This is a genomic window from Arthrobacter sp. K410C (assembly GCF_059090105.1).
This window is the reverse complement of record NZ_JBNHFJ010000006.1, coordinates 55,406-113,076: the sequence shown is the minus strand read 5'-3', so window position 1 is coordinate 113,076 and position 57,671 is coordinate 55,406. Positions and strand designations below refer to the sequence as shown.

Genomic DNA, 57,671 nt, shown 5'->3' with positions numbered 1-57,671 from the left:
AGGGGCGCCGTACTGGTGCTTTCCACTCCCCCGGCAAGGAAAAGGGGGCTGCCGCCGGCTGCCACCAGCCGGGCAGCGAGGACGATGGCGTCCAGGCCCGAACCGCATTGGCGGTCAACGGTGATGCCCGGAACACTGACCGGGAGGCCCGCCTCCAGCAGTGCCAGGCGTGCCACGTTCCCGCCGCCGCCCACCGCGTTTCCGATGAGCACATCGTCAACGGCTGCCGGTTCCGTACGGGTTTCGGCCAGCAGTTCCCGGAGCACGGGTGCCAGCAGTTGGTGTGCCCGCAGCCTGCCCAGCGCCCCGTTGGTGCGGCATACCGGGGTCCGCCTGCCGGCGATGATCACCGGCTGCCGGTCCGCCGGCAACAGCTCAGCCGCCAAGGTTCCGCACCCGCCGGTCGTTCGTGTGGATCCAGTCCAGCAGCATGTTGCGGCTGATCTTACCGGCGCCGGTCACGGGAAGTTCCGAGAGGACGAAGTACTGCAGCGGCCGCTTGTCCCGGGGCAGGATCACCTCCAGGCCCGCGCGCAGCTGCGCCGCCGTGATCCCGCCGGCGGACGGAACGATGCCCGCCACCACGCGCTGGCCGCGGAGATCGTCCGGCATGCCGGCAGCCACCGCCGCGGCCACCCCGGGCACGGCCGCGAGGGCCAGCTCCACCTCATGCGGATAGACGTTCTTGCCCGAGCTGAGGATCATGTCCGCGCGGCGGCCCAGGATGTGCAGTTCCCCTGCCTCCAGGTAGCCCTGGTCCCCCACGGTGAACCAGTCGCCGAAGGACCGCAGGGCCTGCCCGTCGTCCCCCCATAGGTAGCCGTCGCTGACCATCCCGCTCCGCACGCAGATGTTGCCGGACGCGCCGCCGGGCACCGGCTTCCCGGCGTCGTCGAGGATGGCAACCTCCACCCCCGGGAAGGGCTGGCCGATGCCGGTTCCGCCGACGGCCGCAGGCTCGCCGGCAGGCAGCCCGGCACCGGAGACGAAGCTCAATTCCGAGGCGCCGTAGTACTCAAAGATGGTGGCATGCGGCGCCCAGCGCCGGGCAGCCTCAAGGGTCCGTGCGTCCAGCTTTGAACCGGCGCAGATGATGGTGCGCACCCCGGAGGCGTCCACGCAGCCGGTGAGGCCGCGTTCGCTGAGCATCCGCAGCATAGTGGGCACAACGACCAGCCGGGTGACGCGGTCGTGGGTGATCGCGGAGTGGACGTCCCCGACGTCGAAATGCTCGAGCGTCTGGAATTCCGAGCCGGCGTAAAGGCACTCGCTCAACGCGTACAGGTTCAGGCTTGCGGCCAGCGGACCGGGGGCCAGCGTGACGTCATCCTGCCGCAGGCCGAAAAACTCGATGGAGGCGTCAAAGGACTGCTGCCAGGAGCGCCGGGACCTGGTGAACGCCTTGGGTACGGACGTGGTGCCGGACGTCAGCCCAATCAGGAAGGTGCTCTCCGCCGGCCCGTCGCGAAGTTCGTCGTCCGGCGAGACCGCCGCAGGTAAGGCCGAGGCCTCGATGCGGCGGATGATGTCTTCCTGCAGGTGCGGGTGCCATGCGGGATCCAGGACGGCGCACTGGCGCAGGCCCGCCACGGCGGCCGTGAAGTTCACGGCGAAACCGACGGAATTGGCCTCGCACAGAGCGGTGACCGCCTTCGTTTCCGCAACCTGGGCGGCCGCGGCGTCCCGGAGTTCGGCCCAGGAAAGGCGGCGGCCCGCGATCACGACGGCGGTGTCGTGGGGCCGTTCGCCGGCCCATCGCTGGATTCTGTTGAGGAAAGGCATCGGATCAACTTTACCGGCCTGCACGGATTGACCTCCGGGCCCGAGGGTAATGTGACTTCATGAGTTTCAACGACAATGTGCAGCTGGACCCCTCGCAGGTCCAGGACCGGCGCGGCATGGGCCGCGGAGCGAAAGTGGGCGGCGGCATCGGCGGCGGTCTGCTGCTGCTGATCGCCGCCCTCCTGGGTGTCAACCCCCAGCTCCTGGAGGGCCTGGCGGGCGGCGCTGCTCCCGCCCCGCAAAGCCAGGGCACCGCCCCGGCCTGCGAAACCGGTGCCGACGCCGACGCGCGCGTGGACTGCCGCATCACCGGCACCGTCAACAGCCTCAACGCGTTCTGGCCCGCCTACCTGGAGCAGTACAGCGTCCAGTACCCCCAGCCCGAGACGGTGATTTTCGACGAAGCCGTGAGCACCGGCTGCGGAACGGCCTCCAGCGCCGTGGGTCCGTTCTACTGCCCCACGGACACCACCGCCTACTTTGATCCCGGATTCTTCACGGAACTCGTAAACCGGTTCGGTTCCTCCGGCGGGCCGCTGGCCCAGGAGTACGTGGTGGCGCACGAGTTCGGCCACCACATCCAGAATGTCCTGGGCTACCTGGACCGCGCGCAGCAGGATCCGCAGGGCCCTGAGTCCGGCGCCGTCCGGGTTGAACTTCAGGCCGACTGCTACGCGGGACTGTGGGCCAAGCACGCCTCCACCCAGCCCGGCCCGGACGGCCAGCCGTTCCTGGAAGCCCTCACCCAGCAGGACCTGAATGACGCGCTGTCCGCGGCTTCCGCGGTGGGCGATGACCGCATCCAGGAAGCGGCCACCGGACGGGTCACGCCCGAGGCCTGGACGCACGGCTCCAGCGAGCAGCGCCAGCGCTGGTTCTACCGGGGCTACGAAACCGGCGACATCAACCAGTGCGACACGTTCTCCGCCCCGAGCCTGTAGGGGCCTCCCGCCTTTAAACCCCGACGGCCCGGCCACCTTCGCACAGAAGGTGGCCGGGCCGTCGTCGTACTTTATTTAGATGTTGAAGCCGAGGGCCCGCATCTGGTCCTTGCCGTCGTCGGTGATCCGTTCCGGACCCCATGGCGGCATCCACACCCAGTTCAGGCGCCAGTCGTCAACAACACCGTCCAGGGCCTTGCCCACCTGCTCCTCGAGCACGTCGGTGAGGGGGCAGGCGGCGGTGGTGAGCGTCATGTCGATCAGCAGCGCGCCGTCGTCATCGGAGTACTTCAGCCCGTAGAGCAGGCCAAGGTCCACCACGTTGACCCCGAGCTCGGGGTCAATAACGTCCTTCAGCGCCTCTTCGACATCCTCCAGGGCCGTGCGGCCCGGCGTGATTTCGGTCATGGCAGAGTCCTAACTAGGCCTGTACTGCTGCGGGAGCGGCGACGGCGGGGCCGGCGCCCTTGGCGTAGCGGTCGTAGCCTTCTTCTTCCAGGCGGTCGGCCAACTCGGGGCCGCCCTCCTCAACAACCTGGCCGTCCACGAACACGTGGACGAAGTCCGGCTTGATGTAGCGCAGGATGCGGGTGTAGTGCGTGATCAGCAGGGTGCCCATGTTGCCCTGTGCATGGGCGCGGTTGACGCCCTCGGAAACAACCTTGAGCGCGTCAACGTCCAGGCCGGAGTCGGTCTCGTCCAGGACGGCGAACTTCGGCTTGAAGAGTTCCAGCTGCAGGATCTCGACGCGCTTCTTCTCACCGCCGGAGAAGCCTTCATTGACGTTTCGCTGGGCGAAGTCGGCGTCGATGCGGAGCTGTTCCATGGCCGCCTTGACGTCCTTGGTCCAGGTGCGCAGGGCCGGAGCCTGGCCGTCGATGGCCGTCTTGGCGGTGCGCAGGAAGTTGGTCATGGTGACGCCGGGAACCTCCACGGGGTACTGCATGGCCAGGAACACGCCGGCACGGGCACGCTCGTCAACGCTCATCTCCAGGACGTCTTCGCCGTCGAGGGTGATGGAGCCGCTGGTGACGTTGTAGCGGGGGTGGCCTGCGATGGTGGAGGCCAGCGTGGACTTGCCGGAGCCGTTGGGGCCCATGATGGCGTGGGTTTCGCCGGTCCGGATGGTCAGGCTGACGCCCTTCAGGATCTCCTTGGTGCCCTGCTCCGTGTCAATGCTGACGTGCAGGTCCTTGATCTCAAGAGTTGACATGCTCTTCTTTCTTGTTCGTTCGTAAGTCTTGTGCTGCAGGGCGCTCAGTAGTTGTCTACTGCCGCGCCGTTCAAAACGTTGGTGACATCCACGTAGACGTCGTCGCCGTCGAGCTCGACAGCGAACACGGGAACGGGATCGTAGGCGGGGAGCTGGAGGGGCTGGCCGCTGCGCAGGTCGAACTGCGAGCCGTGCCCCCAGCACTCGATGGCGCAGCCTTCCACATCCCCTTCCGAGAGCGAGATGTCGGCGTGCGAGCAGGTGTCCCCGATGGCGTGGATATCACCCATGGAATCCCGCACCACGGCTACCGGGTAGTCGTCGATCAGGATGCGCAGCGCCTGCTTGACCTGGATGTCGTTGGCGCTGCAAACCAGCTCGCCCTTGGGCTTCCCACTCATGCGTCCCTGCCTGTCCCTCGTCAGTTTTCTGTTGCCGTGAGTTCGCGTTCCACAGCCTCGGTCAGGCGCTCTTCGAGGGCCGGGACCTTGATCTGCTGGATGATCTCATTGAGGAACCCGCGGACCACCAGGCGGCGGGCAACGTCTTCCGGAATGCCGCGGGCCATGAGGTAGAACAGGTGCTCGTCGTCGAAACGGCCGGTGGCGCTGGCGTGGCCGGCGCCTTCGATCAGGCCGGTCTCGATCTCGAGGTTCGGCACGGAGTCCGCGCGGCAGCCGTCGGTCAGGACCAGGTTCTGGTTCTTCTCGTAGGAGTCGGTGCCTTCGGCCTGCTTCTGGATGAGGACGTCGCCAACCCAGACGGTGTGCGCACCCTTGCCCTGCAGCGCGCCCTTGTACAGGACGTTGGACTTGCAGTTGGGCATGTTGTGGTCCACGAACGAGCGGTGCTCCAGGTGCTGCCCGGCGTCGGCAAAGTACAAACCGAGGAGTTCCGCCTCGCCCCCTTCGCCGGAGAACCGGACGTTGGAGTTCAGGCGGACGATCTTGCCGCCAAGGGTGACGGCGATGTGCTTGTAGACGGCGTCCTTGGCCACCTCGGCGTCGTGCTGGGCCAGGTGCTTCGCGTCGTCTTCCCACAGTTGGACGGAAACCACCGTCAGCTGGGCGCCGCCGCGGACGAAGACCTCAACGTTGCCGTTGTGGTCGGCTGCGCCGTCGTGTTCCAGGATGACCACGGCGCGGCTGTTTTCGCCGGCCTCGATCACGTGGTGGGAGTTGGAGCGGCGGCCTGCGCCGGTGCCGGTCAGGACGACGCGGACGGGCTCGTCCAGTTCGGCGTTTGCCGGGATCTGAATGTGCAGCGCGTCGTCAGTGTTGGCGGAAGCCACGACGGCGGCGCGGTCGGCCGGAACCAGGGTGGTGCCGCGGGGGGCCTCGCCTGCGTGCAGCGTGCGCTGGACGACGGCGGCGGGCGCCTCGAACGCGACGTTCAGGACACCGGCGTCGCTGGGCGCGTCGGAGAGGAGGTTGGCCAGTTCACGCACGGGGGTGAAGCGCCATTCCTCTTCCCGGCCGTTGGGCAGGGCGAAGTCGGCGACGTCGTGGCTGGTTAGGCGCTCCGCGCGGGAGGCCATAACCTGCACGCCGTGGCTGTGGTGGCGGTCAACCTTGGAGGGAACGAGCTGTTCGCCTTCCTCGGTGAAACCTGCGATCGACGGTGCGCCGATGCGCGCCTTTTCGGTTGTAGCTTCGGCAGTCATTAACCGACGGATCCTTCCATCTGGAGTTCGATGAGGCGGTTCAGCTCGAGGGCGTATTCCATGGGGAGCTCACGGGCGATCGGCTCGATGAAGCCGCGCACGATCATGGCCATGGCCTCGTCCTCGGGCATGCCGCGGGACATGAGGTAGAACAGCTGCTCCTCGCTGACGCGGGAGACCGTTGCCTCGTGTCCCAGCTGCACATCGTCCTCGCGGATGTCAATGTACGGGTAGGTGTCAGAGCGTGAAATGGTGTCCACGAGCAGGGCGTCGCAGCGCACGGTGTTGGCCGAGTGCTTGGCACCTTCACGGACCTGCACCAGGCCGCGGTAGGCTGCACGGCCGCCGCCGCGGGCCACCGACTTGGAGATGATGGAGCTCTTGGTGTTCGGCGCGATGTGGACCATCTTGGAGCCGGTGTCCTGGTGCTGGCCCTCACCGGCAAACGCGATGGAGAGGGTCTCGCCCTTGGCGTGCTCGCCCACAAGGTAGACGGCCGGGTACTTCATGGTGACCTTGGAGCCGATGTTGCCGTCGACCCACTCCATGGTGGCGGCCTCTTCACAGATGGCACGCTTGGTCACCAGGTTGTACACGTTGTTGGACCAGTTCTGGATGGTGGTGTACCGGACGCGGGCGCCCTTCTTGACGATGATTTCCACCACGGCGGAGTGCAGGGAGTCCGAGGTGTAGATCGGTGCCGTGCAGCCTTCGATGTAGTGGACGTAGGAGTCCTCGTCGGCGATGATCAGGGTCCGCTCGAACTGGCCCATGTTCTCAGTGTTGATGCGGAAGTATGCCTGCAGCGGGATGTCGACGTGGACGCCCTTGGGGACGTAGACAAAGGACCCGCCCGACCACACGGCGGTGTTCAGCGAGGCGAACTTGTTGTCGCCCACCGGGATCACGGTGCCGAAGTATTCCTGGAAGATCTCCGGGTGCTCCTTCAGCGCGGTGTCGGTGTCCAGGAAGATGACGCCCTGGGCCTCGAGGTCCTCGCGGATCTGGTGGTAGACAACCTCGGACTCGTACTGCGCGGCAACACCGGAAACGAGGCGGCTGCGCTCGGCTTCCGGGATACCCAGCTTTTCGTACGTGTTCCGGATGTCCTCGGGCAGGTCTTCCCAGGTGGCTGCCTGCTTCTCCGTGGAACGGACAAAGTACTTGATGTTGTCGAAGTCGATGCCGGACAGGTCCGCACCCCAGGTGGGCATGGGCTTGCGGTCGAAGTACTTCAGGCCCTTCAGGCGCAGGTCGAGCATCCAGTCCGGTTCGCTCTTCTTGGCCGAAATGTCGCGGACTACCTCTTCGTCAAGCCCACGGCGTGCATTGGCGCCGACGTCGTTCTTGTCAGCCCAGCCGTACTCGTAGTTGCCGATGCCATGGAGCTCGGGATTCTTTTCCAGAATTTCCGAGATCACAGTGTTTTCGGCTACCGCTTTCTCTGATAGTTGGTCCGTCATCACGGCCTTTCTTGCTGATGGTTGATTTCTTCGTTCAGGCGGGCGGGGGCTGCCGGAGGCCTTGTGGGCTCCTGGACAGACGGCCTGCCTGTAGGAATGTGGGTGGTGCAGACGTGCCCGCCGCGGGACAGCGTGGACAGCCGGCGCACGTCAACGCCCACCAGCCGCGAAAACACTTCCGTTTCCACGTCGCAGAACACGGGGAAGCGTGCGGCAAGCTGCTGGATCGGGCAGTGGCCCTGGCACAGCTGGACGCTGGACAGCGCGGCCGGCAGGGGTGCCTTGGCCTCGATGGTGGCGGTGGACGAGACGAAGTTGTCGCGGGTCAGGGCATCGGAAAGGGCCCGGGCGCGGTCGCTGATGTCCGGACCGGCCTTTTCGATCTCCGGCGCATACCGCCGTTCCATATCCGAGAATCGCTCGACGGCGAATGCGCGGACGGCGTCGGGCCCGGCAACCTTCTGCAGCTGCTGGAGGGCCAGGGCGGCGATGTCCAGGTAGTCATTGCCGAGGCTGGACTGGCCCTGGGAGCTAAGGACGTACCGCCTGGCGGGCCGGCCCGCGCCGGCACCGGACTTGGCTACCCTCTTGACTTCAATGACGCCGTCGCGGGATAAATGGTCCAAGTGGCGGCGTACTGCCGCCGGGGTGAATCCGAGCAGGTCGCCGAGTTCGGCGGCACTGACAGGTCCGTGTTCCAGGACCGCCGCGAGGACGCGGTCGCGGGTACGCTCATCGGCATCAGCCACCGGACCGGTAGCCATCCGGCCCCGGTCTGCGGGAGCCTGGGAGGCTCCGTGCCCGGCAAAAGGCACGGCAGTAGCATTGCTCATGGAATACACAACACAATCATGGCGTAATTTAGTCCCCCGCTCCAGTAAGGACAGGCTGACCTCAGCCCGGGCTCCGGCAGGACGGCAGCTAATACTACTTCCCGTAGAATACTGGGGTGCGTTCCCCCCAATCCCCTGTTCTGTCCATCAGCGGGCTCATAAAGGATGTTGGTCCGCTGCCCAGCCTGGACGGAAAGATGCTCCGGGTGGTCAGCGGCGTTTCACTGACCGCCGAACGGGGACAGGTCACCGCACTGCTCGGGGCCAACGGGGCAGGGAAAACCACCACCCTTGAATGCGCCCAGGGCCTGCAGAAACGCACCGGCGGCAGCATCTCGCTGCTCGGGCAGGATCCCGCTACGGCAGGGGCCGGATTGCGGTCCCGCGTTGGTGTCATGCTCCAGGATGGCGGGCTCCCGCCGTCGGCACGCCCTATTCCGCTGCTGCGCCACGTTGCCGGACTGTATGCCCGGCCCTGGCCGGTGGATGAGCTGGTTCAGCGCCTGGGGATTGATACCTTTAGCCGGACGACGGTCCGCAGGCTTTCCGGCGGGCAAAAGCAGCGCCTGGCCCTTGCGGCTGCCCTGATCGGCAGGCCGGAAGTCCTCTTCCTCGACGAGCCCAGCGCGGGCCTGGACCCCCAGTCCAGGCAGCTGGTGTTCGACCTCATTGCGGAGCTCCGCGACGCCGGGATGGGAATCATCCTCACCACGCACCTCATGGATGACGCCCAGCGCCTTGCGGACTACGTCTACATCATTGACGGCGGCCGGAACGTTGCCGAGGGAACAGTGCAGGAACTGCTACAGCGCGCCCCGGAGGTAGAGGCAGGTGCCGAACACGTCCGGACACTGTTTTTTGAAGCACCCCCTGGGCTTGACCTTTCCAAGGTCCTCCCGGCCGGCATTGATGTGACCGAGGACCGGGCCGGCAGCTACTGCGTCACGGGTGCATTGACACCCCACCATCTCGCCGCCCTTGCCGCATGGTGGGAAGCGCATGACATCATGCCGGGTTCGATGAGCCTGCAGGCGCGTAGCCTTGAAGACGTCTTTCTGGATATTTCGGGAAAGGATATCCGATGACCCGGAACCCCGCCGACGCAGTCCTGACCGGACCTGCCGGCCAGCAGGAGCCTGCCACCCTGCTGCGGCGCGTGCTGCTGCAGGGCAAGTACGAGTCGCTGGCGATGCTGCGGAACGGGGAACAGCTGATCCTTGCCGTTGTGCTGCCGCTGCTTGCCCTGGTCGGCCTGACCGTGACGCCATTCCTGGACGGAATGGGCGCGAGCCGGATCGATGTGGCCGTTCCAGGCATCCTGGCCCTGTGCGCCATGTCCACGGCCTTCACCGGGCAGGGCATCGCCACCGGTTTCGACCGCCGCTACGGCGTGCTCCGCCTTCTGTCCACCACTCCCCTGGGCCGCGGCGGACTCATTGCCGGCAAGGCGCTCTCGGTCCTGGCGGTACTGTGCCTGCAGGTTGCAGTGGTCACTGGCGTGGCGCTGGCGCTGGGCTGGCAGCCGCCGGCGGCGGGCTGGCTTCCCGGGCTGGCGCTGCTGGCACTGGGCGCGGCCGCCTTCACTGCGCTGGGCCTGCTGGTGGCGGGAACCGTCCGGCCGGAGGCCACCCTCGCGATCACCAACCTGCTGTGGATCCTCCTGGGTGCCCTGGGCGGCATTGTTCTGCCCGCCGAAAAGCTCCCGGCAACGGCCCAGTCTCTGGTCGGTTTCCTGCCGTCCGGCGCTTTGGGCGAATCCCTGCGCGAGGCATTCCTTGGCGGCGGCCTGAACGCCGGCGCCGCCCTCATACTGTTGCTCTGGACCCTGGTCGCCGGGGCAGCAGCCATCCGTTGGTTCAAGTGGAATTGAGATAATCGTGAGCACGGCTTCACGCCTACCCCAACTGGCCGGGCGCCTGGTATCAAGGCTGCCCCGCACCGTGGACGCCCGGGTGCGCCGCCTCGCCGTCGCCTCCCTGATCGGCCAGACACTTCTCGTGGTCACAGGCGGGGCGGTCCGGCTGACCTCTTCCGGCCTTGGCTGCCCCACCTGGCCGCGCTGCACGGAAACATCGCTGGTCAACACCCCTGAGATGGGCATCCACGGCTTCATCGAGTTCGGCAACCGGCTCCTCACTTTTGCGCTGGCCGCCGTCGCCGCCCTCATGCTGGTCTATCTGTGGAACCTTCGCAAGGAACGCAGGGACCTCTTCCTCCTCGCCCTCGGCCTGCTCGCCAGCATCCCCGCCCAGGCAGTGATCGGCGGGATCACCGTCCTGACCAACCTCAACCCCTGGGTGGTGGGCCTGCACTTCCTGGTGTCGATGGCCCTGGTGGTGTTTGCCACCCTGCTGGTGAACCGGGCCTTTGGCAGGACCGGCAGGTTCATGGCCTACCGGCACCGCGCCCTGCCGGGAATCATGCGCCCGGTGACGTCCGCCGTCGCGCTTTTTTCCGCCCTTGCCGTGATGCTCGGCGTGGTAGTGACGGGAGCCGGTCCGCACGCCGGCGACGCGGAAGCGCCGCGGAACGGCCTTGACTGGGACCTGTTTTCCCACATCCATGCGGTTCCGGCGTACCTCATTACCGCCGGTACGGTCGTGGCCCTGGCGCTGGTGTTCATGCGCGGCATCACCGGCCCGTTCCGGACTGCCGTGCTGGGGCTCCTGGGCGTGACGGTCCTGCAGGCAGTCATCGGCTTCACCCAGTACTACAACGGCATTCCGGTGCTGCTCGTGGCCGCCCACATGCTCGGGGCCGCGCTGCTCATGTCCGCGGCCACGAACGCCTGGGACATCGCCCGCTCCAGCCCGGTGGAGTAGGACTCCACGACAAGTCAGCAAAGTGCGAAGCGCCCCGGTTCCAAGGAACCGGGGCGCTTCGCGTCATGGGCCGCTACTTTCACCCCGGGTCAACGCACCGGCCCGGCGTTCGCCAATTCCGCAGCAGGGGCCGCATCCAGGAACTCAATCCCGGATGCGTTGACCAGCAGCACGCGCGCCGTCGCGATGTCGTAGAACAGGCCCGTTGCCTGCACGGCACCCCTTGCCAGCGCGGGACCGATCACCGGGTGGGTTTCCAGCTTCGCAAGCTGCACCGCCACGTTGACCATCCCCAGCTGGTCCGCTTCGCCGTAACCGGCCTCGGCTGCAGCCAACGCCACCGGGTGGCCCGCCTGCAGCTCCTCGTAGCTTGGCCGCGCATGTTCCAGCCAGGCGTCAAACCCTGCACCGAGGGATGTGGCAGTGCTGCCGCCGGCGTCCGCGATGACGGCCTTCATGGCCCCGCAGTTCGAATGCCCGCAAACCACGATTGATTTCACGCCCAGGCCTCTGACGGCAAAGGACAGGGCGGAATCGATGGAGGCATCCTGCCCGTCGTGGCACACCACGTTCCCGATGTTCCGCAGCGTCAGCAGGTCGCCCGGGCCGCTGCTGGTGATCAGGTTGGGGTTCACGCGGGAATCCACGCAAGCGATGAACAGCGCGTCCGGGTTCTGGCCTTCCGCCAGGTTCTGCACCATGGGCCGGACCTTGTCTGCAAAGCGGCGGTGGTATTTGTTGATCCCCATCAGGAGCGAACGCCGCGGGTCCCGTCCGGCCTCCTGCGCCGGCCCGCCCGCCTGCCACGAGCTCCTGGGCGGCAGCGGGAGTTCGCTGGCTTCCTTCCGCTGGGGGGCGCGGTCCGCAGCATCGCGGAACAGGCTGTTGCCGTGCTCCTCAACATGGACGGTACCCCCGGCGGCTTCGTACTGGCGGCGCCAGGCGAGCACCGCCTCCCGGAACGCATGATCCAGGTAGTCGGCGTTCAGTTCCACCACAACGTCCTTGCGCTCCGGAACCGAATGCAGCACCCGGTTCAGCCGCGGCAGGGAGAAGAAGCTGCAGGACCCGTTGATGGTGATCCGCCACAGGACCGACGGCGGCACGGGCTGGTGCGCCTGGACGGACGCGCGCAGCACGCGCCACAGCACGCTGGCCGCGGCCAGCGCCAGCCCGATGAGGACGCCCTCCAGCAGGTTGAGGAAGACGACGCAGAGCAGCGTGACGGAGTAGATCAGGAAGTCTCCGGTGCGGAGGCTGGTGCGGATATCCGCCACCTTGATCAGCCGGGCACCGATCACCACGAGCAGTCCGGCGAGGACAGCCATCGGTATGAGCTGGATGAGGCCGGCGAAGAGGGCCGAGAAGGTCAGGACCCAGACACCGTGCAGGACCGCCGAGGTCCGCGTGGCGGCACCGGCTTCCACGTTGGTGGCGCTGCGCACGATGACGCCCGTGACGGGAAGTCCGCCCAGGGAGCCGGAGACGATGTTGGCTGCTCCCTGGCCCATCAGTTCCCGGTTCAGGTTGGTGCGTGGTCCTGCCTGCATTTTGTCGACGGCGACGGCGGACAGCAGCGATTCGATGCTGGCGATCAGGGCCATGGAGAGGACGGCGAATGCAGCGGCCCGCCAGTTGCCGTCCGGCAACTGGGGCAGCGCAACGGCGTCGAAAATCGAACCGGAGAAGGAGATGCGCTCAACGGCGGGCGCAAACGCAACGGACAGGGCCGTTCCGGCGGCGACGGCGGCCAGCGGCCCCGGAATCCGCCGCACTGCCGGCGGCAGGTGCTTCCAGACAAGCAGGATGGCCACGACGGCGAGGCCCAGCAGCGCGGCATGGAGTTCGAGGTTGGTGATGGCCGACGGAAGGGCAGTCAGGTTCTCCAAGGCTGAACCAGCCGCCCGGGAGCCGAGCAGGACGTGGATCTGCTGCAGGATGATCGTGATGCCGATGCCGGCGAGCATCGCCTTCACCACCACCGGCGAGACCGCCAGTGCTGCCCTGCCGACGCGGCTGATACCCAGCAGGAGCTGGACGACGCCTGCCGCGGCCGTGATGGCGCAGGTTACCTGCCAGCCGAATTCCTGGACCAGTCCGGCCACGATGACGGTCAGTCCGGCAGCGGGCCCGCTCACCTGGAGGGGCGAGCCGCCCAGGCTGCCGGCCACGATGCCGCCCACGGCGGCTGCGATAAGGCCGGCCATGATCGGGGCGCCGGAAGCCGCGGCAATGCCTAGGCTCAACGGCAGGGCCACAAGGAACACCACCAGCGACGCAGGAAAGTCCGAGCGGAGGTGTTTGAGGAAGTGCGGGGTCCGGGATCTGTTCGTGCTTCCGGATTGGTTGGCTGCCGGGGGACTGGAACTGGGAACGGTGGTGGGGTCGGATTCCTGTGCCATGGATTTCCTTTGCTCGCGGGCCGGATCCATTCCAGAGTAGGCAGACAGTCATGAATAGTGACATAAAACGTGATCGATATGACAATTGCTGTCATGCCGTGTCCGTCCAGCGCCGGCGCATGATGCTTGCCTTATTCTGCCCAAGAATTGCACTTGCACTATCAAGAACCAGGGGAAGTCTTGATGCGGCGGGGGCATGCTGATTCCAGCAGCACACCCGACGGGACCAACCGCTCCGCCGGCGCCTTAGGCAACAAGCGATATTCGTGGGGCAGGAAGAGCTATGAAGCAAACAGCAGCGCTGGAAGTAATATCCGTCGTCCGCGGCAGCACCACTGACCGCCCAGCGGCCTGACATGAAACGCATAGCAGAGCGCCAGGCCCTCGGCAGGCCAGCATGCACGGGCACGGACGTCAAAGCGCCGGGCGGGCCCGGTTACCCCACCGGAAGATGGACTCCAAACGTTGCTCCACAGGCATGGAACTCCGGTAACTGCATTCAAGACGGCGAGCAGCTCTGGCCCGACTGCCGCGACTGAAAGCCGGAGCGCCGCGCCCGGTCTTGGCGGAAACTGTATAACCTTCAGCCTGCGGTGGATGGAACGTTCGCCGCGAAGCTGCGCAATGGCGGACAGTCCTGCATTGGAGCCAACCGCATCAACCGGCTGCGACTCGGCAGGCCACTTCTTCGCCCCGACCGGCCGGCTAATCGTGGGCATCAACCAAGGCGTCCCGTCCAACGCTCCTGCGCTCGTCGGCGGCATCACGCAGTCAGGCCTTGGACGCGGAAGCGCCGAAGGTTCGAAGAATTCGAAACAATCCGCTTCTACAACGTGGCTCCACGCCCGACTGACTAACACACGCTCCCGGAACTCGTCAGCCTGACCCGGCGGGGACAGCTGACAACTGGCAGGAGCGACCACTGAGACCGGCGCCAGGGCGCCGGTCTCCCGCATATGTAGTGACGGAGACGCCGCCGGTGTACTATTGTTGACAATCTACGATCTGCGAGAAAGGTCAAGAGAGATGCGACAAAGTCGTCGTTCATCTGCATGCAGAGCCCGCCGGCGCCACCACCGCTTTAAAGCCGGGACCCACCAAAGGTGCAAAGGGGCTTCTTAACCCCGCCAATGGAGGAGCCGAGCGCCTTTCCGGATACTGGGGGGCGTGGGCGTAGTGCTCATCCTGATAGTAGTCACCGCAGCCGGCATAGTGACCAGCTCCAGTGCTGTCCTGCAGGTTCAACGGCGCCCCACAAGCACAGGCAGCAACGAAAAATCCTGCCTGCCGCTGTTGCAGGTCATTGCCGGGATCCTTGCCCTGGGCTCGATCGTTCTCGCTACTCATTTTCAACTGGGTGCGTTGCGATGACTGAAGCCACATCCATTGCGCCCACGGATCCGAGTTCAACGGCTCCAAAACCATCCCCTGCCGGAGCCCCAACCCCTCGAGGGCCTGAGATGGTGTTCCATGATCCCCTCTCCCATTACCTGCCCGGGACGCCTGCAGGTATCTCTCTTCACGGGTCATCCATCCATCACGCACGACCGAGCTGAAAACGTGCAGCTAAGAGAAAAACTGCTAGCCGGGCCGCCGCGATAGAAGCTGTTTCGCGCGACCTGAAACTTCTTGCACTAAGCAAAGGAAGCACCGCGGGCTAGCTCCCGGCCCCGGCTCGCGGCGGGAAGCCGTCCCCGGGGAACCGCGCCGAAAACGCGAACGGGCCGCACCCTCGATGAGGGAGCGGCCCGCACGTCAGGATCGTGTCAGGCGGGTCGGCGCTCAGTCGAAGCCGTGGCAGTAAACCTTGCGAATGGTTTCGGTCACCACCCAGCGGCCCGACCAATCCTTGGGCTGCACGATCACGTCACCACCGGAGATCTCGTAGCTGGTGCCGGTGGCGCCGTCGGTAACGGTTGCGCGGCCGCTCACGATGTAGCACACCTCGGTGTCTTCCCGAGGAGTCACATCCCAGCCTCCGGGCTGGCACTCCCAGACACCCGTCTTGATGGCGGTGTCGAACTTCAGGATCGACGTCTTCGGGTCGCCCGAGTCGTAGCCAGGACGGTGACCATTGGGCTCGAGCTCCCCGACGATTTTGGCCGCAGGCACGTACACGTACGGACGCATAAAGTTCTCCTTTTGTCGCGTTGTCAATTGTTGACAATCGTAATGGATCGCGAAGCCAATGTCTACACATGAAGATTCATCAAAACTCACGGAGGTACCCGCAGGAGTGCGTCATCGACAAGTGACGAGATCGTGAACTGGGGAAGCAATTCTCGGGGAACGCAGCCCTGCACCCTATGGAACGGACTGGAGAGCAGACTGCGTCTCTATTTCTCGGTCGACCATTGAACTTGCAGCGACCTCCATATCATCGCCGTTGAGCACGAGAAGTTGGCTGCGTTCGCTTTGGAAGGTGACATCGACGGTTTCCGCCAGGAGATGCCAATCAGTTCCACAATGCGCTTCGCGCCGAAGATGCAGACCAGACGCAGGTTTAGTCCCGCTGCGACGGGGGAAAGCGGGTCCGTGCCGACAGGCGCCGGACTTAGCCTCCCATAACGGCCGGACCGATGAACGGGTCAACAGCCAGCGCAATGAACAGCAGGGTCAGATAGCTGATGGAACCGTGGAAGACCTTCATGGCACGCTTGCCGGAGATCTCTTCACGCTGGGCCTGGTTGTACAGGGAATGTGATTCGTACAGGAACCATGCACCGGCGAGGACCGCGGTTGCCGTGTAGACCCATCCCGCACCGCCGGCCGGAACCAGGAGGAGCGAGCAGGCCACCATGGCCCAGGCGTAGAGGACCACCTGGACAGAGACCACCTTGGCGCCAGCGATGGCTCCCAGCATGGGCACCTTTGCGTTGCGGTAGTCCTCGCCGTACCGCATGGACAGCGGCCAGTAGTGCGGCGGCGTCCAGAGGAAGACCACCATGAAGAGGATGATGGCGGGCCATTCCACGGTATTGGTTACGGCCGCCCAGGCAATCAGCACGGGAAAGCAGCCTGCGGCGCCGCCCCAGACAATGTTCTGTGCGGTGCGGCGCTTGAGGATGATCGTGTAGATCACCACGTAGAAGAAGATGGCGCCCAGGCCCAGCCAGGCGGACAACGGGTTGGCCCCGAACCATAGGATGGCGATGGCCGCTGCCCCCAGGACCCACGAGAACACGAGTGCCTCGCGCGGGGTGACCTCGCCGGTCACGAGCGGACGGTTTTCGGTGCGGTGCATCAGTTTGTCGATGTCGCGGTCGATGTAGCAGTTGAAGGCACCGGCACTGCCTGCCGCGAAGGCACCGCCCACCAGAGTGGCCAGAATCAGTCCGATGGAGGGGAAGCCGCGCTCCGCGTAGATCATGGTGGGCAGCGTGCTGACCAGCAGCAGTTCGATAACGCGGGGTTTGGTGAGGGCGAGATACGCCTTGGCCTTACGGGCAAACCCGGCACCTGACGACCGGGATGCGTTCAGCGGCGTATCTGTTGTGCTCACGGTGGCAGTCACCCGTTCTGTGTGGCAGTTGTGTCTGGCGGTGCAGCTACGGACGGCTGGAAAGGTCCGCTGCCCGGCATTGGCCTCCGAATATCATACCGTGCCGCCACCCTCCCACCTGCCCGCTGATATGCGCACTTGATCGCTCGGGTGCCAATTCGAGCAGATTAACTCAGGCTCACTTCAGGCTGATTCATATAAGGGGAAATTGCGTCCAAATCCTGAGATTTGCGCTGCCCGGACTTTGGAATGGAGCTAAGCTGTCACCAGATCAGCACGCAGCAGGGAAGCGGTGGAAAACGCATTCCCAGATTGCAAGTGGCTGAGTGAGAGATCAACGTTTCGATGGTGAACGGCTGGTACACACCGCAGCGGGCGCCACACAGCGTGCCTTTACTCGGACCCGGTGTGCCGCCTGCCATCAGCACAGAGAGGGGCCCGGTTTTCGTGCCACATTTGGAAGAGCAAGAACTGTCTTGGACCGACCTGGACCAGCGCGCCGTGGACACCGTCCGCGTGCTGGCCGCCGATGCCGTGGAGAAGGTTGGCAATGGCCACCCCGGCACTGCGATGAGCCTGGCTCCGGCCGCTTACCTGCTGTTCCAGAAGCTGATGCGCCACGATCCGCGGGATCCGGACTGGATCGGCCGTGACCGCTTCATCCTCTCCCCCGGCCACACGTCGCTGACGATCTACATCCAGCTGTTCCTCTCCGGCTACGGCCTGGAGCTGAAGGATCTGCAGGCGCTGCGGACCTGGGGGTCGCTGACCCCCGGCCACCCGGAGTACAAGCACACCGCCGGCGTGGAAATCACTACCGGCCCGCTGGGCCAGGGCCTGGCCTCCTCGGTCGGCTTTGCCTACTCGCAGCGCCGCCAGCGCGGCCTGTTCGACGCCGACGCCGCCCCGGGCACCAGCCCGTTCGACCACACCATCTGGGTTATCGCGTCCGACGGCGACCTGCAGGAAGGCGTCACGGCCGAGGCTTCCTCGCTGGCCGGCCACCAGGAACTGGGCAACCTCGTTGTCATCTACGACGAGAACCACATCTCCATCGAGGACGACACCGACATCGCCTTCACCGAGGACGTCCTGAAGCGGTACGAGGCCTACGGCTGGCACGTCCAGCGCGTTGACTGGACCAAGACCGGCGAGTACAAGGAAGACGTCCAGGAGCTCTACTCCGCGCTGCTTGCTGCGAAGGCCGAGACCTCCAAGCCGTCCATCGTGTCGCTGCGCACCATCATCGGCTACCCCGCCCCGAAGAAGCAGAACACCGGCAAAATCCACGGTTCGGCCCTGGGTGCCGAGGAAGTCGCTGCGCTGAAGACGGTGCTGGGCTTCGATCCCGCCAAGTCCTTCGAGGTTGACGAGGAAGTCCTGGCCCACGCCCGCTCGGTGGTGGACCGCGGCGCCGCAGCCCGCAAGGAATGGGAGGAGTCCTTCAACGCCTGGCAGGCCGCCAACGCCGAAGCCGCCGCGCTGCTGCAGCGGATTGAGGCCAAGGAACTTCCGGCCGGTGTGGACGAGGCCCTGCCGGTCTTCCCGGCCGGCAAGGACGTTTCCACCCGCGCCGCGTCCGGCAAGGTCCTGAACGCCCTCGGCCCGGTTCTTCCCGAACTCTGGGGCGGCTCCGCCGACCTCGCCGAGTCCAACAACACCACCATCGAAGGTTCGCCCTCGTTCGTCCCGGCGTCCAAGCAGACTGACGCCTGGTCCGGCAACCCGTACGGCCGGGTCCTGCACTTCGGCATCCGCGAGCACGCCGCCGCCTCGATCGTGAACGGCATCAGCCTGCACGGCCGCACCCGTGCGTTCTCCGGCACGTTCCTGATCTTCAGCGACTACCAGCGTCCGGCGATCCGCCTCGGCGCGCTGATGGGAGTCCCGTCCCTGTATGTGTGGACCCACGACTCCATCGGCCTGGGCGAGGACGGGCCCACCCACCAGCCGGTAGAACAGCTCGCCTCCCTGCGCGCCATCGTGGGCCTGGACGTCGTCCGCCCCGGTGACGCCAACGAAGTGGCAGTTGCCTGGAAGACCATGCTGGAAAACCACGACAACCCGGCCGGCATAGTCCTGACCCGCCAGAACATCCCCACCTGGGAACGCGGCGAGGGTGTAGCCTCCGGTGACACCTTCGGCTCCACCGCCGGTGTTGCCAAGGGCGGTTACGTCCTGGCCGAAGCGTCCAAGGACGGTGCCACCGTCCCGGCCGACGTCATCCTGATCGCCACCGGCTCCGAGGTCCAGCTCGCCGTCAAGGCCCGCGAAACCCTGCAGGCCGAAGGCATTGCCGCCCGCGTCGTGTCCATGCCGTGCGTTGAATGGTTCAACAAGCAGGACGCCGCCTACCGCGAATCCGTTCTGCCTGCCGCCGTCAAGGCCCGCGTGTCCGTCGAAGCAGGACTTGCCCTGGGCTGGAAGGAATTCGTCGGCGACGCCGGCCGTTCCATCAGCCTCGAGCACTACGGCGCTTCCGCCGACTACAAGCGCCTCTTCCAGGAGTTCGGCATCACCGCGGAGGCAGTCGCCGCCGCCGCCAAGGACTCCCTCGCCGGCCTCCAGGCCTAAACCCAGAACACTTGAGGAGATAAACCATCATGACTACTCCCACCCAGCAGCTCTCCGACGCCGGAGTTTCCATCTGGCTTGACGACCTGTCCCGCGGACGCCTGGAAACGGGCACCCTGGCCAAGCTCATCGAAGAGAAGAACGTGGTTGGCGTGACCACCAACCCGTCCATCTTCCACGCCGCCATCACCGCCGGCACCGACTACGACGCGACCATCGCCAAGCAGGCCGCCGCCGGTGCCAGCATCGAAGACACCATCTTCGAAATCACCACCACCGACGTCGCCGACGCCTGCGACCTCTTCGCCCCGGTGGCAGCAGCCACCAACGGCGTGGACGGCCGCGTCTCCATCGAGGTGGACCCCCGCCTGGCCTGGGACACCGCCGGTACCATCGCCGAGGCTAAGCACCTGTTCAAGAAGGTCAACAAGGACAACGTCCTGATCAAGATCCCCGCCACCCTGGAAGGCCTTGAGGCGATCACCGCCACCCTGGCCGAGGGCATCAGCGTCAACGTGACCCTGATCTTCTCCCTGGAGCGCTACCGCGCCGTCATCAACGCCTTCCAGTCAGGCCTGGAACAGGCCAAGGAAAACGGCCACGACCTCTCCAAGATCCACTCCGTGGCCTCCTTCTTCGTCTCCCGCGTGGACACAGAGATCGACAAGCGCCTGACTGCCATCGGCACCGATGAAGCCCTCGCCCTCAAGGGCAAGGCCGGCGTCGCCAACGCCCGCCTGGCCTACCAGGTCTACGAAGAGCTCTTCGCCACCGAACGCTGGAACCTGCTGGCCCAGTCCGGCGCCCGCCCGCAGCGGCCGCTCTGGGCCTCCACCGGCGTGAAGGACCCGGCCTACCCGGACACCCTCTACGTCACCGAGCTCGTCGCCCCGGGCGTGGTGAACACCATGCCCGAGAAGACCCTGGATGCCACCTTCGACCACGGCGTGGTCACCGGGAACACCATCAGCGGCACCTACGCCGAGGCCAATGCCACCCTCGACGCCCTGGAGAACCTCGGCGTCTCCTACAACGACGTCGTCGCGATCCTGGAATCCGAAGGCCTGGACAAGTTCGTGGCCAGCTGGAAGGAACTCCTGGCCGACGTCGAAGGTGCCCTCGCCTCCGCACGGAAGGCTTCCTAGTCCCAGATGAGCACTCTCAGCTACGACGCCACCGGCGCAGCACAGCAGGCACTCGAGCAGCACATTCCCACCCTGGTGGCGGATCGGATTGCCACCCGGATCTTCGCCAAGGACCACACCCTGTGGGGTACGGACGCCGAGTCCGAGTCGGCAATCCGGCTTGGCTGGGTGGAAGCAGCCACCGTCTCCCAGCCCCTGGTGCAGGACATCCTGGAACTCCGTGACGCCCTTCGGGCCGAGGGTGTGACCCGCATCGTGCTTTGCGGCATGGGCGGATCCTCGCTGGCACCCGAGGTCATTGCCGGTACCGCCGGCGTCGAGCTGACAGTGCTGGACAGCACGGACCCGGACCAGGTCCGTGCTGCCCTGGCGGACCGGCTGGCCGAGACTGCGATTGTGGTCTCGTCCAAGTCGGGCTCCACCGTGGAAACGGATTCCCAGCGCCGCGTGTTCGAGAAGGCGTTCAACGACGCCGGCATCGACGCCGCAAGCCGGATCATCATTGTCACCGATCCGGGTTCCCCGCTGGACAAAGCTTCCCGTGAGGCCGGCTACCGTGCGGTGTTCAACGCCGACCCCAACGTGGGCGGCCGTTTCTCGGCGCTGACCGCCTTCGGCCTCGTGCCGTCGGGCCTGGCCGGCGTGGACATCCAGGCCTTCCTGGATGAAGCCGAAGAAGCTGCGGAAATCCTCAATGAGGACGCACCGGAGAACATCGGCCTGGCCCTCGGTGCTGCGCTGGGCGGCACCACGCCGCTGCGCAACAAGATCGTGATTGCCGAGGACGGATCCGGCATTGTCGGTTTTGCCGACTGGGCCGAGCAGCTCATCGCGGAATCGACGGGCAAGCTGGGCACGGGTGTCCTGCCGGTTGTTGCAGGCCCCGCCTCCCCCGAGGTCAGCTACGGCGCCCCGGACGTGCTGGTGGTGCGCCTTGTGAACGCAGACGCCGACGTCGAACTCGGCGAAAACCAGGTAGCCATCGCCGGCGGCCTGGCAACGCAGATGATGGTGTGGGAGTTCGCAACGGCCGTCGCCGGCCGCCTGCTGGGCATCAACCCGTTCGACCAGCCGGACGTGGAGGCAGCCAAGGTCGCTGCCCGCGGCCTGCTGGACGCACAGCCCGAACCCACGGCTGCGGCGTTTGTCGACGGCGCCATCGAGGTCCGCGGCGGCGACTGGCTCGGTGACGCAGCCACCGTCGAAGGTGCCGTGAAGGCCCTGCTGGGCACGCTGTCCCCGGACAGCTACCTCAGCGTCCAGGCTTACTTCGACCGCCTGGCCTTCGCGGAACTGGAAGGCATCCGCGACGAGCTCGCGGCCGCCACCGGCCGGCCCGTGACCTTCGGCTGGGGTCCGCGCTTCCTGCACTCCACCGGGCAGTTCCACAAGGGCGGTCCCGCCATCGGTGTGTTCCTCCAGGTGACGGCATCGGCCGCGGAAGACCTGGCCATCCCGGACCGGCCCTTCACGTTCGGTGAGCTGATTTCCGCGCAGGCTGCGGGCGATGCCCAGGTCCTGGAAGGACACGGCCGCCCCGTCCTCCGCCTGCACCTGACCAACCGTGCCGCCGGCGTGGCGCAGCTGCAAGACATCATCGCAGCGCTCTCCGCCCGCGCATCCGCAACCGAAAGCTAAAGGCGCACAAGCACTATGCCAGAAACTGAATACGGCAGGAAGGCCGCGGGCCGGGGGCGGAATCCGCTCCGGGATCCGCGGGACCGCCGTTTGAACCGGATTGCGGGTCCGTCGTCGTTGGTGCTCTTTGGGGTGACGGGCGATTTGGCGCGGAAGAAGTTGATGCCGGCGGTGTATGACCTGGCGAACCGGGGGTTGTTGCCGCCGAGTTTCGCGCTGGTGGGCTTCGGGCGCCGGGAGTGGAGTGATGAGGATTTCGCCGCTCAGGTGAAGTCCTCGGTGCAGTCTTATGCGCGGACGCCGTTTGATGAGGCGGTGTGGAACCAGCTTGCCGAGGGCATCCGGTTCGTGCAGGGCGAGTTCGACGACGACGGAGCGTTCCAGCGGCTCGGTGACACGGTCAAGGAACTCGATGAGGTCCGCGGCACCCGCGGGAACCACGCGTTCTACCTGTCGATCCCGCCGAAGGCGTTTGAGCAGGTATGCCGGCAGTTGTCCAAGCACGGGCTCGCGCAGGCCGACGGGGACAAGTGGCGCCGGGTGGTGATCGAGAAGCCGTTCGGGCATGACCTTGAGTCCGCCCGGAAGCTCAACGACATCGTGGAGTCCGTGTTCCCGCCGGATGCGGTGTTCCGGATCGACCACTACCTGGGTAAGGAAACGGTGCAGAACATCCTGGCGCTGCGGTTCGCGAACCAGCTGTTTGAGCCGTTGTGGAACGCGAACTATGTGGACCACGTCCAGATCACGATGGCAGAGGACATCGGCACCGGCGGCCGGGCGGGGTATTACGACGGCGTGGGCGCTGCCCGCGACGTTATCCAGAACCACCTGCTGCAGCTGCTGGCCCTCACGGCGATGGAGGAGCCCATCTCCTTCAACGCCGATGATTTGCGGGCGGAGAAGGAAAAAGTCCTCGCCGCGGTCAAGCTCCCCGAGGACCTGTCCACGCACTCGGCGCGGGGGCAGTTCACCGGCGGCTGGCAGGGCGGTGAGCAGGTCCAGGGCTACCTGGAGGAAGAAGGCATCCCCGCCGATTCGACCACGGAAACCTACGCGGCGATCCGGGTGGACATCCACACCCGCCGCTGGGCCGGGGTGCCGTTCTACCTGCGTGCCGGGAAGCGCCTGGGGCGGCGGGTGACGGAGATCGCGGTGGTGTTCAAACGCGCCCCCAACCTGTTGTTCCGGGACCACACGGATGATGACTTCGGGCAGAACGCCGTGGTGATCCGGGTCCAGCCCGACGAGGGTGCCACGATCCGGTTCGGGTCAAAGGTCCCGGGCACCCAGATGGAGGTCCGGGATGTGACCATGGACTTCGGGTACGGGCACTCGTTCACCGAGTCCTCCCCCGAGGCCTACGAGCGGCTGATCCTGGATGTGCTGCTCGGTGAGCCGCCGCTGTTCCCGCGGCACGAGGAAGTGGAGCTGTCCTGGAAGATCCTTGACCCGTTCGAGGACTACTGGGCGTCCTTGAAAGAGCAGCCCGAGCCCTACGCCCCCGGCAGCTGGGGCCCCGCCTCGGCGGACGAGTTGCTGGCCCGTGACGGACGAACCTGGAGAAGGCCATGATCGTAGACCTGCCCGATACCACCACCTCGAACGTCTCCAAAAAGATCATGGCCCTGCGCGAGCAGGGCGGCGTGATCGCGCTGGGCCGGGTCCTGACCCTGGTGGTCGTGACGAAGTCCGGGCTCGAGGAAGAAGCGATCGAGGCCGCGAACGAGGCCAGCCGGGAACACCCCTGCCGGATCATCGTGCTCGCCGACGCCGGAAAGGAACACGCGGACCGGCTGGACGCGCAGATCCGGGTCGGCGGGGACGCCGGCGCGTCCGAGGTGATCGTGCTGCGCGGCTACGGCCAGCTCGCGCACGAATCCGAGTCGCTGGTGGCCGCGCTGTTGCTTCCGGACGCCCCGATCGTGGCCTGGTGGCCGCACGGTGCCCCGGAAAACGCGTGCGAAACCTCCATCGGCCGCATCGCGCACCGCCGGATCACCGACTCCGCGAACGAACCCGACCCGCAGGCCGCGCTGGAAAACATCCGCGCCACCTACAAGGCCGGCGACACCGACCTCGCCTGGACCCGCCTCACCAACTGGCGCATCCAACTCGCCGCAGCCCTGGACGAGGTGGACACCTCCCCGGTGACAGCGGTCGCCGTCGAAGGTGCCTCGGATTCACCCAGCACCATCCTGCTCGCCGCCTGGCTCACCCTTACCCTGGATGCGCCGGTCACCATCGTGGCCGACCCAGCGGGGACCGGGATCCGCCGGGTGCGCCTCAGCCGCCCAGGCGGCGATGTGCAGCTGTTCCGCCCGGGGCTTTCTGTCGCCGAGCTCACCCAGCCCGGCCAGCCGGCCCAACGGATCTCCCTGCCACGGCGCAGCCTCCGCGACTGCCTCGCCGAAGAACTCCGCCGGCTCGACCCCGACGAAGTGTTTGGCGAAGTGATTACTATTGGACTGCCACGAACCAATCTAAGGAGCGTCCGTCCCAGTGAGCGTTGAGCCCAGAGTAAGCGTCCATCCTGATTCGTCCGTCCTGATGGCGGCCATTGCGGCCCGGCTCATCACCAAGCTCGTGGATGTGCAGGACAAGCACGGCGAGGCCACTGTGGTGCTCACCGGAGGCACGGTGGGCATCGGCACGCTGAAGGCTGTAGCTGACTCTCCGGCGGCGCCCGCCGTCGACTGGTCCAGGGTGAACTTCTGGTGGGGTGACGAACGTTTCGTCGGTTCCGCGGATCCCGACCGGAACACGAAGCAGGCGTTTGACGCCCTGCTCTCGCGTATCCCGGTGGACCCGGAGCGCGTCCACCAGCCCGGTTCCTCCGACGACTTCGAGACACCCGAGGAGGCCGCCGAGGACTATGCACGGCGGCTGCGGGAGGCTGCGGCGGCCGAACATGCGGCCGACATGTCCGATGACCGGCCCGAACATCCCGCGGCGCTGCCCCGGCTCGATGTGGTGCTGCTCGGCGTGGGGCCTGACGCCCATGTTGCTTCGCTCTTCCCCGAGCAGGCAGGGATCCGGGAAAAGGAACGGACGGTGGTGGGAGTCCGCAACTCCCCCAAGCCCCCGCCCCTGCGCGTGTCGCTCACCCTGCCGGCCATCAACACGGCCGCGGAGGTGTGGATGGTGGTCGCAGGCGAGGACAAGGCAGGTGCGGTTGGCCTGGCCCTTGCCGGGGCCAACCCCGTGCAGGTGCCTGCCGCCGGTCCGCGGGGAACGTCCCGCACCCTCTGGCTTATCGACGAGAACGCCGCGTCACGTGTCCCGCAGCAGCTCGTCCGAAAGGATCCCGCGGGCGCGTAGCTTTTCCAGCGCTCCGGCCAGGACGTCTTCGGCGTCCTGGCCGGAGCGCCGTTCTTTAACGTACTCAAGATGGCTCTTGTAGCCATCGTCCAGCGCATCGGCCGCCGCCGCGGCATGGCCGTCCCTGGTGGCGGGAGCCCCGCACCTCCGGCAGTCCCACACCACCGGGATCTGGTCTTCCGGCAGCTTGAGGAACACGGGCTGCGTTTCGTGGCCCTTGGCGCACCAGTAGGACACCTTGATCCGCGGCAGGGGGGAGCCGTGGTCCTCGCCGGACTGGAGGCTGGAACCTGATCCCGCTGTTACTCCTGCACGGGTACCGCGGAAGCCTGATGCTGGATGGACCACCGGAACTCCTGCCTCGAAATTGCCTGGCTTAAACAAAAACTGTGGCTGTCGGGAACCGACAGCCACAGTTTAGTAGGCAGATCCGCCGGGCGGGAGTGTCCGTCGGCGCGCCTCAGCCGAGGAGAATCAGGAGTCGCCGCCGCTGAACCGCATGATCAGGCCCAGGGCGATGATGACGATGCCCCAGGTGACGCCCAGGATCACGGTGAACCTGTTCAGGTTCCGTTCGGCCACGCCGGAGGAGCTCAGGCCGGAACTCATTCCGCCGCCGAACATGTCCGACAGACCGCCGCCCCGTCCCTTATGGAGAAGGATGAGCAGCGTCAGCAGGAGGCTGGTGATGCCCAGGAGGATCTGCAGGATGACATGAAGAACGTCCACGACGGCCTTTCAGGAAGTTGGGATTGCGGGAGTGTGCGCTGCGGGACGGACTAGTCCGCCACCAGGTGACTCTCGAACCTGACAATATTAGCAAACTCGGCCGGATCGAGGCTTGCTCCACCCACCAGCAGGCCGTCGACGTCGCGCTCCTTCAGGATGGCGGCGGCGTTGTTGGCCTTGACCGATCCACCGTAGAGCAGGCGGGTCCTGGCAGCGACGTCGGCATCGAACAGCGAGGCGAGCTCCGCGCGGATGGCGGCGCACATCTCCTGTGCGTCCTCCGGTCCGGCAACTTCACCGGTGCCGATGGCCCAGACGGGCTCATAGGCAACTACGAGTTCTGCAGCCTGCTCGCTGGTCAGGCCCGCGACGCCGGCGCGAAGCTGTTCCAGCGTGTGGTTCACGTGCGTGCCCGACTGGCGGACCTCCAGGCCCTCCCCGACGCACAGGACGGGCGTGAGGCCATGCTTGAACGCAGCCTTGACCTTGGCGTTGAGGACGTCGTCGGATTCGTTGTGGATGGTGCGCCGTTCGCTGTGGCCTACCAGCACGTACTTGCATCCGAGCTTGTTGAGGAACTGGCCGGAGATGTCACCGGTGTAGGCGCCGGAATCGAACTGGGAAAGGTCCTGGCCGCCGTAGGCGATGTCCAGGTCGTCGCCCTGGACGAGCGTCTGGACACCGCGGAGGTCAGTGAACGGCGGGAAGACAGCTACCTCGACGCGGCTGTAGTCGTGCTTGGCATCCGAAAGGGTCCAGGCCAGCTTCTGCAGGAGGGTGATACCCTGCACGTGGTCCATGTTCATTTTCCAGTTGCCCGCGATGAAGGGCTTGCGGTCGAAAGCGCCGTTCGTTGACGAAGTCACGTAATCTCCAAAAAGTCTTGATAAGTGATTGGCCGGCAGGCTGCCGCGCGGGCAACCTGCCGGCCTGAGGACTGGAAGGTGGGGTGCTGGCTAGCGGTCCAGGACGCTGAGGCCGGGAAGTTCCTTGCCTTCGAGGTACTCCAGGCTGGCGCCGCCGCCGGTTGAGATGTGGCCGAACTGGTCATCTGCGAAACCAAGGGTGCGGACGGCAGCCGCGGAGTCGCCGCCGCCCACCACCGTGAACGCTTCGGTTTCGGTGAGGGCCTGCGCAATGGCGCGGGTTCCGGCGGAGAATGCTTCGAATTCGAAGACCCCCATCGGGCCGTTCCAGAAGACCGTCCTGGCTCCCTTGATCCGGCCTGCGAACGCAGCGGCCGAGTCCGGGCCGATGTCCAGGCCGATACCCTGGGCACCGAAGCTGCTGTCCTCGATGGCGTCGGCGGAAACGGTCTCGTGCGCAGCGTCAGCCGCGAACTTCTCCGCCACCACGACGTCGGTGGGCACCACGAATTCGGTGCCGGCGTCCGAGGCGCGCTTCAAGTAGTCCTTGACCACCGGGATCTGGTCCTCCTCGAGCAGGCTGGAAGCCACCTTGTGGCCTGCCGCGGCGAGGAAGGTGAACAGCATGCCGCCGCCCACCAGGATGGTGTCAGCCTTGCCGATCAGGTTGTCGATGACCGCCAGCTTGTCCGAAACCTTGGATCCGCCGAGCACCACCACGTAGGGACGCTGGGTATCGGCCGTGAGCTTGCGCAGGACCTCCACCTCGGTGTGCACCAGGTCGCCCAGGTAGGACGGAAGCCGGGTGGCGACGTCGTAAACACTGGCATGCTTGCGGTGCACAGCGCCGAAAGCGTCATCCACGTACGCGCCGTTGTCACCGGTCAGCGCCACCAGCTCGTCAGCGAAGGCGCCGCGCTCGGCGTCATCCTTGCTGGTTTCGCGGGCGTCGAACCGGACGTTCTCCAGGACCAGGGCTTCGCCGTCCTGCAGCGCCGCCGCGGCTTCCTTGGCGGAACTGCCGACGGTGTCCCCCGCCAGGGTGACCTTGAAGCCGGCAAGTTCCGCCAGGCGGTCCACTGCGGGGCGGAGGGAGTACTTATCCTCGGGGGCGCCCTTGGGGCGTCCAAGGTGGGCTGTTACCAGCACGCGGGCACCGGCGTCCGTGAGCTTTGACAGCACTGGAAGTGAGGCCTTGATGCGGCCGTCGTCAGTGACTGTAGAGCCGTCGAGCGGCACATTCAGGTCACTACGAACCAGAATGTACCGCCCGCGGACACCTTCAGCGAGAAGTTCGTTGAGGGTGTGTGATGTCATGTGTCTAACCCTAGCCCAGCTTGGACGCGACAAGCTCCGTAAGGTCGACGAGGCGGTTCGAGTAGCCCCATTCGTTGTCATACCAGGAAACAACCTTGACCTGGTTGCCGATGACCTTGGTCAGTCCGGCGTCGAAGATGGACGAGGCGGGGTCGCCGACGATGTCGGAGGACACGATGGGCTCCTCCGTGTAGGTCAGGAAGCCCTGCAGTTCCTCGGACTCGGCAGCACGCTTGAGGGCGGCGTTGACTTCCTCAACGGTGGTCTCGCGGGAGACGGTGACGGTGAGGTCGGTGGCGGAACCGGTGGGCACGGGAACGCGGATGGCGTAGCCGTCCAGCTTGCCCTTCAGCTCGGGCAGGACCAGGCCAATGGCCTTGGCGGCACCGGTGGAGGTGGGCACCATGTTGACGGCGGCGGCGCGGGCACGGCGGAGGTCCTTGTGCGGGCCGTCCTGCAGGTTCTGGTCGGCGGTGTAGGCGTGGACGGTGGTCATGAGGCCGCGCTCAATGCCGAACTCGTCGTTGACCACCTTGGCCAGCGGGCCCAGGCAGTTGGTGGTGCAGGACGCGTTGGAAATGATGTTGTGGGTGGCGTTGTCGTACAGGTTGTGGTTGACACCCATGACGATGGTGATGTCCTCGTCCGAGGCCGGAGCGGAGATCAGGACCTTCTTGGCGCCGGCGTCGATGTGCTTCTGCGCATCGGCGGCCTTGGTGAAGAACCCGGTGGACTCGATGACGATGTCCACGCCCAGCTCGCCCCAGGGGAGTTTGGCGGGATCGCGCTCTGCAAGGACCTTGACGACGTTGCCGTTGACGACGATGTTGCCGTCTTTGACCTCGATGGTTTCCTTCAGGCGGCCGCCCACGGAATCGTACTTGAACAGGTGTGCCAGGGCCTCGGGGCTGGTGAGGTCGTTGACGGCTACGATCTCGAGGTCCGCGCCCTGTGCAAGTGCTGCGCGGAAGTAGTTGCGGCCGATGCGGCCAAAGCCGTTAATACCAATACGGGTCGTCACTTTTTCAGTCTCCTTGGTGCTTTTAGAAGCACTACTAGTTGAGCGGGCGTTCAAGCCAACTAACAGATCCCGCACGCCATTGGGCAGAGATGATTTACATACGGAGGGCGACCAGCCTCATTGCTGAAGGCTAACCGCCTTCCGTGACCTATCTTACGTTTAACTGGGTCCGCCCCCGCAAGTGCGGGGGCGGACGGTCCACATCGCGGCCCATTTAAGTCCGAATGTGAAGTTTGTAACAAGCGCTTGCAGCGCAGGTCACTACGGGAGGGTGATCAGACCCGTGGCGTTGGTGCGTGCTGCCTCGAAGCGCTTGGCGACGTCGGCCCAGTTCACGATGTTCCAGAACGCCTTGACGTAGTCGGCCTTGACGTTGACGTAGTCCAGGTAGAAGGCGTGCTCCCACATGTCGAGCATCAGCAGCGGGGTGGTGCCCAGCGCCGTGTTGCCCTGCTGGTCGTAGAGCTGCTCGATGACCAGGTTGCCACCGATGGGCTCGTAGGCCAGGAAGCCCCAGCCCGATCCCTGCAGGCCGAGTGCGGCTGCCGAAAACTGCGCGCGGAAGGCGTCGAAGGAGCCGAAGGCGTCGTCGATGGCGGCAGCCAGCTCACCCTCGGGCTTGTCGCCGCCGTCCGGGGACAGGTTGTTCCAGAACACGGAGTGGTTGACGTGCCCGCCGGTGTGGAACGCGAGGTCCTTGGAGAGCCTGTTGATGTTGGCGAAGTCGCCCTTCTCGCGGGCTTCGGCCAGCTGTGCCAGGGCGTTGTTGGCGCCAGCAACGTAGGCGGCGTGGTGCTTGCTGTGGTGCAGCTCCATGATCCGCGCGGAGATGTGCGGTTCAAGGGCGGCGTAGTCGTAGCTGAGTTCCGGCAATACGTACTCGGTCACAAAATCCTCCAATATCGTGGACGCTCGGTCCGGTTGGTAACTCTCGGATTGTGCATCCGGGCGGCGGGCGCCCGGAATCTTTTTGATTCTATGGGTCGGTCACTCGTCCAGCATTTCGGGCGTCACATTGGCGTCCGTACCGGGAATGCCGAGGTCAGCGGCGCGTTTGTCCGCCATGGCCAGGAGGCGGCGGATGCGTCCGGCGATCGCGTCCTTGGTCATGACGGGGTCGGCCAGGCGCCCCAGTTCGTCCAGGCTGGCCTGCTTGTGAGCCACGCGCAGCTCGCCGGCGTACTTCAGGTGCTCGGGAACGTCGTCGCCCAGAATCTCGAGGGCACGTTCCACACGGGCACCGGCTGCCACTGCAGCCTGGGCGGAGCGGCGCAGGTTGGCGTCGTCGAAGTTGGCCAGGCGGTTGGCGGTGGCGCGGACTTCCTTGCGCATGCGCCGCTCCTCCCACACCATCAGCGCATCGTGGGCGCCCATGCGGGTGAGGAGGGCGGCGATGGTATCGCCGTCGCGGATGACCACGCGGTCCACGCCACGGACTTCCCGCGCCTTGGCCTGGATGTCCAGCCGGCGTGCGGCCCCCACCAGCGCCAGTGCGGATTCCGGGCCTGGGCAGGTGACCTCCAGCGAGGAGGACCGGCCCGGCTCCGTGAGCGAGCCGTGGGCAAGGAACGCGCCCCGCCACACGGCTTCCGCGTCCGCGGCGGAACCGTTGACGACGGCGGACGGCAGCCCGCGCACGGGACGGCCGCGGCCGTCCAGGAGGCCGGTCTGCCGGGCCAGCGCCTCGCCGTCGCGCACCACCCGCACCACGTAGCGGCTGGCCCGGCGGAGTCCCCCGGCGGACACCACGATGATCTCGCTCTGGTGCCCGTAAACCTCGGCGATCGCTGCGCGGAGGCGCCGCGCCGTGGAGGCCAGGTCCACTTCGGCTTCGATGACGATCCGGCCGGAAATGATGTGCAGCCCGCCGGCGAAGCGGAGCATTGCGGAGACTTCGGCCTTGCGCACCGATGACTTTTTGATGTCCAGACGGGACAGTTCTTCCTTGACCGATGCTGTCAGTGCCATGGCACCTTCCTAACTGTTCCCAAAAATGTCCTGGTACGCCGTCGCCAGACGCAGGGGATCATGGACGGGCCGGCGTCCCGACGCCCCTACTTTACCCAAGACAACCTCGGCCCCGATCATCGCGGCGGCCCGCTCGAACTCCTGCCGGTCCGGCACCGAGGCAGGATCTGCCAGGACAACGTCCACCGTGAACTCCGGGGCGTAGCGCCGCAGCACGTCGAGGTGGTCCGCGGCCGTCATCCCGGAAGTCTCCTTTGTGTCCGTGGCGAGGTTCATGGTGAGGCAGCGTTTGGCCGGGGTGTTGCAAAGCGCCTGGCGCATCTCCGGCAGCAGCAGGTGCGGCAGCACTGAGGTGTACCAGGAGCCCGGGCCCAGGATGACCCAGTCAGCCAGTTCGATGGCCGTGAGCGCCTCCGTGCAGGCCCGGGCCGCCTCGGGCATGAGCCGGACGTGTTCCAGCGAGCCCGCCACGGCACAGCGCGCCTGCCCGCGGATGGTCTGCAGGGCGGAGGCGCCATCCGGCGCGGTGACGCGCACGTCGCCTTCGATGGTCAACGGCTCGGTGGACATGGGCAGGACCTGGCCGCGGGCGCCCAGCAGCGCACCGGCCCACTTCAGTCCGGCCACGGTGTCCCCCAGCAGCTCCCAAAGCGTGACGATCAGCAGGTTCCCCATGGCGTGCTCGTCCAGCGAACCGCCCGGGCCCTTACCGGGACGGAAGCGGTGCTGCATGACGTCGCGCCAGGTCCTGCCCCAGTCCGTGTCGTCACAGAGCGCGGACAAGGCCATCCGCAGGTCCCCCGGCGGGAGGACGCCGTACTCTTCGCGCAGGCGCCCGGAAGAGCCGCCGTCGTCCGCCACCGTAACGACGGCGGTCAGTTCGGACGTGAGCAGGCGCAGCGCAGAGAGGGAGGCGGAGAGGCCGTGGCCGCCGCCGAGCGCCACAACGTTGGGACCTTTGTCCTGCTGGCTGGCTCCGGTTCCGGACGCAGGCGGAACCAGCGGCAGCGCGCCGGTGAACAGCGCCATTATTCGCGGCCCAGATCCCGGTGCGTGGTGGTCACGGTGACCCGGGGGAACTGCGCCAGTTTCTTGGAGAGCTCGACGGCGACTGCGACGGAGCGGTGTTTCCCGCCGGTGCAGCCCACGGCGATGGTGGCGTAGTGCTTGTTTTCGCGGCGGTATCCGTCCAGGACGGGCTCCAGGGCCATGACATACCGGTCCACGAAGTTCTTGACGCCTTCCGCCTCCAGCACGTAGTCGCTGACGTCCTTGTCCAGCCCGGTGTGCGGGCGCAGCTGCGGAACCCAGTGCGGGTTGGGGATGAACCGGACGTCGGCCACGTAGTTGGAGTCGACGGGCAGGCCGTACTTGAAGCCGAAGCTCATGATGTTGAGCCGGAGGGCCACGGGGCCCGTTTCGGTGAAGAGTTCCGTGATGGCCGTGGCCAGCCCGTGGACGTTGTAGCCGGAGGTGTCCAGGACAACGTCGGAGCTGTCGCGCAGTTCCTGCAGCAGCTCGCGTTCGGCGGCGATGCCGTCCAGGATGCGGCCGCCGCCCTGCAACGGATGCGGCCGGCGACCCTGCTCGAAGCGGCGGACCAGGACGTTGTCGCTGGCGTCGAGGAACAGGACCCGGAAGGTGACGCCGCTGGCCGCGAGGGCACCGAGGGCGGCACGGATATCCGCGAAGAGCCCCTTGCTGCGGACGTCGATCACCACGGCGAGCCTCGGGATGGACTGCGGGGCGTGGGAGACGAGTTCGGCCAGCGTGCCCAGCATCTGCGGCGGCAGGTTCTCCACCACGTACCAGCCGTGGTCCTCCAGCGCGTCGGCGGCGGTGCTCCGGCCGGCTCCGGACATTCCGGTGACCACAAGCAGCTCCGCTTCGAGCGGCTTGACGGGCTGCATCCCGTCCTGCCCGGCTCCGGATTCCGCCGTCGTGTCTGCCATTAGGTCCGCCCCGTTTCTGTTGTTGCCATGCCGGGGCGCGCCCCGCGCAAACCCCGCCCCTTACCCTAGCTAAGTTTCAATGATTTCGCCGGTGGACATGTTGATGGCGGGCACCGTTGCCGCAGCCGGTTCGCCCGTGGAGAAGTGGCTGACGATGGCGCTGGCCAGCGCAGGGCCAATGCCCTTCGCCTGCGAGAGCTCTTCGGCGGAGGCGGCCTTGACCCCCTTGACGGACCCGAAGTGGGCCAGCAGTGCCTTGCGTTTGGATGCGCCCAGCCCGGGAACTCCGTCCAGCGCGGATACCGTCATCGCCTTGCCGCGCTTCTGCCGGTGGAACGTGATGGCGAAGCGGTGGGCTTCGTCACGGATGCGCTGCAGCAGGTACAGCCCCTGTGAGGTCCGGGGAAGGATTACGGGGAAGTCGCTGTCCGGCAGCCAGACCTCTTCGAGGCGCTTGGCGAGGCCCACCACGTAGACATCGTCGATGCCCAGGTCCGCGAGGGCCCGGGCAGCGGCGTTGACCTGAGGCTTGCCGCCGTCGACCACCACCAGGTTGGGCGGATAGGCGAACTTGGCCCGCGGGGCGGGCGTCGTGGTGTCCGCCACGGTGCTGTCCTTCGGGCTGCTGTCCATGGGCGTCTCCTGCTGCCCGGGTTCCGGTTGTTCCGCATCTTCCGGGGCAGGGCCCAGCACCGAGTCATCCACCTGGGCGGACTTGTCCTGCAGGTAGTGGCGGAACCGCCGGGTGAGGACGTCGTGCATGGCGGCGGTGTCGTCGGCTGCTGCGGGCCCGGTGACGGAAAACTTCCGGTAGTCGGACTTTTTTGGCAGGCCGTCCTCCACCACCACCATGGAGGCCACCACGTTGGTTCCCTGGACATGGGAGACGTCGAAGCATTCGATCCGCAACAGGGGCACCGGCAGGTCCAGCGCTTCCTGGAGTTCCTGGAGGGCTTGGGAGCGGACGGTGAGGTCTCCGGCCCTTCGCGTCTTGTGCAGCTTCAGCGCATGCTCGGCGTTTTCACGGACGGTGGTCATGAGGGCGGCCTTGTCGCCGCGCTGCGGAACCCGGATGTCCACCTTTGCGCCCCGGATTCCGCCGAGCCACTGCGCCAGCTCCCCGGCGTTGCTGGGCTCCACGGGAACCAGCACCTCGCGGGGCAGTCTGCCGTGGCTGTCGCCGTCGTTGCCGTAGACCTGCTGCAGGAGGTGCTCCACGAGGTCCGGCGTGGTGAAGTCCTCCACCTTCTCAACCACCCAGCCGCGCTGGCCGCGGATCCTGCCGCCGCGGACGTGGAACACCTGGACCGCGGCTTCGAGTTCGTCCTCGTGGAGCGCGAAGATGTCCGCGTCCGTGTCCTCCGCGAGCACCACTGCATTGCGCTCGAAGACTTTCCGAAGGGCGGCGATGTCATCCCGGATCCTGGCGGCGTGCTCGTAGTCAAGCTCGGCCACGGCATCCGCCATCTGCTTTTCCAGTTTGGCGATGAAGCGCTTGGCCTCGCCGCCCATGAAGGCGCAAAAGTCCTCGGCCAGGGAGCGGTGGTCCTCGGCAGAGATGCGGCCCACGCACGGGGCCGAGCATTTGTCGATGTAGCCCAGGAGGCAGGGCCGGCCGGTGGCTTCGGCACGCTTGAACACCCCTGCGCTGCAGCTGCGGACCGGAAACACCCGGAGCAGGGTGTCCATGGTTTCCCTGATGGCGCCCGCGGTGTAGGGACCGAAGTAGCGGGTCCCCTTCTTCTTGTCGCCCCGCATGACCTGGACGCGCGGGTACTTCTCTCCCATGGTTACGGCAAGGTACGGATAGGTCTTGTCATCCCGGAACACCACATTGAAGCGCGGCTTGAATTCCTTGATCCAGGTGTATTCCAGCTGCAGCGACTCCAGCTCGCTGCCCACCACCGTCCACTCCACGCTGCTCGCTGCGTGGACCATGGCGTAGGTCTTGGGCAGCAGCCCTGCCGGGTTGGCGAAGTAGGAGTTCAGCCGGGAGCGGAGGCTTTTGGCCTTGCCGACGTAGATGACCCGGCCGTGGGGGTCGCGGAACCGGTAGACCCCCGGGTTGGTGGGGATTTCACCCGTCCTGGGCCGGTAACTTGCTGGATTTGCCACTTATCCATTCTACTGAGCCGTGCCCGCCGGCTGCGCCAGCCGGACCCCCTGCCGCTGGCGGCCTAGTCGAGCGCTTTGCTCTGGTTGTAGCTGGTGGACCGTTCCTGGCCGCTGAGTTCCGCGATGGCATCCATGATCCGGTCAGTGACTTCGCGCCGGGCCGGCAGCGAATGGTCCGGGCCGGTCTTGTCGAAATACAGCGGCTCCCCCACCTTCATGGTGAAGTGCTGGGGCCGTACGCCCTTCTCGCCCGCACGCTGCAGGTTCTCCGTGCCGACCAGGCCCACCGGGATTACCGGCGCGCCGGTGGTCAGCGCAAGCCAGCCCACGCCGGTGCGTCCGCGGTAGAGGATGCCGTCCCGGGAGCGCGTGCCCTCAGGGTAGATGCCGATCCCGCGGCCGGACTCGAGGATGTCCAGGAGGGTCTTGAGCGCCTGGACACTCGCCGCCTGCTCGCCCCTCTCCACGGGAATGGAGCCCACGGACTCGAAAAAGGCCTTCATGACTTTGCCTTTGATCCCGCCGGTGGTGAAGTACTCGGCTTTGGCGAAGAACGCCACCGGACGGGGCATCAGCGCCTGGACGATAACACTGTCGAAGAAGGACAGGTGGTTGGGTGCCACGATGAAGGGCCCGTCCGTGGGGACGTTTTCAACGCCGACGACGGTGGGCCGGCAGGTGCCCGCGATCAGGCTCCGCGTGGTCCAGCGGACGGCTTCAAACATTTCCATCGTTGGTCACCTCGCTCATGGCGGCACTGTGGATGGCCTGCAGCCGGTCGATGACCTTCACCAGCTCTTCCGCCGTGTCCACGACGGCCACGGACCCGGCGTTCTCCAGTTCGCCGTCGGGAGCGAAACCCCAGGCAACACCGATGCAGTCGAGCCCGTTGGCAATGGCTCCCGAGACATCCTGGGCGCGGTCCCCCACCATGAGGGCGTGCCGGGTTTCCAGGTCCTCAAGGGCGGCGGCGATGATTTCCGTCTTTCCCAGTGGCACCCCTTCGACGGCCGTCTCGTCGTCGGCCGAGCCGCGGATGCTCAGGAACAGCCCGTCGATGCCGTGGTGCGCCAGGACCTTCCGGGCCAGGTTCTGCGGTTTCTGGGTGGCCACGGCCACCGGCGTCCCGGCGGCCGTGAAGGATTCCAGCACTTCGCGGATGCCCGGGTACAGCCGGCTCTGGGCGATGCCGGTAGCCACGTAGTGCTCACGGTAGCGGCGGATGACCTCGTCCAGGAGGTGGGCGGGCACTTGTGCCACATTGAGCAGGGAATCGCTGAGCTTGGGGCCGATCATGGCTTCGAGCAGCTCCTGGCCGGGAACGGGAAGCCCCACGGCTGTCAGGGCCGCCGCAATTCCTTCTGTTATTCCACCGGCCGGATCGACAAGAGTGCCGTCCAGGTCAAAGATCACGGGCACTGTTGTTGGAGTCACCGGGTTAGTTTCTCACGTCAGCAGCAGTGCCTGAAACTCGCATTCCTGCGGCGGAATATTTCTCTTGTCCTACCCCAGGATTTCGGCGAGGAAGCTGGCCGTGTGGCTTGTGGTGGACGTTGCAACCTGCTCCGGCGTGCCGGTGGCGACAATCTGTCCGCCGCCGGAGCCACCGTCCGGTCCCAGGTCCACGATCCAGTCGGCGCTCTTGATGACGTCCAGGTTGTGCTCGATGGTGATGACAGTGTTGCCTTTGTCCACCAGGCCCTGCAGGACCAGAAGCAGCTTGCGGATGTCTTCGAAGTGCAGGCCGGTGGTGGGCTCATCCAGCACATACACGCTCCGGCCGTTGGAGCGCTTTTGCAGCTCTGCCGCCAGCTTGACGCGCTGCGCCTCACCACCGGAGAGGGTGGTGGCCGGCTGGCCGAGCCTGACGTAGCCCAGGCCGACGTCCACCAGGGTGTTCAGGTGCCGCGCGATGGGTGAGAACGCGGCGAAGAACTCCGCCGCCTCCTCGATGGGCATATTAAGGACCTCGGCGATGGTCTTGCCCTTGTAGTGCACCTCCAGGGTTTCCCGGTTGTACCGTGCGCCATGGCAAACCTCGCAGGGGACGTAGACGTCCGGCAGGAAGTTCATCTCGATCTTCAGCGTGCCGTCGCCTGAGCAGGCCTCGCAGCGCCCGCCCTTGACGTTGAAGGAGAACCGGCCGGGAAGGTAGCCGCGAACCTTGGCTTCAGTGGTTTCGGCGAAGAGCTTGCGGATGTTGTCGAAGACGCCCGTGTAGGTGGCCGGGTTGGAGCGCGGCGTGCGCCCGATGGGGCTCTGGTCCACGTGGACCACCTTGTCCAGGTGCTCAAGGCCCTGGACGGTCTTGTGGCGCCCTGCCACCTGCTTGGCGCCGTTGAGCTTGTTGGCCAGCACCTTGTACAGGATCTCGTTCACCAGGGTGGACTTGCCGGAACCGCTCACCCCGGTCACCGCGGTAAAGAGGCCGAGCGGGAATGCGGCGTCAACGTTGTTGAGGTTGTTTTCGCGTGCACCCACCACCTTGAGCTCGCGCTTCTTGTCGTACTTGCGCCGCTTCTTGGGCATGTCGATGCTCTTGCGCCCGGACAGGTAGTCGCCGGTCAGGGATGCGGTGTTCTCCAGGAGCTCCTTGTACGAGCCGGAGTGCACTACCTGGCCGCCGTGCTCGCCGGCGCCGGGTCCGATGTCCACGATCCAGTCGGCGACGTGGATGGTGTCCTCGTCGTGCTCCACCACGATCAGGGTGTTGCCCATGTCGCGGAGCCGGGTGAGGGTATCGATGAGCCGCCGGTTGTCGCGCTGGTGCAGGCCGATGGACGGCTCGTCCAGGACATAGAGCACGCCCACCAGGCCGGAGCCGATCTGGGTGGCCAGCCGGATGCGCTGCGCCTCGCCGCCGGACAGCGTGGCGGACGGGCGTTCGAGGTTCAGGTACTCCAGCCCGACGTCCAGGAGGAACGTCAGGCGCGCCTGGATTTCCTTGAGGACCTGGTGCGCGATCTGGGCTTCACGGCCGGTGAGGACGAGGTTCTCCAGGAACGCGGCGCAGTCACGCATGGGAAGGGCCGCCACTTCGGCAATGGACTTGCCGTTGATGAGCACGGACAAGGACGCAGGATTGAGGCGCGCGCCGTTGCAGGCAGGGCAGGGGATCTGCCGCATGTACTCCTCATACCGGTCGCGTGCCCAGTCGGAGTCGGTTTCGCCGTGCTTGCGGTGCACATACTGGATGGCGCCTTCGAACCCGGTGCTGTACTTGCGTTCCCGTCCGAAGCGGTTCCGGTACTGCACCACCACCTTGTGGTCCTTGCCGTGCAGGACAGTCTGGCGGACGTCCTTGCCCAGCTTCTCCCAGGGGGTGTCCATCGAGAATCCGAGTTCCTTTGCCAGGCCCTCGAGGAGCCGGTTCCAGTACTCGGTGGTGGCAGTTCCCATCGACCAGGGGGCGATGGCGCCCTCGGACAGGGAGAGCTCCGGGTTCGGGACGATGAGTTCCTCGTCCACTTCCAGCTTGGTGCCGATGCCGCTGCAGGCTGCGCAGGCGCCGAAGGGGTTATTGAAGGAGAAGGATCGGGGTTCGATCTCGTCGATGGCGAGGGGATGCTCATTGGGGCAGGCGAGGTTCTCGGAGAACGCCCGGATGCGTGCGGGGTCATCCGCCTCGAGGTCCACGAACTCAGCCAGGACGCGGCCCTCAGCCAGCCCGAGGGCGGTTTCGATGGAGTCCGTGAGCCGCTGGCTGATGCCTTCCTTGACCACCAGCCGGTCCACCACCACCTCGATAGTGTGCTTGAACTGCTTGCCCAGCTTGGGCGGATCGCTCAGCTGGACGAGGTCGCCGTCCACCCGTGCCCGGGAGTAGCCCTTGGCGCTTAGCTCCTTGAAGAGGTCCACGAACTCGCCCTTCCGCCCGCGCACCACCGGGGCGAGGACCTGGAAGCGGGTGCCTTCGTCGAGCTCGAGCAGCTGGTCGACGATCTGCTGCGGCGTCTGCTTGGCAACGGGCTTGCCGCAGACGGGGCAGTGCGGCCGGCCCACGCGCGCCCAGAGCAGGCGCATGTAGTCGTAGATCTCGGTGATGGTGCCCACCGTGGAGCGCGGGTTCTTGCTGGTGGACTTCTGGTCGATGGAAACTGCCGGCGACAGGCCTTCAATGAAATCGACATCCGGCTTGTCCACCTGCCCGAGGAACTGGCGGGCGTAGGCGGACAGTGATTCGACATAGCGGCGCTGGCCCTCGGCGAAGATCGTGTCGAACGCCAGTGAGGATTTGCCCGAGCCTGACAGACCGGTGAAGACGATCATCGCGTCGCGCGGCAGGTCCAGGTCAACATTCCGGAGATTGTGTTCGCGGGCGCCCTTCACCACGAGCCGGGACAGGTCATGGCGCTGCACAATGCCAGTGGAGGGCTCGGTGACGGAAGTGGGTTCGATGGCGGTTTCTTCAGCTAAGGCTTTAGGCACCCAATAATGCTAATCGAAAACTTCTTCGAAACCGTCACCGCCCAGGGCCCGGCCCTCAGCGGTCGTCGTAGGCGGCCGCCAGCAGCTTCACGGCTTCGGCAAACGTTGCCCCCTGCGACTTAGCGGCTTCGGCGTAGGCCGCCGCCGCCGCGGAGAGCCCGCTGAGACGTTCGTCACGTGCACTGACCACCGTCCCGTTCCGGCCACGGGTGGCCACGATGCCCGCCGCCTCCAGCTCCTTATAGGCCCGGGCCACTGTGTGCGGCGCCACGTCAAGGCTGTCAGCCAGGGAGCGGACAGCGGGAAGCCGGGTGCCGGGCGGAAGCGCACCGCTGTCAGCCAGGTGGATGATGCGGAGCCTCAGCTGCTCGTACAGCGCCACCGTGCTGGCGGTGTTGGGCTTCCAGGCCCCGGGGAAGTCGGGGACGGCCTTCACCGGCCCGCCTCGAGGACGCCGGCATTGCCGGCGCGGGCAGCGAACTGGGCGTAGTAGAGCCGGGCGTAGAAGCTTTTGGCCGCCAGGAGGTTTTGGTGGTTGCCCTGTTCGACGATGCGTCCGTGGTCCATGACCAAGATTAGATCAGCGTTGCGTACCGTGGACAAACGGTGGGCAATCACGAAACTGGTCCGGCCGCGCCTCAGCCGCTGGGTGGCCTGCCGGATCAGCAGTTCGGTCCTGGAGTCCACGGAGCTCGTTGCCTCGTCCAGGATCAGGACGGCGCGGCCAGCCAGCTGCGCCCGGGCAATGGTGACGAGCTGGCGCTGGCCCCGGCTGAGGGGTTCACCCCCGTCTTCCAGCACGGTGTCGTATCCGTCCGGCAGTGCCCGGACAAAACGGTCAACGTGGCTGGCCTCTGCGGCGGCCAGGATGCCGGCCTCGGTGGCGTCCGGCAAACCGTAGGCAATGTTCTCGCGGATGCTGCCCGCAAACAGCCAGGCGTCCTGGAGCACCACGCCGAACTGTGCACGCAGCCGGTCCCGGGGCACGGCGGAGGTATCGGTTCCGCCGATGGTGATCCGGCCCGAGGTCGGCTCATAGAACCGCATCAGCAGGTTTATCACGGTGGTTTTTCCTGCACCGGTGTGTCCCACGATGGCCACCGTCTGCCCGGGCTCCACCCTGAACGAAAGGTTGCGGACGGCCGGGGACGAGCCCGGGTAGCCGAACGTCACGTCGTCGAACACGATTGCTCCGCCGGCCGCAGGCTGCCCGTCCGCGGCATCAGGGTCGGCAGCTTCCTCTTCCGCGTCCAGCAGGGCGAAAACGCGGGCGGCGGACGCGGCGCAGGACTGCATGACATTGAGCAGGCCGCCGATCTGTCCCACCGGCTGGGTGAAGAGCCGGCTGAACTGGATAAAAGCCTGGATCCCGCCGATGGTCATGGCTCCCGCTATGACCTGGAGGGCCCCGATGACGGCCACCGCAACATAGTTCAGGTTGGCCATCAGCACCATGAGGGGCTGGACGACACCGGCTGAAAACTGGGCTTTCGTGGATGCACGGGCCAGCCGCGAGTTGCCGGCCGCAAAAACGCCGGCCGCCCGGGACTGGTATCCGAAGGCTTTGATGACTTCGTGGCCCGTGATGAATTCCTCTGCATGCGCATTGAGCTCACCGGTTTCCATCCATTGCCGCGCGTAATGCACCTGCGACCTGCGCGCCACGAAAAAGGTGATGCAGGTGGACAGCGGAACGGTGGCGAGTGCGATGGCCGCCAGCAGCGGCGAGATCCACAGCATCATGGCGAGCGACCCGGACAGCATCAGGACGGACATGATCAGCTGTGTCAGGAGCTGGTTCAACGCCTGGGAGATGTTGTCAATATCGTTGGTGGCCCTGCTCAGGACGTCGCCGCGGGAGCTGTCGCGGTAGTAGGAGGCGGGCAGCCGGTGCAGTTTGTCCTCCACGGCAGCCCTCATGTTGTACATCAGTCCCTGGACGGAACGCGCCGTCAGTGCGCCCTGGATCCAGTTGAACAGCGATGCGAGGACGTACATCACCGCCACTGCCGCAAGCAGCAGGACGAGTCGTTCCTGGTCCGTGCTGCCGCCGTAGACGCCATCAACCACCACGTCCGTGGCATCGCCCAGGTACTTGGGGGCGGCCACGTTCAGGCCGGCGAAGGCACAGGTGGCTGCGACGGCTCCGAGCATCAGCCGCAGGAACGGCCGCAGCAGCCCGAGGAGCCGCCACGATGTGGCGCGGAAAGCCGGGTCTGCCGCCGTAGCGCCGGCCGGGGCCGTCACTGCGGGCCGTCCAGGGCCAGCTGTGATTCCGCGATTTCCCGGTAGGTGGACGACGTCTCCAGCAACTCCCGGTGCGTACCCTGCGCAACCACGTGGCCGCCGTCGAGCACCAGGATCAATTCGGCGTCCTCGACAGTGGAGACGCGTTCGGCCACAACAAGGATGGTGGCGGCCGCAAGTTCGGAATCCAGCACCTGCCGCAGCCGCGTGTCCGTGTGGTAGTCAAGTGCAGAGAAGCTGTCGTCGAAGAGGTACAGGGATGACTTGCGTAGCAGTGCACGGGCTATGCAGAGCCGTTGGCGCTGTCCCCCGGACAGTTTGGTTCCGCCCTGCCCCACCGGCGTCTCAAGGCCCAGGGGCAATCCGCTCATGAAGCGCATGGTCTGCGCCTTTTCAAGGGCATCCCACAGTTCCATGTCCGAGGCTCCGGGGGCCGCCATCCGCAGGTTGTCGGCGATGGTTCCGGAAAACAGGTGCGAATGCTGGGGCACCACGGACATGGAGCCGCGCAGCACATCCAGGGGCAGGTCCTTAATGTTGACGCCGTCGAGTGTTATGGCGCCTTCGGTGGTGTCGAGGAAACGCGGGACCAGGTTCAGCAGGGTGGACTTTCCGCTGCCCGTGGATCCCACGATGGCCGTGGTGGTGCCGGGCAGCGCGGCGAAGCTGACGCCGGCAAGGACAGGCGCCTCGGCCCCCGGATAGGAGAAGCCGACACCCGTGAACTCAATGGTGCCGCCCTGCGGGACGGACCCGCTGGGTCCGTCCCGGGGCTGGGCCGGCAGCATGGGTGCCGCGGGCTCCCCGGGATCCGCCACCGAGGGCTCGGTGTCCAGGACAGCGCCGATCCGTTCCGCGCACACGGCTGCCCGCGGTGCCGTCATCAGGACGTACATGGACATCATGATGGCCAGCAGGATCTGCATGATGTAGGCAATGAACGCCGTGAGCGCACCGATGTTCATCTGTCCGGCCTGGATGCGCTGGCCGCCGAACCACACGATTGCCACCGAGGACAGGTTCACCACCAGCATGATCATCGGCAGCATGGCGGCCACGAGCAAGGCTGACTGGAGGTTGTTGGCGGTGAGGCTGCCGTTGGCGCGGGCGAAGCGGTCCCTCTCATGCTCCTGGCGCACAAATGCCCGGATGGTGACCACGCCGATGATCTGCTCCCGCAGGATGCCCCCGGAATTGTCCAGCAGGTCCTGCCCCTCGCGGTAGAGCGGGATGAGGCGCCGCACAATGGCGGACATGATCAGCACGAGCAGCGGCACGATGACGATGATGACTGCGGACAGCCCCACGTCCTGCTGGAGGGCAAGGATGACTCCGCCCAGGCCCATGGCGGGCCCGGCGATGAGCATGGTGAGCACCAGGAGCGCGAAGGCCTGGATTTGCTGGGTGTCGTTCGTCACCCGGGTGGTGAGGCTCTGGGTTCCAAACCGGGCCACCTCGCGCGAGGACAGGGACTGGATCTTCAGGAAGATCTCCGCCCGGAGCTGCTGGCCGAGCTTCATGGCGATGGCTGCGCCGAAGTAGCCTGCCCCAATGGCCGCAGCCGCCTGCACCATGGCGATTCCCGCCATGAGGAGGCCCAGTCGGTGGATGGACAAGGTGTTGCCTGCCACGATGCCGTCATCGATGATGGCCGCGTTGATGGTGGGGAGCAGAAGGTTGGCGGCGGCCTGCACCAGTTGCAGGAGCACGACGGCGGCAACGGGAGCTTTGTGCGCCATAAGCAGCCGCCCCATGAGTCGGATCAGCAACGCACCTCCAGAAGGTCGGGAAGCCTGCGGGGCGGCGGCAACCGTTCCCCACCAGCCACATCGCTCATTGTAAGGCAGATCACTTACTAATTTTGTCAAGCGTGTGACAGTGCGGTAGAGGTTGTCCAGCGAATGGATTTCGTTACTTCTTGCGCCCCACAGCGAAGATCCGGCGGAATGGGAAGACGGTGCCGTGCCGTCCCGGCGGATAGGCGGTGCGGAGTGCCGCTGCGTATTCTGCTTCGAACTCCCTGCCGTCGTCGGGTGAGAGAACGGCCAGTACGGGGCGCAGGGCCGCGCCACGCACCCACTCAAGGACCGGGTCCGGGCCCGGCAGGACCTGCTGGTACGTGGTTTCCCAAGCATCTGCGGTGCAACCGGCGTCGAGCAGGATAGTGAGGTAGTCCGCCGGCTCACCTACCGATTCCCCGCCGCGAAGCACGCCGTCGAGTTTCGGTGCCCAACGGGCTGACGCTGCGAGTTCCCGCATCAACGTGTGGGAGGGCGCCCCGAAGTTCCCCGGCACCTGCATGGCGAACCAGCCCCCGGGACGCAGGGCGGCCAGCCAATCCCGGATGAGGTCCTGGTGCCCGGGCACCCATTGAAGGGCGGCGTTACTGACCACCACATCCGTTTCCGCTGGCGGCATCCAGCCGGCAATGTCGGCCTGTTCGAACCGCAGGAGCGGATGCCGCGCGGCCACAGTCCCCGCCTTGTCCAGCATCTCCGCCGACGAGTCCACGCCCACCACCTCGGCTTCCGGCCACCGCCCGGCCAGCGTGGCGGTGAGGTTCCCCGGTCCGCAGCCCAGATCCACAACGCGTCCCGGCCGGTCAGCAGTGATCCTGCCGGTGAGGTCGAAAAACGGCCGGTTCCGGTAATCACCGAACTGGACGTATTTGGCCGGATTCCATTTCATAAGCTTCCCCGTTGCCTGGTCGTGTCACAGATACCGCGAAGCCTAGCCGGTACGCGGCGGATTTCCGGGAGCACCCTGGCACTAAGCTGGAAACCAATGAAACTCGTTGACCAGCTGACCGATCTGCCCCGGAACTCCTCCGCCGCCGTCGATCCCGATGACCTTTACACCCGCTTTGTCGAATGGACGGAAAGCCGCGGCCTGGCGCTGTATCCGGCGCAGGACGAGGCTGTCATGGAACTGGCCACTGGTGCCAACGTCATCCTCGCCACCCCCACCGGGTCCGGAAAATCACTGGTTGCCATCGCCGCGCACTTCCAGGCCATGGCCCAAGGCCGGCGCAGCTACTACACGGCGCCCATCAAGGCCCTGGTGTCAGAGAAGTTCTTTGCCCTCTGCGACATCTTCGGCGCCGAGAACGTCGGGATGATCACCGGCGATTCCGGGGTCAACCAGGACGCACCCATCATCTGCTGCACCGCCGAGATCCTGGCGAACACGGCACTGCGGGAGGGTGCGGCAGCCGAACTCGGCGCCGTCATCATGGACGAGTTCCACTTCTACTCGGATCCGCAGCGCGGCTGGGCCTGGCAGGTGCCGCTGCTGGAACTTCCGCAGGCCCAGTTCCTGCTCATGTCCGCCACCCTGGGCGACGTCACCAGGTTCGAGAAAGGCCTAACCGACCTCACCGGCCGCCCCACCACCACGGTGAGTTCCGCCGAACGCCCCATCCCGCTGCACTTCTACTATCACGAGATCCCGGTGCACGAGACGCTGGAAGAGCTGCTCACCACTAAACAGGTCCCCGTCTATGTGGTGCACTTCAGCCAGATCGAGGCAATCGACCGGGCCCAGACGCTCATGAGCATCAACGTCTGCACCCGTGAGGAGAAGGACAGGATCGCGGAGCTGATCGCGAACTTCCGCTTCGCCGCCGGCTTCGGCAAGACCCTCAACCGGCTGGTCCGGCACGGCATCGGCGTGCACCACGCGGGCATGCTGCCCAAGTACCGCCGCCTGGTGGAACAGCTCGCGCAGGCCGGCCTGCTCAAGGTCATCTGCGGCACCGACACCCTGGGCGTGGGGATCAACGTCCCCATCCGCACCGTCCTGCTCACCGCTTTGAGCAAGTACGACGGCGTCCGCACCCGGCTGCTCAACTCACGCGAGTTCCACCAGATCGCGGGCCGTGCCGGCCGCGCGGGCTACGACACTGCCGGAACCGTGGTGGTCCAGGCCCCCGAGCATGTGACGGAGAACGTCAAGGCGATGGCGAAAGCCGTGGCAAAGTTCGGCGACGACCAGAAGAAGCTGCGCCAGGTGGTCAAGAAGAAACCCCCCGAAGGCTTCGTGTCCTGGGGCGAGCCCACCTATAAGCGCCTGGTCGAGTCCGTACCGGACCCGCTCACGTCCAGTTTCACCGTCACCCACGCCATGCTCATGAACCTCATGGAGCGGCCCGGCGATCCCTTCGCTGCGGCACGGCGGCTCCTGACCGAAAACCATGAGCCCCGCTCCTCGCAGCTGCAGCTGATGAAGAAGGCACTGGGCATCTACCGCGAGCTGCTGGCGGCGGAGGTGGTGGAGCGGATCCCGGCGGACCAGCAGGAAGCTGACGGACGCACCGTCCGCCTGACCGTCCACCTGCAGCCGAACTTCGCACTCAACCAGCCGCTCTCCCCCTTCGCACTTGCTGCGCTGGAGCTCCTTGACCCGGAGTCGCCGTCGTACGCCCTGGACGTGGTGTCCGTGATCGAGGCGACGCTGGAAAAGCCCCGCCAGATCCTCTCCGCGCAGCAGAAGAAGGCGCGGGGCGAAGCCGTGGCGGCCATGAAGGCGGACGGCATCGACTACGACCAGCGGATGGCGATGCTGGAGGAGGTCACCTACCCGCAGCCGCTCGCGGACATCCTTGGGGAGGCCTTCGAGGTCTACCGGAAGGCGGCCCCCTGGGTGGGCGACTTCGAACTGGCGCCCAAGTCCGTGGTGCGGGACATGTACGAACGCGCCATGAACTTCGGCGAGTTCGTGCAGTTCTACGGGCTGGCCCGCTCGGAAGGCATCGTGCTGCGATATCTGGCGGACGCCTTCAAGGCCCTGCGGCAAACGGTTCCGCAGGACATGCTGCGGGAGGACCTTGAAGACCTCACCGCGTGGCTCGGCGAAATGGTGCGCCAGGTGGACTCCAGCCTCCTGGATGAATGGGAAGAACTCGCGTCCGGGGCCATGCCCACCCCGCACGACGCGCCGCCGCCTCCCCCGCCGTCGCTCACCTCGAACATCCGGGCCTTCCGCGTGATGGTCCGCAACGAGATGTTCCGCCGCGTTGAACTGTTCGCTGACGAGGACGCGGCGGCCCTTGGTGAACTGGACGCCGGCTCGGGCTGGGACCGGGACCGGTGGGAAGACGTACTGGACGACTACTTCGACGAGCACGACGACATTGGGACCGGTCCGGATGCCCGCGGCCCGGGGCTGCTCATCATCACCGAGGAAGCCGGGCTGTGGAAGGTGCGGCAGATCTTCGACGATCCTGCCCGGAACCACGACTGGGGCATCTCGGCCGAGGTGGACCTGGCAGCGTCGGACGAAACCGGAACCGCCGTGGTGCGGGTAACGGACGTCAACCGGCTCTGACGCAGGGCTAACCTGCAGCAGGGGGAACGGGCCCGGCGGTAAGCTCGGACAATGAGTGTTATCCGCCCCGCCACCGAACACGACGTGCCCGCGATCCTTCGCATGATCCACGAACTGGCCCACTACGAGAAGGAACCGGACGCAGTCCGCAACACTCCCGAGATGCTGCGGCAGGTCCTCTTCGGCGAGAACCCGCGCGTCTTTGCCGCCATGGCCGAGAACGAGGCCGGAGACGTCCAGGGCTTCGCACTCTGGTTCCTCAACTACTCCACCTGGGAAGGCGTGCACGGCATCTACCTGGAAGACCTGTACGTCAGCCCGGAGGCGCGCGGCGAGGGCCACGGCAAGGCCCTCCTGCAGCACCTTGCCTCCATAGCGGTGGCAAACGGCTACGCCCGGGTGGAATGGAGCGTCCTGGACTGGAACGAGCCATCCATCAACTTCTACCGCCGCCTGGGCGCCCGCCCGATGGACGGGTGGTCAACCTTCAGGCTCACCGGCGACGCCCTCGAAAAGTTCGGCAGCGCCTCATCCGCCCCCGTCCCCGCAGCGGCCCATGGCTGAAGCAGGCCACGAGGTCCGTGCCCGGCACGAATTCCGGGGCATGCGCACGGTGGAGCACTACTTCACCGTGCCGCTTGACCACTCCGCGCCGGACGACGAGACCATCACCGTCTTCGCCCGTGAGTATGTCTCGGCCTCCCACAGCGGGGACGAGGCGCAGAACCTGCCCTGGCTGCTGTTCCTGCAGGGCGGCCCGGGCGGCCGCGGGAACAGGTTCGGCTCCCTCGGCGGCTGGGGCAAGGCCGCCGCTAAAGAGTTCCGGATACTGATGCTGGACCAGCGGGGCACCGGACTGTCCACCCCCGTGGACCGCAACACCCTGCCGCTCCGCGGGGCTGCGCCGGACCAGGCCGCGTACCTGGAGCACTTCCGAGCCGATGCCATCGTTGCTGACGCAGAACTGATCAGGAAGGCGCTGGGCTCGGAACCCTGGACCGTGTTCGGGCAGAGCTACGGCGGTTTCTGTGCCCTGACCTACCTGTCCTTTGCCCCCGGCGGCCTGAAGGAGGTCCTCATCACCGGCGGCCTCGCTCCCCTGACCGGTCCTGCCGACGACGTCTACCGCGCCACCTTCCAGCGGGTGGCGGCGCGCAACGCCGAGTACTTCAGCTGGTACCCGGAAGACCGCACCATGGTGGAGCGGATTGCCCGCCACCTGCGGACCACGCCGGAGTTCCTGCCCGACGGCGGTCCCCTCACCGTGGAGCGCCTCCAGATGCTGGGTGCGTTCCTTGGCGGAAACACCAGGGTGGACAGCCTGCACTACCTGCTGGAGGATGCCTTCACCGGGACCCCGGCCGGGCCGAGGCTCTCCGATCCGTTCCTTGACCAGATGCAGGGCATCGTCTCGCGCCGGTCCAACCCGCTCTATGCCCTGATGCATGAATCCATTTACGGGCAGGGCCAGGCAACGGACTGGTCGGCGTGGCGCGTGCTGACGGAGTATCCCGAATTCCGGCCTGAAGCGGAGCCCCTGCTGCTCACCGGCGAAATGGTTTACCCCTGGTATTTCGAGCAGGATCCTGCCCTGCAGCCCCTCCGCGAGGTGGCCGGGCTGCTCGCCGCGAAACAGGACTGGCGGCCGCTCTACGATATCCGGCAGCTTGCCGCCAACCGGGTGCCGGTGGCGGCAGCCGTGTATTCCGAGGACATCTATGTGGACCGGAAGCTGTCCCTGGAAACGGCCGCCGCGGTCCGTGGGCTCGAGGTCTGGGAGACCGGGGATTTCCACCATGACGGCATCGCCGATGACGGCGAGGGGATCTTCAACCGGCTGCTTGGGATGGTGAGGTCAGGCCGCCGCTGAGGCCCGGCGACCAGCCACCCGGGTCAGTAAGGCTGCGGCCAGGACGAGGGCACCCACCACGCCGCCCAGCATGTTCAGCCCCAGGTAGCCGGTCCAGCTGAGCACAAGGCCGGAGACAGCGCCCCCCACCGCCCCCGCCGCGCCCATCAGCATGTCCGAGACACCCTGCACCACCACCCGGGACTCCTGTCCGACGCTCTCGGCCAGCAGGGTGGACCCGGAGACAGTCGCTGCGGACCAGCCCATGCCCAGCAGCACCAGGCCGACGGCGACGGCTGCGGTGGAGCCCTGACCGAACCCCGCCACGAGGACGGCGGTCATCAGCAGCATGCAGCCGATCATGACGGTCTCGGTCCGGCCAGCTTTGTCCGTCAACCAGCCCATCACCGGTGACAGCGCGAACATGCCCGCGATGTGCAGGGAAATGGTGAAGCCGATGATGACCAGCACATCACCAGATGCCGTATGGCCGGCATGGGATGCCGCGGGTCCTTCCACGAGGTGCTGCAGGTGGAGCGGCGTCATGGACATGACGCCCACCATGACGGCGTGGGCCCCGACGACGGCGGCGACGGCCAGCAGCGCAGTGCGGGAACCCCGGATGGCGCGCATCCCGCGGGCCAATGAGCCTCCCGGCCGGGGCGCGCCCGGGACGGCAGCCACCGCCGCAGCATCAGTGGCGGCCGGTCCACGTTCCGCAACCTGGCGGGCGGCAACTTCACGGGCGAGGTGCAGCGGGTCCGGTCGGAGCCCGATGAGGACAAGCAGGATGGCCACCAGAAGCCCGGCACCGGAGATCACAAACGGGCCTGCCACCGGCGGCAGCCCCAGCGCCGCACCCACCACCGTGCCGGGCTGGATCAGGTTGGGTCCTGCCACGGCTCCGACCGTTACGGCCCACACCACGGTGGACAGCGCCCTGCCCCGGTGTTCCGCCTCGGCCAGGTCCACGGCGGCGAACCTGGCCTGCAGGTTCGCTGCGGTGCCCACCCCGATGCCCGCCGCGCCCAGCACAAGCAGCACAAAGATTCCTGTGACCACCGCCAGGACCATGAGCACCGTGCCGGCCAGGGCAGCCGAGAGGCCGGCCACCTGGCCCATCCGGCGGCCCCTGCGGTCCGCCAGCGAGGCGAGCGGCAGCGCGGCCAGCGCTGCCCCCAGGGTCATGACCGTTGCTACGGCTCCCGCCCACGCGCTGGAGCCGGACAGCTCCACAGCGAGGATCGAACCAATCGAAACTGTTGCCCCCGTGCCGATTCCGCCGAAGACCTGGGCGGCGGCCAGCAGGGCGACGGTACGTCGCTGCACCCGCCGCACATCGTTGTCGGTTATCACCATGGGGGCCATGGACAGAGCATAGTCCCCGCCGGTGGCCTCCTAAAGGGGCCAATTTAAAGGCAGCAGTCCCGGCCGCTCGCGTGGCCGGGACTGCTGCTGATTGAAGGCTGGAAGCCTTTAGTCGACGTCGCTGTGGCTCTTGCGGACGTCTTCTTCCAGGCGCGGATCCAGGTGCGCTTCCTTGGCCTTGGAGCTGACCAGGCTGGCGATCACCGCGATGACGATGGTGCCGACAATGACGGCCAGGGACACGAACGTGGGGATCTCGGGAGCCCATTCGATGTGCTGGCCGCCGTTGATGAACGGCAGCTCGTTCACGTGCATGGCATGCAGCACCAGCTTGACGCCGATGAATGCCAGGATGAAGGACAGTGCGTGCTTCAGGTAGATCAGGCGGTTCATGAGGCCACCCAGCAGGAAGTACAGCTGGCGCAGGCCCATCAGGGCGAACAGGTTGGCCGTGAACACAATGAACGGGCTCTGGGTCAGTCCGAAGATGGCCGGGATGGAGTCGACGGCGAACAGCAGGTCCGTGAGGCCGATGGTGATGAAAACGATCAGCATGGGGGTGAAGACCTTCTTGCCGTTCACCGTGGTGCGCAGCTTGTTGCCGTCGAACTTCTCCGACATGGGGATCACCTTGCGGATCCTGGCGATCAGCGGGTTCTCACGGTCTTCCTCGTCTTCGCCCTCGTCCTGGGCCTGCTTCCAGGCGGTCCACAGCAGGAAGGCGCCGAAGATGTAGAACACCCAGCTGAACTGCTCGATCACCATGGCGCCCAGCAGGATGAAAATGCCGCGCAGGATCAGGGCGATGATGATGCCCACCATCAGCACTTCCTGCTGGTACTTCCGGGGCACCGAGAACCGGGCCATGATGATGATGAAGACGAACAGGTTGTCGATGCTGAGGCTGTATTCCGTCACCCAGCCGGCCACGAACTGGCCGCCGTATTCCGGGCCGGTGAAAGCGAACATGGTTCCGGCGAACACCAGCGCAAGGCTGACGTAGAACGCTACCCAGAGGCCGGCTTCCTTCATGGATGGTTCGTGGGGCCGGCGGACCACCAGGAGAAGGTCGATCAGGAGGATAAGGCCGAGGACGACAAAAGAGCCGACTTCGAACCACACGGGCAATTCGAGCACAGGGTAGCCTTTCGCAGGGTACAGAGATGCGGTGTAAGTCTCTCCGGCCTGCCTGCGCACTTGGTGCTGAGATGGCGGCCCGCCACGCCCGGCGGGGCAACCATGCCCTGCGTGTTGACGATCGTAGCGCTCGGGATACTCCCCTACGTGACGTTAACTGTACATGAGCCGGGAGCGTCGCCGCTCCCGGCTTACGTTGGGTGTCGCCCAGGCGCCGGGTCAGGCGTGGCCTGCCGCCTGCATCTGCCGCAGTTCCTTCTTCAGTTCGCCGACCTCGTCGCGGATCCGGGCGGCCACCTCGAACTGCAGTTCGGCAGCGGCGCCGTGCATCTGCTCGGTGAGCTGCTCGATGAGCCCCACCAGGTCCTCTGCCGGGGCCGCCGCGAGGCCGTCCGAACGGACCTTCGCAGCACCCTTCTTGGCCCCGGCCTTGGTTGCCCCGGTGATCCCGCGCTTGCCCTTGCCGTAGTCGAAGCTGCCCAACAACGCATTGGTGTCGGCGTCTTCCCGGGCCAGTTGGTCCGTGATGTCCGCGATCTTCTTCCGCAGCGGCTGGGGGTCCACGCCGTGCTCAGTGTTGTAGGCCACCTGGATGGCGCGGCGCCGGTTGGTTTCATCAATGGCATTGGCCATGGAGTCCGTGATCCGGTCCGCGTACATGTGGACCTGGCCGGACACGTTACGGGCCGCGCGGCCGATGGTCTGGATCAGGGACGTGGAGGACCGCAGGAAGCCTTCCTTGTCCGCGTCCAGGATGCTCACCAGGGACACCTCCGGAAGGTCCAGGCCTTCCCGGAGCAGGTTGATGCCCACCAGGACATCGAAGCTGCCCAGCCGCAGCTCGCGCAGCAGCTCGACGCGCCGCAGCGTATCGACGTCGGAGTGCAGGTACTCCACCTTCACGCCGTGGCTCAGGAGGTAGTCCGTGAGGTCTTCCGCCATGCGCTTTGTCAAAGTGGTGACCAGGACGCGCTCGTCCTTCTCCACGCGCGTCCTGATCTCGCCCAGGAGGTCGTCGATCTGGCCCTTGGTGGGCTTGACGATCACCTCGGGGTCCACCAGGCCGGTGGGCCGGATGATCTGCTGGACGAAGCCGTCCGCCTTGCCGAGCTCGTACTTGCCGGGCGTGGCGGACAGGTAGACGGTCTGGCCGATCCGTTCCAGGAACTCGTCCCATTTCAGCGGCCGGTTGTCCATGGCGGACGGGAGCCGGAAGCCGTGGTCCACAAGGGTCCGCTTGCGGGACATGTCGCCTTCGTACATGGCACCGATCTGCGGGATGGTCACGTGGGATTCGTCCACCACCAGCAGGAAGTCGTCCGGGAAGTAGTCGATCAGGCAGTGCGGGGCGGTGCCGCCGGCCCGCCCGTCAATGTGGCGGGAGTAGTTTTCGATGCCGTTGCAGAATCCCATCTGCTGCATCATTTCAAGGTCGTAGGTGGTCCGCATCCGGAGCCGCTGCGCCTCGACCAGCTTGTTCTGCCCCTCCAGGACTGCGAGCCGGTCCGCGAGTTCGTCCTCGATGGACTTGATGGCGCGGCTCATGCGTTCCGGGCCGGCGACGTAGTGCGATGCCGGGAAGACGTACATCTCCGTTTCCTCGCGGATGACCTCCCCGGTGACGGGGTGCAGGGTGTAGATGTTCTCCACTTCGTCCCCGAAGAACTCGATCCGGAGCGCGAGTTCCTCGTACATCGGGATGATCTCGACGGTATCGCCGCGGACCCGGAACGTGCCGCGGTGGAAGTCCATGTCATTGCGCGCGTACTGCATGGAGACGAACTTGCGCAGCAGCGCATCCCGGTTCATTTCCTGTCCCCTGCGGAGCGTGACCATGCCGGCGATGTACTCTTCCGGCGTGCCCAGGCCGTAGATGCAGGAGACCGTGGCCACCACCACAACGTCCCGGCGCGTCAGCAGCGCGTTGGTGGCGGAGTGCCGGAGCCGCTCCACTTCCTCGTTGATGGACGAGTCCTTCTCGATGAAGGTGTCCGTCTGGGGAACGTACGCCTCAGGCTGGTAGTAGTCGTAGTAGGAGACGAAGTACTCCACCGCATTGTTGGGCAGCAGCTCCCGGAACTCGTTGGCCAGCTGCGCGGCGAGGGTCTTGTTCTGGACCATCACCAGGGTGGGGCGCTGGACCTGCTCGATGAGCCAGGCGGTGGTGGCGCTCTTGCCCGTGCCGGTGGCGCCGAGCAGCACCACGTCCTTCTCGCCGTTGTTGATGCGCTCCGTCAGCTCCGCTATGGCGGCCGGCTGGTCACCCGCAGGCTTGAACTCGCTGATGACCTCAAACGGCGCTACAACACGGTTTATATCCTGCGCAAGGCTCATGGATCTAATCTACAACCGGGCACCGACAGAACGGGCCGAGTCCGTTACGGGCGAACAGCGCAGCGGGTTTCGCAGGGGTCAGGACGCGCACGACGGCGGCTGCCACCCTGCGCTTTCGGCCCACCGTTTCATGGGGTCTTCCGCGTTCCGGAACCACTCCTCCTTGGCTTCCGCGTAGCCTTCGGTGGTTGCGTCGCCGGCATGCTCGGCGGCCAGCCGCCGCTTGAAGACCAGATAACCGGCGGCGGCGCCGGCATCGGCGCGCAGCCAGTCCCGGAAGCACAGGGCGAACCGCCATCCGGGCGACCCCGCAGCCCGCACATGCAGGTTCACGTCGCGGCCGGGGTCGGCGCTGGCATGGAAACGCTTGTACCAGTCCTCCGGCCGCGGATGGCCCGGTTTGGGTGCATCGGCGGAACTGCCCGGAACGAAGGGGAACCCGGCGGCCGACAGGAGCGGCGCAAGGGTGTCTGCCGCGGCCAGGTCAGGGACAGCGAGCTGGAGGTCGATGACGTCCTTGGCGTCGAGGCCCGGGACCGAGGTGGAACCGATGTGCTCCAGGCTGAGGCCGTTGACGTCCACCGCGTCCTGGCGGGACAGGGCGGCACGGATCCGGGCCATGATGCGCCGTGCCTCCTGCGGCCATTCCGGGCGGGACGGGAGCAGGACGGGTCCACCTTGCCGGCCGGCGCGGACCCCCTGGGCGATGTTCAGCGCAAAGGGCTGCAGGCGTCCTTTCCAGAGCCGGTCCACCTGCTCCAGCAGTTCCGCGACGCTGCCCGAATTGTCCAGGACCACGTCTGCGGCGGCCAGCCTGTCCTCCCGGGACGCCTGGGCCTGGATGCGCGAGCGGGCGGCCTCCGCGGTCATGCCCCGGTACTCAAGCATCCGCTGCACCCGCATGTCCTCCGGGGCGTCCACCACCAGGACCAGGTGGAAGTCGCTCCCCTGGCCAGTCTCCACCAGCAACGGGATGTCCTGCACCACCACGGCGTCGTCCGCAGCAGCTGCCACGATGGCCGCGGCGCGGGAACGGACAAGCGGGTGAACAATCCCGTTCAGGGCGGCAAGGCGTTCCGGCTGCCCGAAGACCACCGCGCCGAGACGGGCACGGTCCAGCCGCCCGCCGTCGTCGAGCATCTCCGCACCGAACTCGGCCACGATCCTGGCCAGCCCCTCCGTACCGGGCTCCACAACTTCACGGGCCAGCGCGTCCGCGTCCACCAGCACGGCGCCCAGCTCCTTCAGCCGCCCGGCCACCAATGACTTCCCTGAGGCGATTCCGCCGGTCAACCCGATCTTCAGCACGGCTCCCACCCTATCCCGCCTGACTAGACTGGGGCGGGTGCATGAGCAAGAGAGCAGGGCGGCGTCCTACACCACCCTGGCCGCGGGTCCGGACTTCCGCCACGAGCTGGAGATCAAGCGTTCACGCTTCATCACCGTCCTCCGGCGGGCAGGCACCGAAGAGGATGCCCGTGACCTGGTGGCAGGCCTCCGCCGGGAGTTCCACGACGCACGGCACCACTGCTCCGCTTTCATCATCGGACCGGATCGGGACATACAGCGGTCAAACGACGACGGCGAGCCCTCCGGGACGGCCGGAATACCGATGCTGGAAGCCCTGTCCAAGAGGGAGACGGCACCCGGAGTGGCGGACCTCAGCGACGTCAGCGCCGTCGTCGTGCGCTATTTCGGCGGCGTGCTGCTCGGGGCTGGAGGCCTGGTCCGTGCCTACTCAGAATCGGTCTCCTCAGCACTATCACTGGTGCCCCTGGTACGGCGCAGCCGGCTGCGCATCTGTTCCGCGGCGGTACCCCATGCGGCAGCCGGCAGGCTGGAAAACGACCTCCGCGCTGCCGGCTTCGTGATGGCCGAAACCAGCTACGGCGCGAAGGACACGGTCCTGCGCCTCGCCGTTGCCGATAATGCGGATGCGATCGCCGCCGCCGCGGAACGGCTGCAGGTGCTGACTTCCGGCGGCGTTGGCCTGGCGACCGAGGGAACGGAGTGGGTGGATGTCGCGCTTGCCTGACGTGTCCCTGGTGGACGTGGACGACGCCGTCATGGAGTCGCTCCTGGCGCTCGCCAAGCGGGACGCATCACCGGACGAGGTGGCTCCCCCGCTGGGCGGGCCCGGCTGGAACCCGGAACGCACCGCGTGGTTCCGCAGCTACCACCGGGCGGCGGCTGAAGGCCTGGACGGAAAGGCCGGCGAAAAATCCTGGGGCATCCTCTGCGGCGGGGACCTGGCCGGATCCATCCGGCTCCGCCGCCTCGCACCGGGGCACCGTGGGTCTGGCCCTGAAGACGGGGCTGTGGCTGAGACGGGCATCTGGCTGGGCAGGAGCTTCCGGTCCCGGGGAATCGGAAGTGCCGCGCTGCACCTGGTGCTGGCTGAGGCCCGGAAGGCAGGACTGTCCAGGGTGGTCGCCCGCACCCTGGCCGGCAACGGAGCGGCGCAGCATCTGCTCGAGTCGGCGGGCGGGCACCTGCAGCCCGAAAACGACGGAACTGTCCTCGCCGTCGTCGAACTTCAATCCGCCGGTTAACGCACAATGGGCCCCTGCTTCCGCAGGGGCCCATTGTGTCAGCCCGGAAATCCGGGCCGGCGGCAATTAGTTGCCGGTCAGCTTCTCGCGCAGGGCGGCAAGAGCCTCATCCGAAGCCAGGGTGCCGGCGCCGGTGTCGGCGGCAGCAGGCTCGGAGGAGTAGCTGGTGGCGCCGGAGTCGCTGTCACCGGACGTTGCAGCAGCAGCGTCGTCGGCAGCGTGCTGGGCAACCTGCTTCTTGTGGGCTTCCCAGCGGGTCTGGGCGTCAGCGTACTGCTGCTCCCAGGCGGCGCGCTGGTTCTCGTAGCCTTCAAGCCACTCGTTGGACTCGGGATCGAAGCCCTCGGGGTACTTGTAGTTGCCCTCTTCGTCGTACTCTGCAGCCATGCCGTACAGAGCGGGATCGAATTCGGTGCTGTCGGCGTCGACGCCCTCGTTGGCCTGCTTGAGGGACAGCGAGATGCGGCGGCGCTCGAGGTCGATGTCGATGACCTTGACGAACAGTTCGTCGCCAACGGAAACAACCTGCTCGGCCAGCTCAACGTGGCGGACAGCGAGCTCGGAGATGTGGACCAGGCCTTCGATGCCGTCTTCGACGCGGACGAACGCACCGAACGGAACGAGCTTGGTGACCTTACCCGGAACAACCTGGCCCAGGGCGTGGGTGCGGGCGAAGGTCTGCCACGGATCTTCCTGCGTAGCCTTGAGCGACAGGGAGACGCGCTCGCGGTCCAGGTCCACCTCGAGAACCTCGACGGTGACTTCCTGGCCAACCTCGACAACCTCGGACGGGTGGTCGATGTGCTTCCAGGACAGCTCGGAAACGTGAACCAGGCCGTCTACGCCGCCCAGGTCCACGAAGGCACCGAAGTTGACTATGGAGGAAACGACGCCGGGACGGACCTGGCCCTTTTCCAGCTTGTTGAGGAAGGTGGAGCGGACCTCGGACTGGGTCTGCTCGAGCCATGCACGGCGGGACAGAACAACGTTGTTGCGGTTCTTGTCCAGCTCGATGATCTTGGCTTCGATCTGCTGGCCGATGTACGGAGCCAGGTCGCGCACACGGCGCATCTCGACGAGGGATGCGGGCAGGAAGCCGCGCAGGCCGATGTCGAGGATAAGACCACCCTTGACAACCTCGATGACGGTACCGGTGACAACACC

At 66.3% G+C, this 57,671-nt stretch carries 48 protein-coding genes (2 of these 48 running past the window's edge); 15 read left to right on the top strand and 33 right to left on the bottom strand.

Going from position 1 to position 57,671, the window contains the following annotated elements:
- Nucleotides 1–386, bottom strand: partial view of a thiolase family protein gene (locus tag AC5RU7_RS11235; RefSeq protein WP_494052284.1) — the 5' end (the start) only. 802 nt of this gene lie to the left of the window's left edge; the window shows 386 of its 1,188 coding nt (coding positions 1–386); it begins with the start codon at nucleotides 384–386; its stop codon lies off the left edge, out of view.
- Nucleotides 376–1,782, bottom strand: coding sequence for a class I adenylate-forming enzyme family protein (locus tag AC5RU7_RS11230; protein ID WP_494052283.1), 1,407 nt, complete (start codon nucleotides 1,780–1,782; stop codon nucleotides 376–378). The genes AC5RU7_RS11235 and AC5RU7_RS11230 overlap by 11 nt, the downstream gene beginning before the upstream one ends.
- 59 nt (nucleotides 1,783–1,841) lie before the next feature.
- On the opposite strand from AC5RU7_RS11230, the gene ypfJ reads away from it, so the two are divergent.
- Nucleotides 1,842–2,723, top strand: a complete 882-nt coding sequence (gene ypfJ / locus AC5RU7_RS11225; protein WP_494009094.1) for a KPN_02809 family neutral zinc metallopeptidase — start codon at nucleotides 1,842–1,844, stop codon at nucleotides 2,721–2,723.
- Between the two features lie 75 nt (nucleotides 2,724–2,798).
- On the opposite strand, the gene AC5RU7_RS11220 is transcribed toward ypfJ, so the two are convergent.
- From AC5RU7_RS11220 to AC5RU7_RS11195, 6 genes are read right to left on the bottom strand one after another with little or no spacing between them, the layout of a single operon-like run.
- Nucleotides 2,799–3,131: a metal-sulfur cluster assembly factor gene (locus AC5RU7_RS11220; RefSeq protein WP_009357674.1), complete on the bottom strand. Its 333-nt coding sequence runs from the start codon at nucleotides 3,129–3,131 to the stop codon at nucleotides 2,799–2,801.
- A gap of 13 nt (nucleotides 3,132–3,144) precedes the next feature.
- The gene (gene sufC / locus AC5RU7_RS11215; protein ID WP_494009093.1) at nucleotides 3,145–3,936 is read right to left on the bottom strand and encodes a Fe-S cluster assembly ATPase SufC; all 792 of its coding nucleotides are present in this window, start codon (nucleotides 3,934–3,936) and stop codon (nucleotides 3,145–3,147) included.
- Nucleotides 3,937–3,980: 44 nt separating this feature from the next.
- Nucleotides 3,981–4,337, bottom strand: coding sequence for a non-heme iron oxygenase ferredoxin subunit (locus AC5RU7_RS11210; RefSeq protein WP_494009092.1), 357 nt, complete (start codon nucleotides 4,335–4,337; stop codon nucleotides 3,981–3,983).
- Between the two features lie 20 nt (nucleotides 4,338–4,357).
- Entirely contained in the window at nucleotides 4,358–5,599 is a 1,242-nt protein-coding gene (gene sufD, locus AC5RU7_RS11205) for a Fe-S cluster assembly protein SufD (RefSeq protein WP_494052282.1), read from the bottom strand.
- A complete protein-coding gene (sufB, locus tag AC5RU7_RS11200) occupies nucleotides 5,599–7,062 on the bottom strand; it encodes a Fe-S cluster assembly protein SufB (protein ID WP_494009090.1) in 1,464 nt (487 codons plus the stop codon). The genes sufD and sufB overlap by 1 nt, the downstream gene beginning before the upstream one ends.
- On the bottom strand, nucleotides 7,062–7,895 hold the full coding sequence (locus AC5RU7_RS11195; protein ID WP_494052281.1) for a helix-turn-helix transcriptional regulator: 834 nt from the start codon (nucleotides 7,893–7,895) through the stop codon (nucleotides 7,062–7,064). The genes sufB and AC5RU7_RS11195 overlap by 1 nt, the downstream gene beginning before the upstream one ends.
- A gap of 116 nt (nucleotides 7,896–8,011) precedes the next feature.
- Here AC5RU7_RS11195 and AC5RU7_RS11190 point away from each other — a divergent pair, with 116 nt between their 5' ends.
- The 3 genes from AC5RU7_RS11190 to AC5RU7_RS11180 are packed head-to-tail and all read left to right on the top strand — an operon-like array spanning nucleotide 8,012 to nucleotide 10,717.
- On the top strand, nucleotides 8,012–8,980 hold the full coding sequence (locus AC5RU7_RS11190; protein ID WP_494052280.1) for an ABC transporter ATP-binding protein: 969 nt from the start codon (nucleotides 8,012–8,014) through the stop codon (nucleotides 8,978–8,980).
- Nucleotides 8,977–9,765, top strand: a complete 789-nt coding sequence (locus AC5RU7_RS11185) for an ABC transporter permease (RefSeq protein ID WP_494052279.1) — start codon at nucleotides 8,977–8,979, stop codon at nucleotides 9,763–9,765. The genes AC5RU7_RS11190 and AC5RU7_RS11185 overlap by 4 nt, the downstream gene beginning before the upstream one ends.
- 7 nt (nucleotides 9,766–9,772) lie before the next feature.
- On the top strand, nucleotides 9,773–10,717 hold the full coding sequence (locus AC5RU7_RS11180) for a COX15/CtaA family protein (protein WP_494052278.1): 945 nt from the start codon (nucleotides 9,773–9,775) through the stop codon (nucleotides 10,715–10,717).
- Nucleotides 10,718–10,806: 89 nt separating this feature from the next.
- On the opposite strand, the gene AC5RU7_RS11175 is transcribed toward AC5RU7_RS11180, so the two are convergent.
- From AC5RU7_RS11175 to AC5RU7_RS11165, 3 genes are all read right to left on the bottom strand, one after another.
- The gene (locus AC5RU7_RS11175; RefSeq protein ID WP_494052277.1) at nucleotides 10,807–13,119 is read right to left on the bottom strand and encodes a SulP family inorganic anion transporter; all 2,313 of its coding nucleotides are present in this window, start codon (nucleotides 13,117–13,119) and stop codon (nucleotides 10,807–10,809) included.
- Nucleotides 13,120–14,901: 1,782 nt separating this feature from the next.
- Nucleotides 14,902–15,249, bottom strand: coding sequence for a cupin domain-containing protein (locus AC5RU7_RS11170; protein ID WP_494052276.1), 348 nt, complete (start codon nucleotides 15,247–15,249; stop codon nucleotides 14,902–14,904).
- Nucleotides 15,250–15,673: 424 nt separating this feature from the next.
- Nucleotides 15,674–16,633: a heme o synthase gene (locus AC5RU7_RS11165; RefSeq protein WP_494052275.1), complete on the bottom strand. Its 960-nt coding sequence runs from the start codon at nucleotides 16,631–16,633 to the stop codon at nucleotides 15,674–15,676.
- A gap of 444 nt (nucleotides 16,634–17,077) precedes the next feature.
- Here AC5RU7_RS11165 and tkt point away from each other — a divergent pair, with 444 nt between their 5' ends.
- Genes tkt through pgl form a run of 6 tightly spaced genes read left to right on the top strand, consistent with a single transcriptional unit; the run spans nucleotide 17,078 to nucleotide 25,299 of the window.
- The gene (tkt, locus tag AC5RU7_RS11160) at nucleotides 17,078–19,195 is read left to right on the top strand and encodes a transketolase (RefSeq protein WP_494052356.1); all 2,118 of its coding nucleotides are present in this window, start codon (nucleotides 17,078–17,080) and stop codon (nucleotides 19,193–19,195) included.
- Between the two features lie 29 nt (nucleotides 19,196–19,224).
- Nucleotides 19,225–20,340 (top strand): transaldolase, encoded by a 1,116-nt coding sequence (gene tal, locus AC5RU7_RS11155; RefSeq protein ID WP_494052274.1) that lies wholly within the window; start codon nucleotides 19,225–19,227, stop codon nucleotides 20,338–20,340.
- Between the two features lie 6 nt (nucleotides 20,341–20,346).
- Nucleotides 20,347–21,978, top strand: a complete 1,632-nt coding sequence (locus AC5RU7_RS11150) for a phosphoglucose isomerase-related protein (protein WP_494052273.1) — start codon at nucleotides 20,347–20,349, stop codon at nucleotides 21,976–21,978.
- Nucleotides 21,979–21,993: 15 nt separating this feature from the next.
- Nucleotides 21,994–23,553: a glucose-6-phosphate dehydrogenase gene (gene zwf, locus AC5RU7_RS11145; RefSeq protein WP_494052272.1), complete on the top strand. Its 1,560-nt coding sequence runs from the start codon at nucleotides 21,994–21,996 to the stop codon at nucleotides 23,551–23,553.
- Nucleotides 23,550–24,491 carry a glucose-6-phosphate dehydrogenase assembly protein OpcA gene (locus tag AC5RU7_RS11140; protein ID WP_494052271.1) on the top strand — a complete coding sequence of 314 codons (942 nt, stop codon included), beginning with the start codon at nucleotides 23,550–23,552 and terminating at the stop codon, nucleotides 24,489–24,491. The genes zwf and AC5RU7_RS11140 overlap by 4 nt, the downstream gene beginning before the upstream one ends.
- Nucleotides 24,481–25,299 (top strand): 6-phosphogluconolactonase, encoded by an 819-nt coding sequence (pgl, locus tag AC5RU7_RS11135; RefSeq protein ID WP_494052270.1) that lies wholly within the window; start codon nucleotides 24,481–24,483, stop codon nucleotides 25,297–25,299. The genes AC5RU7_RS11140 and pgl overlap by 11 nt, the downstream gene beginning before the upstream one ends.
- Here pgl and AC5RU7_RS11130 read toward each other — a convergent pair.
- The 17 genes from AC5RU7_RS11130 to AC5RU7_RS11050 form a co-directional block, all read right to left on the bottom strand.
- On the bottom strand, nucleotides 25,252–25,647 hold the full coding sequence (locus AC5RU7_RS11130) for an RNA polymerase-binding protein RbpA (protein WP_494009076.1): 396 nt from the start codon (nucleotides 25,645–25,647) through the stop codon (nucleotides 25,252–25,254). The two genes, pgl and AC5RU7_RS11130, sit on opposite strands and share 48 nt — an antisense overlap.
- A 126-nt stretch (nucleotides 25,648–25,773) precedes the next feature.
- On the bottom strand, nucleotides 25,774–26,028 hold the full coding sequence (gene secG, locus AC5RU7_RS11125) for a preprotein translocase subunit SecG (protein WP_009357659.1): 255 nt from the start codon (nucleotides 26,026–26,028) through the stop codon (nucleotides 25,774–25,776).
- Nucleotides 26,029–26,078: 50 nt separating this feature from the next.
- Nucleotides 26,079–26,894, bottom strand: coding sequence for a triose-phosphate isomerase (tpiA, locus tag AC5RU7_RS11120; RefSeq protein ID WP_494009075.1), 816 nt, complete (start codon nucleotides 26,892–26,894; stop codon nucleotides 26,079–26,081).
- A gap of 90 nt (nucleotides 26,895–26,984) precedes the next feature.
- On the bottom strand, nucleotides 26,985–28,211 hold the full coding sequence (locus AC5RU7_RS11115) for a phosphoglycerate kinase (RefSeq protein WP_494052269.1): 1,227 nt from the start codon (nucleotides 28,209–28,211) through the stop codon (nucleotides 26,985–26,987).
- A 10-nt stretch (nucleotides 28,212–28,221) separates the two neighbouring features.
- The gene (gap, locus tag AC5RU7_RS11110) at nucleotides 28,222–29,232 is read right to left on the bottom strand and encodes a type I glyceraldehyde-3-phosphate dehydrogenase (protein WP_459792717.1); all 1,011 of its coding nucleotides are present in this window, start codon (nucleotides 29,230–29,232) and stop codon (nucleotides 28,222–28,224) included.
- A 261-nt stretch (nucleotides 29,233–29,493) separates the two neighbouring features.
- A complete protein-coding gene (locus AC5RU7_RS11105) occupies nucleotides 29,494–30,120 on the bottom strand; it encodes a superoxide dismutase (protein WP_307610108.1) in 627 nt (208 codons plus the stop codon).
- Between the two features lie 99 nt (nucleotides 30,121–30,219).
- Entirely contained in the window at nucleotides 30,220–31,200 is a 981-nt protein-coding gene (gene whiA, locus AC5RU7_RS11100) for a DNA-binding protein WhiA (RefSeq protein WP_009357654.1), read from the bottom strand.
- A 9-nt stretch (nucleotides 31,201–31,209) separates the two neighbouring features.
- Complete coding sequence (locus AC5RU7_RS11095) at nucleotides 31,210–32,229, bottom strand: gluconeogenesis factor YvcK family protein (RefSeq protein WP_494052268.1); 1,020 nt, start codon at nucleotides 32,227–32,229, stop codon at nucleotides 31,210–31,212.
- On the bottom strand, nucleotides 32,229–33,152 hold the full coding sequence (gene rapZ, locus AC5RU7_RS11090) for an RNase adapter RapZ (protein WP_494052267.1): 924 nt from the start codon (nucleotides 33,150–33,152) through the stop codon (nucleotides 32,229–32,231). The genes AC5RU7_RS11095 and rapZ overlap by 1 nt, the downstream gene beginning before the upstream one ends.
- Nucleotides 33,153–33,221: 69 nt before the next feature.
- Entirely contained in the window at nucleotides 33,222–35,267 is a 2,046-nt protein-coding gene (gene uvrC, locus AC5RU7_RS11085; protein WP_494009070.1) for an excinuclease ABC subunit UvrC, read from the bottom strand.
- Nucleotides 35,268–35,329: 62 nt separating this feature from the next.
- Nucleotides 35,330–35,998: a lysophospholipid acyltransferase family protein gene (locus tag AC5RU7_RS11080; protein ID WP_494009069.1), complete on the bottom strand. Its 669-nt coding sequence runs from the start codon at nucleotides 35,996–35,998 to the stop codon at nucleotides 35,330–35,332.
- Nucleotides 35,985–36,701, bottom strand: coding sequence for an HAD hydrolase-like protein (locus tag AC5RU7_RS11075; protein ID WP_494009068.1), 717 nt, complete (start codon nucleotides 36,699–36,701; stop codon nucleotides 35,985–35,987). The genes AC5RU7_RS11080 and AC5RU7_RS11075 overlap by 14 nt, the downstream gene beginning before the upstream one ends.
- Nucleotides 36,702–36,770: 69 nt before the next feature.
- Nucleotides 36,771–39,695 (bottom strand): excinuclease ABC subunit UvrA, encoded by a 2,925-nt coding sequence (gene uvrA / locus AC5RU7_RS11070; RefSeq protein ID WP_494052266.1) that lies wholly within the window; start codon nucleotides 39,693–39,695, stop codon nucleotides 36,771–36,773.
- Nucleotides 39,696–39,750: 55 nt separating this feature from the next.
- Nucleotides 39,751–40,131, bottom strand: a complete 381-nt coding sequence (locus AC5RU7_RS11065; RefSeq protein WP_494052265.1) for a GntR family transcriptional regulator — start codon at nucleotides 40,129–40,131, stop codon at nucleotides 39,751–39,753.
- Nucleotides 40,128–41,849, bottom strand: a complete 1,722-nt coding sequence (locus AC5RU7_RS11060; protein WP_494052355.1) for an ABC transporter ATP-binding protein — start codon at nucleotides 41,847–41,849, stop codon at nucleotides 40,128–40,130. The genes AC5RU7_RS11065 and AC5RU7_RS11060 overlap by 4 nt, the downstream gene beginning before the upstream one ends.
- An 89-nt stretch (nucleotides 41,850–41,938) precedes the next feature.
- Entirely contained in the window at nucleotides 41,939–43,696 is a 1,758-nt protein-coding gene (locus tag AC5RU7_RS11055; RefSeq protein WP_494052354.1) for an ABC transporter ATP-binding protein, read from the bottom strand.
- A 157-nt stretch (nucleotides 43,697–43,853) separates the two neighbouring features.
- Nucleotides 43,854–44,630: a trans-aconitate 2-methyltransferase gene (locus tag AC5RU7_RS11050; RefSeq protein WP_494052264.1), complete on the bottom strand. Its 777-nt coding sequence runs from the start codon at nucleotides 44,628–44,630 to the stop codon at nucleotides 43,854–43,856.
- 96 nt (nucleotides 44,631–44,726) lie between these two features.
- On the opposite strand from AC5RU7_RS11050, the gene AC5RU7_RS11045 reads away from it, so the two are divergent.
- The 3 genes from AC5RU7_RS11045 to AC5RU7_RS11035 are packed head-to-tail and all read left to right on the top strand — an operon-like array spanning nucleotide 44,727 to nucleotide 49,137.
- Entirely contained in the window at nucleotides 44,727–47,267 is a 2,541-nt protein-coding gene (locus tag AC5RU7_RS11045) for a DEAD/DEAH box helicase (RefSeq protein ID WP_494052263.1), read from the top strand.
- Nucleotides 47,268–47,318: 51 nt separating this feature from the next.
- Nucleotides 47,319–47,831 (top strand): GNAT family N-acetyltransferase, encoded by a 513-nt coding sequence (locus AC5RU7_RS11040; RefSeq protein WP_494052262.1) that lies wholly within the window; start codon nucleotides 47,319–47,321, stop codon nucleotides 47,829–47,831.
- The gene (locus AC5RU7_RS11035; RefSeq protein WP_494052261.1) at nucleotides 47,824–49,137 is read left to right on the top strand and encodes an alpha/beta fold hydrolase; all 1,314 of its coding nucleotides are present in this window, start codon (nucleotides 47,824–47,826) and stop codon (nucleotides 49,135–49,137) included. Before AC5RU7_RS11040 ends, AC5RU7_RS11035 begins: the two co-directional genes overlap by 8 nt.
- On the opposite strand, the gene AC5RU7_RS11030 is transcribed toward AC5RU7_RS11035, so the two are convergent.
- The 4 genes from AC5RU7_RS11030 to coaE all read right to left on the bottom strand — a co-directional run bounded on the left by AC5RU7_RS11030 (nucleotide 49,123) and on the right by coaE (nucleotide 55,263).
- Nucleotides 49,123–50,484: an MFS transporter gene (locus tag AC5RU7_RS11030; protein WP_494052260.1), complete on the bottom strand. Its 1,362-nt coding sequence runs from the start codon at nucleotides 50,482–50,484 to the stop codon at nucleotides 49,123–49,125. The genes AC5RU7_RS11035 and AC5RU7_RS11030 overlap by 15 nt on opposite strands.
- Before the next feature lie 108 nt (nucleotides 50,485–50,592).
- Entirely contained in the window at nucleotides 50,593–51,621 is a 1,029-nt protein-coding gene (locus AC5RU7_RS11025; protein ID WP_494052259.1) for a TerC family protein, read from the bottom strand.
- A 219-nt stretch (nucleotides 51,622–51,840) separates the two neighbouring features.
- Nucleotides 51,841–53,955, bottom strand: a complete 2,115-nt coding sequence (gene uvrB, locus AC5RU7_RS11020) for an excinuclease ABC subunit UvrB (protein ID WP_494052258.1) — start codon at nucleotides 53,953–53,955, stop codon at nucleotides 51,841–51,843.
- A 78-nt stretch (nucleotides 53,956–54,033) separates the two neighbouring features.
- A complete protein-coding gene (coaE, locus tag AC5RU7_RS11015; protein ID WP_494052257.1) occupies nucleotides 54,034–55,263 on the bottom strand; it encodes a dephospho-CoA kinase in 1,230 nt (409 codons plus the stop codon).
- Between the two features lie 37 nt (nucleotides 55,264–55,300).
- Here coaE and AC5RU7_RS11010 point away from each other — a divergent pair, with 37 nt between their 5' ends.
- Both AC5RU7_RS11010 and AC5RU7_RS11005 read left to right on the top strand, forming a co-directional pair.
- Nucleotides 55,301–55,990: an IMPACT family protein gene (locus tag AC5RU7_RS11010; protein ID WP_494052256.1), complete on the top strand. Its 690-nt coding sequence runs from the start codon at nucleotides 55,301–55,303 to the stop codon at nucleotides 55,988–55,990.
- Nucleotides 55,974–56,507, top strand: a complete 534-nt coding sequence (locus AC5RU7_RS11005; protein WP_494052255.1) for a GNAT family N-acetyltransferase — start codon at nucleotides 55,974–55,976, stop codon at nucleotides 56,505–56,507. The genes AC5RU7_RS11010 and AC5RU7_RS11005 overlap by 17 nt, the downstream gene beginning before the upstream one ends.
- Before the next feature lie 66 nt (nucleotides 56,508–56,573).
- Here the strand turns inward: AC5RU7_RS11005 and rpsA are convergent, their stop codons facing one another.
- Nucleotides 56,574–57,671, bottom strand: partial view of a 30S ribosomal protein S1 gene (gene rpsA, locus AC5RU7_RS11000; protein WP_009357636.1) — the 3' portion only. It continues 378 nt past the right edge of the window; only the last 1,098 of its 1,476 coding nucleotides appear in the window; its start codon lies beyond the right edge, outside the window — the gene reads right to left on this strand; the stop codon is at nucleotides 56,574–56,576.

Excerpts from the sequence above, each read along its gene's own strand:
- zwf (WP_494052272.1), top strand. The coding sequence starts at position 21,994 with ATGCCAGAAACTGAATACGGCAGGAAGGCCGCGGGCCGGGGGCGGAAT.
- AC5RU7_RS11220 (WP_009357674.1), bottom strand. The coding sequence starts at position 3,131 with ATGACCGAAATCACGCCGGGCCGCACGGCCCTGGAGGATGTCGAAGAG.
- AC5RU7_RS11115 (WP_494052269.1), bottom strand. The coding sequence starts at position 28,211 with ATGACATCACACACCCTCAACGAACTTCTCGCTGAAGGTGTCCGCGGG.
- AC5RU7_RS11045 (WP_494052263.1), top strand. The coding sequence starts at position 44,727 with ATGAAACTCGTTGACCAGCTGACCGATCTGCCCCGGAACTCCTCCGCC.
- AC5RU7_RS11005 (WP_494052255.1), top strand. The coding sequence starts at position 55,974 with ATGTCGCGCTTGCCTGACGTGTCCCTGGTGGACGTGGACGACGCCGTC.
- tal (WP_494052274.1), top strand. The coding sequence starts at position 19,225 with ATGACTACTCCCACCCAGCAGCTCTCCGACGCCGGAGTTTCCATCTGG.
- ypfJ (WP_494009094.1), top strand. The coding sequence starts at position 1,842 with ATGAGTTTCAACGACAATGTGCAGCTGGACCCCTCGCAGGTCCAGGAC.
- AC5RU7_RS11150 (WP_494052273.1), top strand. The coding sequence starts at position 20,347 with ATGAGCACTCTCAGCTACGACGCCACCGGCGCAGCACAGCAGGCACTC.
- AC5RU7_RS11140 (WP_494052271.1), top strand. The coding sequence starts at position 23,550 with ATGATCGTAGACCTGCCCGATACCACCACCTCGAACGTCTCCAAAAAG.
- AC5RU7_RS11175 (WP_494052277.1), bottom strand. The coding sequence starts at position 13,119 with ATGGCACAGGAATCCGACCCCACCACCGTTCCCAGTTCCAGTCCCCCG.
- AC5RU7_RS11195 (WP_494052281.1), bottom strand. The coding sequence starts at position 7,895 with ATGAGCAATGCTACTGCCGTGCCTTTTGCCGGGCACGGAGCCTCCCAG.
- sufC (WP_494009093.1), bottom strand. The coding sequence starts at position 3,936 with ATGTCAACTCTTGAGATCAAGGACCTGCACGTCAGCATTGACACGGAG.
- AC5RU7_RS11040 (WP_494052262.1), top strand. The coding sequence starts at position 47,319 with ATGAGTGTTATCCGCCCCGCCACCGAACACGACGTGCCCGCGATCCTT.
- AC5RU7_RS11030 (WP_494052260.1), bottom strand. The coding sequence starts at position 50,484 with ATGGCCCCCATGGTGATAACCGACAACGATGTGCGGCGGGTGCAGCGA.
- sufD (WP_494052282.1), bottom strand. The coding sequence starts at position 5,599 with ATGACTGCCGAAGCTACAACCGAAAAGGCGCGCATCGGCGCACCGTCG.
- AC5RU7_RS11060 (WP_494052355.1), bottom strand. The coding sequence starts at position 41,849 with ATGCTCGGAGCCGTCGCAGCCACCTGTGCCTTCGCCGGCCTGAACGTG.
- whiA (WP_009357654.1), bottom strand. The coding sequence starts at position 31,200 with ATGGCACTGACAGCATCGGTCAAGGAAGAACTGTCCCGTCTGGACATC.
- rapZ (WP_494052267.1), bottom strand. The coding sequence starts at position 33,152 with ATGGCAGACACGACGGCGGAATCCGGAGCCGGGCAGGACGGGATGCAG.
- AC5RU7_RS11170 (WP_494052276.1), bottom strand. The coding sequence starts at position 15,249 with ATGCGTCCGTACGTGTACGTGCCTGCGGCCAAAATCGTCGGGGAGCTC.
- AC5RU7_RS11035 (WP_494052261.1), top strand. The coding sequence starts at position 47,824 with ATGGCTGAAGCAGGCCACGAGGTCCGTGCCCGGCACGAATTCCGGGGC.
- AC5RU7_RS11050 (WP_494052264.1), bottom strand. The coding sequence starts at position 44,630 with ATGAAATGGAATCCGGCCAAATACGTCCAGTTCGGTGATTACCGGAAC.
- AC5RU7_RS11185 (WP_494052279.1), top strand. The coding sequence starts at position 8,977 with ATGACCCGGAACCCCGCCGACGCAGTCCTGACCGGACCTGCCGGCCAG.
- AC5RU7_RS11210 (WP_494009092.1), bottom strand. The coding sequence starts at position 4,337 with ATGAGTGGGAAGCCCAAGGGCGAGCTGGTTTGCAGCGCCAACGACATC.
- AC5RU7_RS11230 (WP_494052283.1), bottom strand. The coding sequence starts at position 1,782 with ATGCCTTTCCTCAACAGAATCCAGCGATGGGCCGGCGAACGGCCCCAC.
- AC5RU7_RS11095 (WP_494052268.1), bottom strand. The coding sequence starts at position 32,229 with ATGGCGCTGTTCACCGGCGCGCTGCCGCTGGTTCCGCCTGCGTCCGGA.
- sufB (WP_494009090.1), bottom strand. The coding sequence starts at position 7,062 with ATGACGGACCAACTATCAGAGAAAGCGGTAGCCGAAAACACTGTGATC.
- uvrB (WP_494052258.1), bottom strand. The coding sequence starts at position 53,955 with ATGAGCCTTGCGCAGGATATAAACCGTGTTGTAGCGCCGTTTGAGGTC.
- AC5RU7_RS11055 (WP_494052354.1), bottom strand. The coding sequence starts at position 43,696 with ATGGGGCGGCTGCTTATGGCGCACAAAGCTCCCGTTGCCGCCGTCGTG.
- AC5RU7_RS11080 (WP_494009069.1), bottom strand. The coding sequence starts at position 35,998 with ATGGAAATGTTTGAAGCCGTCCGCTGGACCACGCGGAGCCTGATCGCG.